This window comes from Microbulbifer mixtoriginis (SeqCode) (assembly GCF_052466695.1).
The window spans coordinates 2,880,000-2,937,670 of the sequence record NZ_CP174285.1; the positions used below are offsets into that span (position 1 = coordinate 2,880,000).

The following is a 57,671-nucleotide window of genomic DNA, read 5'->3' on the forward strand; positions in this document are numbered from 1 at the left end:
AATAGTGTTTATATTCTGACACCAACCTCTGTATTGGATCTCGCAAAATTGTTACTGTATTTTCCAACCCAAATATTGGAAGATAACGTACTGAATTTGAATGACCTGCAAGCATTTTAACATTTTTGTATTTCATCTTCTGAAAAAATACCCATAGATCAGGATTATCACCCATCCAAGCTTTCACAATATCGCTGGTATGCTTCGATCCTGGGCCGTAATCAAGACAAATACTACCATCGCCAAAATATGTTGATGCGCCAAACCGAAAGCTTGTTCCTGCAGTTTTTGGAACATGAATAAATAAAAGTGGGTTCACCACCATAAAAATCCCTTAAGAATGGTGTGTAATATGTTCCCGATGCTCCCAAAATGACAACAAAAATACAGAAGGGGAACACATCAAGAAAATGATAAAGGATTGTCTTTTGAATATCTTATCTCTTAGCCAATTCATTTCTTGTAAAACAATTACTTATCATTATGCATCACTTAATCATAGTTAGGTTTAGTGATGTGAACAACCATCTGACTATTGCCTAACAAACAAAGGGAGTAACTGTGACTACAGTCTTCTTTTGACCATTAGTTAATGATATTCAGACAACAAAACAATAAGTCATAGAATATTGCTCAGGTATATTTTGACTGTACTGGCACAATAAAGCCACAGAGAAAGCATGCTTCACCACAGTACAACACAGTAATCAGTAGCATCTCGTTATTGAGTAAAACGCATCGTTCATGGGGGAATCGAAACACGGAATAATCGAAACGAGTCGACGAGAAAACTTGTGCAGACACCCCAACTGACGTTCGGGGTGCCTGTTCATTCTGACTGGGCAGCTTAGATGGAGAAGAACTGCTGTATACCCAGCAGTACATTGGTGGTGGCTACCGAGGCGAGTATCAGCCCCATCACCCGGCTGACGATACTGGCGCCAGCATCCCCTATAAACCGATAGATCCAATTTGCGGTTAGTAACAGTGCAATCACAATCCCCAATACTGCCAGCATCGCCGTGGCAGTGTTGAGTTGATGCATCATATCAAAGCGATGATTATCGGTAAGTACCACTGCCGCCAGCATGGCGCCCGGCGAGGCTATTGAGGGCACCGCCAGCGGGAATATCGCGGTCTCGTGGCCCTCGCGGACAATCTCCATCTCCTGTTCAGGTTTACTATCGCCAAATATCATGGTGAGGGCAAACAGGAACAACACTACGCCACCCGCCACCTGAAAAGCTGACAGCGGTACACCGATTGCCTCCAACAGGAATTGACCGACCAATAAAAAGAACAGCAAGATGCCAGCGGCTACCAATACGGCCAGCCAGGCGATTTTGCGTTTTTGCCATTCGGCGTGACGGGAAGTGACCGCAATAAATACCGGCAGAGTGCCCACCGGATCGATCACCGCAAAGAAAAAGACAAAACTACTGATCCAATCGTTCAACTGGTACTCCGGCGTGCCGTGCTACTATCCGCTTATTCCCTGCCGCGGGGAGATCGGCAAGCGCCGGGTGGTGGAATCTGGTAAGGCCCGGGTTACCCCCGTGAGCCGCCCCAAATGCTCCCCAGGCAGATGCTTAATCTGAAACTCAAAAACCAAGTCTAGTGCATGACCAATCACTCACCGACCGCCCGCCGCATCGCGAAGACCATCCTGAATGGTTTTGATGCGTATTTCGCAGACTATCAGAACATCACTCTGGGCGCCAAGGCGCGCTTTGAGACCGCTTCTTGGCAGGCCGCACATGAGGCCAACAAGGAACGCATCGACCTGTACAAAACCAAGGTCAACCAGGTGCTCAAACTGGTGCACTCAGTTACCAGTAAAGACACCAGCCAACTAGAATTGTGGCGGGATGCCCGTGCCACCTACGCACAACTAATCGCCAATCACAGCAACTACGAGATTGCCGAAACCTTCTTCAATTCGGTCTTTTGCAGCCAATTCCGACACGCGGATATTCACGACAAAAATATTTTTGTCAAACCCTCTCGCGCACCAGATGACAAACCGCTGCGGGATTACAGCATTTATATCAGCTATAGCGGTCGTGATGGACTCGAATATATGATCGAGGACATCCTCAAAGACTTCAGCTTTTCCGCCCCCTGGGAAAATATGCAACGGGATATCGAAAATATCTGTGCACTTTTACGCGAGGCACCGCTGGCCAAGCTGGAGAATGAGAAACAGCTGCGTGTAGATATGCTGGAGTCTGTGTTCTACCGCAACAAGGCCGCCTACTTAGTGGGTCGCATGATTTTTAATGGCGAAGTGGTACCTATTATTCTGCCCTGCTTGAATAACGGTCGTGGTGGTATTTTTGTGGATACCCTGCTGCACAGCAATGATTCCGCTAGTATTATCTTCAGCTTCACCCGTTCCTATTTTATGGTGGATGCGCCCATCCCCTCGCGGTTCGTACGCTTTCTCTCCACTATTATGCCGCTCAAGGAAAAGTCGGAGCTGTACAACTCCATCGGCTTCCACAAGCACGGCAAGACCGAGTTCTACCGCCATATCCTTGCACATATGAAGGTGAGCAACGATCAGTTTGTGATAGCACCCGGCATCAAAGGCATGGTAATGAGCGTATTTACCCTGCCCTCCTATCCAGTGGTGTTCAAAGTCATTAAGGATCGCTTCGATCGCCCGAAAACCGTCACCGAAGAAATTGTGCGGGAGAAATATAAATTTGTATCCCGCTCAGACCGTGTTGGGCGTATGGCCGATACCCAGGAATACACCAATTTCATCTTCTATCGCAATCGCTTTAGTGAGGAACTACTGCGTGAGCTACAGGAGGTAGCGCCCTCCAAACTGGTCATTAATGAGAAGTGGGTAATTATCCGGCACCTCTATGTAGAACGGCGCATGGAGCCCCTCAACCTCTATTTACAAACCTCCAACGAAGAGGAAACTCGAGAAGCCATGGAGGAATATGGCAATGCCATCAAGCAACTGGCGGCAGCCAATATCTTCCCCGGCGATATGCTTCTTAAGAACTTTGGTGTGACCCGTCACGGCCGCGTGGTCTTCTACGATTACGACGAGCTGTGCCCGCTGACGGAGTGCAATTTCCGCAAGATTCCCGAAGCGCAAACACCCGAGCAGGAACTGGCAGACAAACCTTGGTACACCGTGGATGAAGCGGACGTCTTCCCCGAGGAGTTCCGCCTGTTCTTCTCCGGTAATCCCACCGCGCGCTCAGCTTTTGAGAGGTTGCACAGCGACCTCTACGATTATCGATACTGGAGGCGCCTGCAAGACCGTATCCGCGCCGGGCATGTGGAGAGCGCCTTCCCCTACCGGCGTAAGTGGCGCTTCCATCGCCGTGCTCCGGCCATCGCCCGCAACAAATAAGCACTCAATCTATGGCTATATTGGTAGGAGGCCCCCACAATTCGAATAGGTGATCAGTGCGCATACTTGCATGGGCCGCAACTCTAGCGGCCCTGGCTCTATTAACGGCCAGTGGCTGCGGTTATCTGCCCAGTGAAATGACCATTCCCGGCAAGGAAAAGGCGCCGCCTCCTCACGCCCGTATCACTGGAAAACCCCAAGTAGTCAGCTGCGCAACTCCAGCACAGGGATTTCGCCCAATTCCATTCGACAACCTCTACACCTTCACCGGCAGTGAACCCCAGCCTTTTCAGGAAAAGGCCAGTGTGCCAATGCAATACGATGTACTGGCCTATGTTTGGGGTAGCGAGCCCTGCGCACCCAGCGCCTTTTGCAAAAGAGGGGATTACTATTGGCTGATCGGGCGAGGACCTGGCAATGATTTCCAGACCTGGGTAGTTACCCCACAGTTTCCTCGTATGATTATCCAGTCGACTTGCTATGAATGGCTGCAAATCGGACAACGCTATCGCTTTTCATTCAGTCGAGGAAAGTTGGTGGGGTTCAGCCGGGACTAAGTGAGCCAAATTACTGTGAGTGCTTTTAAAGCTTGCAAACCAGTTCTTGTCGAAACCAACTAAGTTCAAGCGTCAGACTGCTTCTTCAAATAGCGGTATATAGCATCCTGGGAACGACAGTTTTTTTTGCCAGAGTTGGCAATTTTAGTATTACTCTGTCTCGCATCCACAATCCGAGCTTTTTGATTATCACTCCATTGCAGCTCCAAAATTTTTCGAATCGTCTCACGGTGATCAGTATTCATAATTGGAAAAGTCACTTCCACCCGGTGATCTAAATTACGAGTCATAAGATCTGCTGAAGAGAGCCACATCATCTCCTCTCCACCGTTATAAAATATATAAACACGCGCATGCTCCAGAAACTTATCTACCAAACTGACAACTTGAATATTGTCAGAAAGACCCGCTGTCTCACACACTAAGGTGCACATACTTCGCACAATGATTCTTACTTTTACTCCTGCGGCACTTGCACTATAAAGCCGCTCCACTACCTGGCTGTCCACCAGGTTATTACACTTAAAAAACAACTCAGCTCTATCGCCCCTTTCTGCCGCCTCAATTTCTCGATCTATTGCCCCCAAAAGCGCTGCACGGTTTGTCAGAGGTGAAACTGCGACATGCTGAAATACCGGGCGACGTCGAGTACGTCGAATAAATTCAAAAACATTGTAGACATCCTGGCCCAACTCCTGATTATTAGTTAACAAACTAAAATCACAGTAAATTCGCGCAGTACTCTCATTAAAATTTCCTGTTCCCAAATGACTGTAAAGCTTATCCTTACCCTCTTCTCGACGAAGAATAGAAATCAATTTACAGTGAACTTTCAATCCTGGAACACCATAAATAACCTCTACCCCCGCATCGGAAAGCTCCTTCGACCAGTGAATGTTTGCCAACTCATCGAATCGCGCGCGCAACTCAACAACGGCAATAACTTTTTTATTATTTCGCACGGCATTGATCAAAGCAGCCACCACCCGTGAATTCTTTGCAACCCGGTAGAGATTGATCCGAATTTCTCGCACCTGTGGATCAATTGCTGCAGATGCGAGCAAATTGGTGATTACGCGAAAATCATGATAAGGGTAATAATAAAGCCGATCGGCACTGCGAATATGTGCAAAGGCGCCCCCCTTACCAGGTAACGTTGGCAGCGGTAATAGTGGCTTATAGATATAACTCCCAGAATCTGCGGGGAACTTCATTAGATCTTTGGAGTTGTGGTAGCGCCCACCGGGTGTATAAGTATCATAGCGCCCCATTTTTAATTTTTTCTTCACCATATTTAGGAGCACTTCAGGCATTTCTGCATCGTAAGCAAGGCGCACTGGATCGGCGCGCTTACGCCTCTTGAGAGATTTCTCCATACGGTCCACGAGGTTTTGGGTTATCTGCTCACCCAATTCAAGCTCAGCATCACGGCTAATCTTGAACATATACGCTTTGGCCGAGCGAATCGGCAAAACCTGGCGAAACACCTCCACCAAGCAGGCCCGTATAATATTGTCGAGAACAATATATACTTTTTCACGCATTCCCTCACGGGGTGGAATCACAACAAAACGCGATAAAGTATTGGTGGGAATTTCCATTGCCGCATAACGCTGGATACCATCTTTTAAACGCAGAAAAATGGCAAAATAGATACTCGCCTCATTAAGCAGCGGCATAGTATCAAGGTCATCAATAAAAAAAGGCTCCAGCTCTGGCAACACTTCCCGATGGAAATATTCTTCGACAAAGGTGCGTTGGTGCTCAGTTAGCGTGGTTTCCCTAACTACATGGATATTGTGTTTATCGAGATCTGCCAGTGCTTTAGCGTAAGCTCGTGCATAACGTCGTTGCAGGCGCAGTACACGCTCATTAATTTGCCCGAGTAGTTTGGCAAAATGTCTTTTCTCCTGTTCAGCCCCTGCGAACGCGGCAAGACGACGCACATCTGCTACACGTACACGGAAAAATTCATCGAGATTGTTAGAGAAAATTCCCAGGAAACGCACCCGATCAATAATGGGTACAGTTTCGTCTTCAACTTCCTGTAGCACTCGCTCATTGAAGGACAACCAGCTCAACTCTTTTGGGTATAGAGGGATATCTTTAGGTATTGAAGGTTTGTAAAACATATTCAACCGGAGTGAATTTCCCTGCCCCAAGAATTCGATGCCAATTTAGGGGAAGTACATATCGAACAACTTATAGGGGCACAGGCATCAACCTATGACGAGCTATTCTCGCGAAAGGAAGATTTACGCGCATTTTCGTCACAACCAGGGGGAAGACCCCGCCAGATTGAAATAATCAACATGAGCACAAGGTTATACAGTTAATAGTAGAGTAGCTTGCCGTCTTAACTAACACGGGCCTAAGGATGTCGATGCAATCACCAAGTGAGCGCTACGTTGCGCTCGACCTCGGCTCCAACAGCTTCCACCTGTTGTTAGCGGAATTTCGCGATCAACGTATGGTACGCCTGCATACCGACCGCGCCATGGTGAGACTGGCAGAGGGGCTGGACGCCCACCACCACCTAAACCCCGTGGTATCGGAGCGCGCCCTGGCCGCTCTCACTCGATTTCAACCTGTACTACAAAAACTACCGGTGGATCATATTCGCGTCGTCGGTACCAATACCCTGCGCGCCGCCGCGGCTAATGCCGATGGTTTTCTCGAAGAGGCCGAATCCATTCTCGGCGTGCCCGTGGAAATTATTAGCGGTATTGAGGAGGCACGCCTGATTTACAGTGGCGTAATGGCCGCCGCCGACGGCCCACCACGGCTTCGCTGCATTATCGACATCGGCGGTGGCTCCACCGAACTGGTGCGCGGCAGCGAATCCCCCCAACAGTTACAAAGTCTGGAAATGGGTTGCGTTTCCTACAGTAGACGGTTTTTTGCCGATGGCCTGATCAGTGAAAATACCGTCAACCATTTTAAGCGCGCACAGCGCGCCGCCCGCGCCGAGTTGCAAGGGTTACAACACATTGCCGCCGAAGCGGAAGTTATCGGCTGCTCTGGCAGCGTGAAGGCGGTTTCACGGGTACTGAATGGAGGAGAGGTGGCGGATATCGTGCACGAGGATATCGACCGTCTCGCCAAAGAAGTTGCCAAGGTGGAGCATATCGCCGAACTGGAGCTGCCCGATCTCGACGAGGAGCGGCACCCGGTATTCGCCGCCGGCCTGGCAATCCTGCACGCCATCTTCTGTGAATTGGATATCCAGCGCATGGAGGTTTCGCCCTATGCCATCCGCGAGGGCATAGTGCATGACCTGGCGGGGCGGCTGCACGGTGGCGATCGCCGTGCCAGTACTGTAGACGCTGTGGTACAGCACTGGCAGATTGACCAGAACCAAGTGCGCCGAGTGAACGACACCGCCCTCAAACTATTGCAGCAATTGCGCCCCGAATACCCGCTGGAGGGAAGGCAACGACTGCGCTGGGCCATCCAGCTACACGAAGTGGGGCTGGCACTCACCCACAGCAGCTTTCGCAAGCTCGGTGCTTACATGATCAAGCACGCGGATATGGCCGGGTTCTCCAATGGCGAGCAGGAACACCTGGCCTACCTAGTGCGCAATCAACGCGGGCCTATTAAAGCGCCAAAAGAACACTACGGTTTTCACCCAAGTCCAGATTTACTGCTGTGCCTGCGCCTCGCCAGTATTATTCACCGCGACCGCACAGAGCGCACTTTGCGGGGAATCAACTTGGCAGACCAGGGAGATGCCTATCGCTTGCAAATTGAGCGTGAATGGCTGGATAGCAGCCCGGCGATAGAGGAATTGCTTTACCAGGAGGAGCAGCACTGGCAATCACAGACACGCCCTCTACGCCTACTTGCGGTATAAGCGTCCCTGCGAATAGCGATTAATGCCGGTAACATGCCTGGCAACATTTATTTTTAGCCCAAACCCAAAATCTATGAAACTCAGCGAAGTTACCCTCAGCCACCGCTACGCCGATATGGGCGATGCCTTTGGCCGCCGCATCAACCCCACTCCCTTCAAGCATCCACAGCTTATCGATATCAATCCCCCTGTGCTGCAGCTGCTGGGTATCAATGCCGCTGAGGCGAACAACCCCGACTGGGCCCAACTGGGGTGTGGTGCCAAGTTGTTTCACGGCAGTCGACCCTTTGCCATGAAGTACACAGGCCATCAATTCGGCGTCTACAACCCGGATCTGGGCGACGGCCGCGCCCTGCTGTTGGGGGAAGTTGAACACCAAGGTAAAAGCTGGGAATTACATCTGAAAGGCGCCGGCCAAACCCCCTATTCCCGCTTTGGCGACGGCCGCGCAGTGTTGCGCTCCACCATTCGCGAATATCTCGCCGGCGAGGCCCTAAGTGGCCTGGGCATCCGCTCCACCCGCGCGTTGAGTATCGTCGGTAGTGACGAGCCGGTAACCCGCGAGCAAATTGAAAAGGGCGCCATGCTGATTCGCGTGGCCGAAAGCCATGTACGCTTCGGTCACTTCGAATACCTGTTTTACACCAAGCAGCTGCAGGCCCAACAACAGCTTATCGGCGAGATCTGCCGGCGTTTTCTCCCCGACTCCCAAGAACTCAGTATCGGTGAACAGGCAGAGGCCATGCTGCGCTTTACCACCAGACGCAGTGCTGAACTGGTGGCGGGCTGGCAGGCGGTGGGTTTCGCCCACGGCGTACTGAATACCGACAATATGTCGATTATCGGCGACACCTTCGACTACGGCCCCTATGCCTTTCTCGATGACTACGACCCCACCTTTATCTGCAACCATTCGGACCATACCGGCCGCTACGCCTTCGAGCAGCAGCCCGGTGTGGTGCTTTGGAACCTGAATGCCCTGGCCCACGCTCTCTCCGGCTTTGTCAGTGTGGAGGCACTGCGAGACTGCCTGGAGCAGTTCCAACCCCAGGTGACCGATGCCTTTGCTGCGAGGATGCGCGCCAAGTTGGGGCTCACCACCGAGGAGGAGGGCGATCAGGCACTCTGCGCAGACCTACTGCAGTTGTTACAACAGGGGGAAGCGGACTATACCCTCTTCTTCCGCGCCCTATCCCGCTACCGCGGAGAGCGTCCCGCCCAAGGACTTCAGGAATGTCTCGCCGAGGCTCAGCACAGCGCCCTTGAGCAGTGGCTGGGGCACTACGATCGACGCCTGGCGCGTGAGCACAGTGATTCCTGCGCCCGCAACCGAGCGATGCTGGCGACAAACCCCAAATACCTATTGCGCAACTACTTGGCGCAGAAGGTTATCGAAGCCGCCGAAATCGGTGATTACCAACCCTTGCGTAACCTGCGCCAGCTACTGCAGAGCCCATTTGACGAGCACCCTCAACACGAAGTCTGGGCCAGCGCTCCCCCAGAATCCGGCAAGCGTATCCCGCTGAGCTGTAGCTCTTAATAGGGCCAAATTGGTACAACTTGCGAACAAATTGCTGGTATTTGCGGTCAAATGTCGTCTGTATGCGGTTATTTTTTTACCCGATGATGACTTATGCGGTGTCGCTGCAAGTGACTTGCTGTAAGATCTGGGTCACCCACTGAATAGAGGAAAACCTACAGATGATCAGAAACCTGCTCCTGGCCACATTCGGCCTGTTGTTCGCCCTGCAGGCCAATGCCGCAGATGTTGTAGGCAAGTGGCGCACTATTGATGACGAATCCGGCAAGCCCAGATCCATCGTGGAAATTTATGAAAAGGACGGTAAGTACTTCGGCAAGATCGTTCAGCTGTTGCTGAAGCCCAATGACACCATTTGCGAGAACTGCCCTGGTGACCTAAAGGGCAAGCCTCTGGTAGGAATGGACGTGATCACCAATATGGTGCAGAAAGGCAAGAAATACGAAGGCGGGGAAATTATGGACCCGGTGAAAGGCAAGGTGTACGACTGCAAGCTCTGGCTGGAAAACGACAACACCCTGAAAGTGCGTGGGTACCTCGGTTTTCTCTACCGCACCCAGACCTGGCACAGAGTCGAAGAGTAAATTACAGGGCCCGCATTGCGGGCCTTTTTTTTTGGCCGGCTGCCACTGGTTAGTCAGATTCTGACAGCCAAATCGACCGCTCCATCGCACAGCGCAAATCCCAGCCACTGAAGTGCTTCTAGAGAACCACCCTGCCACTCTCATCGGTAGAGGCGCGTGCGGATACTACCTTGGCATCCTCACTGGTATCGATACGCACTTTAGCGCTCATACCCGCACGGAGCGACGGCGCATCCTTGAGGGGGTAGAGGCGCAAGCGCACCGGTACCCGCTGTACCACCTTGTGCCATTCGCCGCTGGCATTCTGCGGCGGAGTAGGTGAAAACTCACTACCACTGGCCGGACTCATGCTGTCCACCTGGGCCTGCCATTCAAAGTCCGGGTAGGCATCGAGGGTCACCTCCGCCTGCTGGCCCGTGCGCACCCTCGCCAGCTCGGTTTCTTTAAGGTTGGCCTCTACCCACAGGCCGCTGGTGCCCACCATAAACAGAAGGCTCTCGCCGACGGTGGCCATCTCTCCGACTTGTGGCAGGGTATTGGCGATCACGCCATCCATAGGTGCAATAATACGGGTACGCGACAGTTGATAATTGGCCTTGTCCAACTGCGCCTGGGCCACCTTGAGGTCGGCCTGCTCTTCCAGGGCCACACTGGGGTCGCCGCCCAGCTCGGCACGCAGACTGGAGAGCTTTTCCGCATTGATGGTGATCTGCGCGCGGGCCCGCTCCAGCTGCTGGCGGGCGCTATCCAACTCCGCTTCAGAGAAGGCCACCTTGCCCAGTTTTTCATTGCGTTCCAGTTGGCGCCGGTAGAAATCTGCATCTTTGCGCGCCTGCTGCAGGGCGGCATCCGCCTCGGCATATTCGGCGCGGCGCGCCAGCAGATCATTGCGCACCTGAGCCAGGCGCGCCTCAGCTTCGGTCACCGCCAGCTCATAAGCCGTGCGGTCAATTTGAATCAACAACTGGCCCTTAAAAACCGGCTCATTGGCACTGACCAACACCTTGGTCACCACACCATGAACTTCTGGTGCCAGGGAAACTTTATCCGCCTTTACATAGGCGTTTTGCGTCTCGACGATATCGCCGCCGCCATACAGGCTCCAGCCGGCCGCCAGGGCGACAAACGCCAATCCCAGGGCGGCCCCCAGCTTGCGCATCGCACTCGGCTTTAGCTTCAGGTGCAGCTTGTCAGTCACATTCAATCTCTTCGCCTACCAGATTCTTGCGCAGCCGCCCGAGCAGCGTCTGCAGTTGTCCTATTTCCGCCGCAGTAAAGCCATCCAAGGCGTGACTGCGGGTCTCCTCCGCCAGGTCTCCCAGCAGCGCCATAGCCGGCTGTGCCCGGTCGGTCGGATAAATCCTAAAACAGCGCCTATCCTGTGGATCGGGCCGTCGCTCCACCAGCCCTTCGCCCTGCAACTTGTCGAGCAGGCGCGCCAGGCTGATCGGTGCCATCTCCAGGCGTCCCGCCAGTGCAGTTTGCTTCAGTCCCTGCTCTCGCGTGAGATGCCAGAGCACCTGCCAGCGGGCATCGCTGAGGCCGTGATCCCGTGCGCGGCGGTCAAAGTTACGCCGCAGCAGGCGTGCCGCGCTGTGCAGCGCAAAGCTCATCTCAGTTGCGCTGTCTTTTCCGGACCCGTCCATCCCTGACATAGTCTCACCCCTTTTTTTTGAGGGCGCTCATTATAAGCCTGCTTATTATTTCATCAATGCGCGGCTTATCAATACTAAAAACTGGCAATAAAAAAGCGGTCGCAATGACCGCTTTTACCGTGCCACATCAGTAAGGGCTTATTTTTCCAGCACCTCGATGCTATCGACCTTCTGAAAACCCCGTGGCAGCTTATTGCCCCGTCGGCCACGCTCACCGCGGTAGTGCTCCATTTCCGAGATCTTGATCTTGGTATGGCGCTTACCGGCATGCACGACCAGTTGGTTTTTACCCTCCAACACGGCGATTCCCACCACCACTTCCTCGCGGCTGGCAGCCCGCGCGGCAGTGATATTGATAATCTTATTGCCCTTGCCTTTCGATAATTCCGGCAGCTCTGTGACGGGAAATACCAGCATGCGACCCTCAGAGGTTACCGCCGCCAACAGTGCCTCTTCGGGACTATCTAACAACTGCGGCGGCAAGACCTGAGCACCTTTGGGCAGGGTCAGCATGGCTTTGCCCGACTTGTTGCGCGACTGCAGGTCGGCGAGTTTTGCGATAAAGCCATAGCCCGCATCGGAGGCCAACAGAACCCGCTGGTCGTCCGGCCCCATTAACAGCCCCTCAAAGGTGGCACCGGAGGGCGGGTTAATACGGCCACTCAACGGCTCGCCCTGGCCCCGCGCCGATGGCAGGGTATGGGACGCGATGGAATAACTGCGCCCAGTGCTGTCGAGCAACAGCGCCGGCTGGTTACTCTTGCCGCGTGCGGCAAAACCGAGATTGTCGCCAGCCTTATAGCTCAGTGCCGCCGCATCGATCTCATGGCCCTTGGCGGCACGAATCCAGCCTTTCTCAGAAACCACCACGGTGATGGGGTCGGAAGACAGCAGCTCCGATTCGCTAAATGCCTTGGCTTCCTCGCGGGCTACAATGGGCGAACGGCGCTCATCACCGAACTCCTTGGCCGCAGCCAGCAATTCTTTCTTGATCAGGGTCTTGAGGCGGCGCTCGCTGTCCAGGGTCTTAGTCAGGGTATCGCGCTCTTTCTCAAGCTCTGCCTGCTCACCGCGGATTTTCATCTCTTCCAGTCGCGCCAACTGGCGCAGCTTGGTATCGAGGATGTAATCCGCCTGGATATCCGTCAGCTCGAAGCGATCCATCAGCTCCTGCTTGGGCTCGTCGCTGGTACGGATAATCTCGATCACTTCATCGATATTGAGGAAGGCTACCAACAAGCCGGCCAACAGGTGCAGGCGCTTCTCTACTTTGTCCAGGCGGAACTGCAAGCGGCGGCGCGTGGTAGTGGCGCGGAAGGTTAACCACTCGCGCAGGATCTTATCGAGGGACTTCACCTGCGGGCGGCCATCGATACCGATCATATTCATATTGACCCGGTAGTTGCGCTCCAGGTCGGTGGTAGCGAACAGGTGATTCATCACCGACTCCATCTCCACCCGGTTGGACTTGGGCACAATCACCAGGCGGGTGGGATTTTCGTGATCCGACTCATCGCGCAGGTCGCTCACCATCGGCAGCTTCTTCGCCTGCATCTGCTGAGCGATCTGCTCCAGCACCTTCGCGCCACTCACCTGGTGGGGTAGCGCGGTAATCACAATATCGCCGTCTTCCTTACTCCACAGGGCGCGCATTTTGATAGAGCCGCGACCGCTGGTGTAAATCTTACGAATGTCTTCGCGCGGGGTAATAATCTCCGCCTCGGTGGGCATATCCGGACCGAGAATATGCTCACACAGCTCTTCCACTGTGGCCTTGGGATTCTCCAGCAGTGCCACCGTCGCGTTGACCACTTCGCGCAAATTGTGCGGCGGAATATCGGTGGCCATACCCACGGCAATACCGGTGGTGCCGTTTAACAGGATATTCGGCACCCGCGCCGGCAACACACAGGGCTCATCCATGGTGCCATCAAAGTTTGGCTGCCAATCCACCGTGCCCTGGCCCAGTTCCGACAGCAGCACTTCCGAATATTTGCCCATGCGCGACTCGGTGTAACGCATCGCGGCAAAGGACTTGGGATCATCCGGCGAGCCCCAGTTGCCCTGGCCATCAATCAACGGGTAACGGTAGCTGAACGGCTGTGCCATTAACACCATCGCTTCATACACGGCACTATCGCCATGGGGGTGGTACTTACCGATCACATCGCCAACCGTGCGCGCGGACTTCTTATACTTGGCAGTATTCTTCAGGCCCAGCTCGCTCATGGCGTAGACAATTCGCCGCTGCACCGGTTTCAGGCCGTCACCGATATTCGGCAGGGCGCGATCCAGGATCACATACATGGAGTAATCCAAGTACGCCTTCTCGGTGTACTCCTTTAACGGCAGGCGCTCTGTGGCCTCATAGACAGAGGTGTCGGTCATACAGCACTCGTTATTCGATTCGGAAGGAGCGGATTATGGCGGACTGGGGCGGGAGGTTCAAAGGGGGTTAAGTTACTATTGCTAGGCCAATATCTCTAGATTGGGAAGAACCTCGACATCGGTAAGCTTGAAAGCAAAAATTATTTCACCCGGCTACTCGACTATAGACTGCTGCAACTTGCATCTACTGGGGTTGCCAGACCCAAGCCTGAACCTGGTTACCTGTCCACAGCAAAACTTATAAGAAGTAGATCAAGCTTATTAGCTCTGCAACACTTTCATCTCTGGCAAAAGCTTCTACTTACAAGCTTAAAGCCTTTTAACTATCCATAAGTCGCTTATTATTAATTTTTTACAAAGTAAATTTTTTCTTGTTTTAAAGCAACAACTACTATCTTTTATATGCCGAGTAAACAACATCAAGATCTTCAAAAAACTTCATACTTGGCAAAGCAATCCTGATTACCTACTTTTCACTCAACTCTTGATTACATATATACCGTAGGGAGCTCTAAAAAATGAGGCTTTTGTTTAGAGTTCCCTAAAAGCAGAGTGAACGCTCGGCGAACTTGATTGAAAGGGTAAGGTGTGAAGAGCAACGAACCCCTTCATCATGCTGGACTATTTGAAGAGCCTGCTAGAACCGCCAAGCTTGCTTTTCTACGAGCCGCTCGTCTTCACTACCAAACTTTTTACCTTTACTAATCTCTACTTTTCTTGTTTTCCCCGCAAATGGGTACACATGTCGAAATAAGCGTCGATGGATCTCACATAGATGTACAAGATCAAAGGTGGGAGTCACGGGAGAGGCTATCAGATCTGCCAATGTGCGCTGAGTGATCACCCTTTCCGCTTCATTAAGAGATGACGTATCAGTAAATCCTAACAAGTTCTTTAGGCATTCTGAATTGTGCAACAAGTACGGATCGTACTCATAAATATCATATTGAGCGTAGGCATCCATGTCTCAAAACTCTAATGGTCTAAAAGCTAATAAATTTATTCTTTCGTTTTGGTATTTTGAACTTTGAAGGCATCCACTATTTTCTGAATATCTTCTTCTGCATCAACTTTTCCAGAAATGATATCTCTCATCCGCTCTTCCTCTTCAGGAGCCACCTTGAGGCCTTCTATTCGGCATGAACCCGCAGCCTGAGCAGCGAGGAATTCAGCGGTGATACGCTTATCCTGCGTTTTCATAAAATCCTCCCCTATTCTGGGGAAATACTGTTTTAGACATTCGATCTATTGTAAGGCTTACCTTAGGACCTCTGTCCCTTCCTGTCTATCAGGTGGTTTTAGGATAAATTTTGTGATGACTGACACTCATTACGCCACTATCAAATCCTAGACTAACTGGTTCTCAGGCAAGTCTTCATAAAGCATTGAGCCCCAAAGTCTCATCAGTAGTTTCCACTTAATCCATGACTGACCGCGGCCTAACTGCCTTATCAGTCAATCTCCCTTTACCCAACTAGCCATATACACTGGATATGCTATCCAGAAGTACATTACATGCTTCTTTTCTTCCACCTAAGAACCCGTCTTGTGTCAACCCATTTCACTGATTCTAAGATTAACCTCAAATTGGCATATCACACTTGACTTAACTGAAAAGACAGCCGAAAGATTGATATATCCAAGCATTTTTAAGAAACTTATTTCTTGACCTAGAAAAGCAGCCAACTAGGTGAAAAAACCAATTAAACTAACTCATATTTATAGTTACATTAAGTAAATAAAAAGCAAAAACCTACACAAGCATGCATCCACCCCCTCAACAACACTAATTCAATATACTCACCGGACTCGACAATATTCAATTTGACACTTCTTTTTTACCTTTAAAACAAAGCAACAATTAAATTTTTTAGCAACAAAAAGCTTCTTCTACCCAAAGCAAACAGGATCATAAAGTTTTTTTACAATATATCTTCAAAATTTTCTCAAGCACCCTCAACCAACCACTTACATAAATATTTTCAAAGCAGCACTAGATTCAGCCGCTTTTATAGGCAGACCCCCGCACAATTCCCTACGGAGAGATTTTCACCTAACACTTTTTCGAGCTTGCTATTCTTTATCAGAGTTCATGCATACCAAAAGAAGATAGGCCTCCAGTGAGGCTCATAAATCCGGCCCCTATCAACCCATTCTGAAATCACATTAACAACTGACACAGATAGCAGCCGCTAAAAATATTAGCATGAAAAATTTAACCAATTAATATGGCATTTAGCTTCCAAATTATTTCATCAGGAAAATTAATATTCTGGCTATAATATCGAAGCAGGTTTATTTATAGAGAACAGGGGCATCCCTCAGCCCTTAAGAAGCCTAGAAACCCAATAAATAGAAGTAAGCAGCAAGAGTCATGTCTAAACTACATATAGAAAATCTGAGTAACGATTTACTTCAGAAAGTAGATCTAGCTATAGCACCAGGCGAAGTTGTTTGCTTATCTGGCCCCTCAGGATCTGGTAAAAGCCGCTTACTACGTGCCATCGCCGATGTCGATCCTCACAACGGCCAGATCTCTCTTGGCAATAATTTACAAGAGTCTATGTCTGGTCACCAGTGGCGCCGCCAGGTTATGTTGGTACCGGCACAAAGTGCTTGGTGGTACGAGACGGTAGGCGAACACTTTAATCAGCCGATGGGGCAAGCGTTAAAAATATTGGGGTTTCCCGAGGAGGCAACAAAATGGCAGATAAGCCGGCTCTCTTCTGGGGAGAAACAGCGTTTAGCGCTTATTCGTGCGCTTTCCTACACTCCACAGGCACTTTTACTGGATGAACCTACTGCCAATCTGGATGCAGATACTACGCGTAAAGTAGAAACATGGCTTATGGGTGAAATCAGCAAGCAACAATACCCTGTCATCTGGGTGGCGCATAATAGAGAGCAAATCCAACGAGTAGCCAGCAGGCATATTGAAATTCAAGGCAGCTGTCTTGTGGAGCGGGAACTATCTAAATGAGTATGATCGATCTTTCCTGGTGGCAGTTATCACTGGCTGCGGGGTTGGTAGTCGCCCTGGCAATTTGCACCCATATTGCCCGATTACAGCTCGGTAAACCGCTGATTATTGCGGCGGTGCGCACAGCGATACAGCTGGCGCTTGTCGGAGTCATACTGGAAGCGCTATTCGCCGTAGGCACCCTGTTATGGGTCAGCCTGTTAGGGCTGGCGATGTTACTGTTTGCCGGGCAGCAAGTCGTCTCGCGGCAAAAATATCACCTGCGCGGAGGCTGGAGCTTTGCCATTGGCACTTTATCCATGCTGGTTTCCGCATTTAGCGTCACAATACTGAGTCTAGTGGTGCTAATCGGTCCTCAGCCCTGGTACCAACCCCAATACTCTATTCCCCTGCTGGGAATGCTTCTGGGCAATACCATGACCGGAGTTGCCCTGGGCCTGGATCGACTAACAGAAAGTATGCGGCGTTCAAGTGATATTATTGAAAACCGCCTAATGCTGGGTGAGACCTGGCGGCAAGCCAGTATTGAATTTCGCAGGGATGCCATGCGCGCGGGATTAATGCCAACGATCAATTCGATGGCTGCAGCCGGCATTGTATTTCTGCCAGGTATGATGACTGGGCAGATACTAGCTGGTACATCCCCCACAGTCGCAGTGAAATATCAAATTTTGATTATGTTTACTATTGCTGCTGGTACAGGGTTTGGTACTTTTGTGGCGGTTGCTCTGTGTACAAAGCGGTTGTTTGATCAGCGCGAGAGGCTATGCATTGCTCGCTTATCAAAATTAGAGGAGTTTTAGTCCATAGAAAAATTAACGAATACTAAAAATAAAGCCCGCAAAAGCGGGCTCCATTCACTAACCTTCAAAAAAGGTAAGACACAACCCATCCTCATCAAAAAGATCATCTTCCAGTATAAATTTAAATTTTCTGTCTGGATACTTCATAGCTAAGCGCATCCTCCAGTAATAAATTAACACCTTTCCAAACTCATCCATCAAATATTCGTCTTCGCACGCCTCATCTTCAGCCAATAAGAAAAAATCTGAAAGGCAAGTTAAATTATTAAATTTCTCGAGCTGCTCTTTAGTTGAGCCATATCGTGAAGATATTTGAGCTAAACCTCCTTTGACGTTCTCGGATAGAAAAACCATCCCGTCACACTCTACAAACTCAGGTGAGAACACTGCAGCACAAGCTAAGATACCCTCTAATCCAACACAATTAGCAACATAATTTAGGTATCCACTCTCTTGTGGAAAACCGGAAGGGAACTTATTTAAAAGGCTAGCATCCACCAGCCCTTTCAAAATTTTCACAATTTCTCCTATAAGCCAAATTGATCTATTACGCTTTGAGGTACCTGTCCATCAAATTTAGTATCGTTACCTTCTTTTGGGAACATTTTTCCACCACTACCTTTATGCCACTCTGTAAACTTAATTCTCTTAGATGAAATATCCATCACTCTTCGTCCATCTTGGCCATACACAACAATATGGCCTCCTGTTGTTCTAGAGTAAGTATTTGGCTCTCCCATTAGCGGTCTCTCTTTTCCATTACGAGATTTTATTCTGATTGTATTTCCAGAATCTTTGAGACCTTTCAAAAAGTCCATATCAAGTGTTCGACCAGCCTTATCTGTTAAGAATCTGACTCCGCCACTTGACTTTTTACTATACTTTTTAGGGTTCCCTAGCCCTCTTAGATCACTAAGCTTCCCATCACTAAATTCCGTACCGATTAAGACATCCGCTGCAGCACCAAGCTTATCGCCAAGGCTAGCACTACCATCGAGGAATATCGTGTTCAGGTCGTCCGCGACACCAACCAGCTCATCCAGGCCAACCTCTTTTAAGGATTTAGCATCTAGTTTTCCAGTTCTTTGAAATTGCTTATAAGCTTTATATGCCAGCTTTCCTCCAGTGACAGCCAGTTTAACAATCGACTCACCATTGGGATCCACATAATTAATTGGATTATTGCGCGCATAGCGATAGGGCGTCCAACGCTGCGGATCTGCAAAACGTCCCGAGTGGTTTAGCACTGGATCCGGGCTGATAAAGGTACCAAAGTTAGACTGCAGATAGCGCCTTTCGAAGTAGCCTAAACCCGTGGACTTATCCAGCTCTTTACCCGCATAGCGGTAAGGTGCTGCAGTACTATCACCGAAGACATTTTCCAGTTCGCCGTAAGACTTATAGGTAAAGGCATTAACGATCTTACCAGCCTTATCCAGAGTCAGGTCGGTAGAACCTACGTGCGTGTGCAGGTAATACTCAGTCGGCGTGAACACTTCCCCACTCTGGTCACTGCGGGCAATACGTTTCTGGCCAACACTGATGTACTTCAGTAATTTGCCATCACGTACTTCACTATCTCCGTCGATATACAGGGTGACGCTGCGGGCTCCGCCTGCACGTTCGGTGATTTTAAAGCGGCGCTGGTGTTTAAAGTCATAACCGTACTGGTCAGCGGCTTGCTGATTACCGGCGTAAGTCAGGCGCTGGTCGTGGTCCCAGTGGTAGGCCTGGTCGCCGGCTTGCGTACGATTACCGTTGTCATCGTATTCAATCAGGCCTTCAGCCCAGCTCAACGCTTGGGGTCCAGGCAGGCTGCCACGGCTGCTGCGGTTGGAGGCGCCAGTGTTGCCATTGTCATTGCTGCCGCCATAACGCAGATCTGTGATCTGGGTATTTCCAGCGGTGGCCATATCTGCCAGGTCGACACTCGCGCGACCCACTTGCAGCAGGTTGCCGATTTTGTCGTAGCTGTAATAAACCTGCTCGATATCGTCGGCAACGCCGGTCAGGCGATAGACATCGTCGTAGCTGTAGACAATATTTTTTGCCAGGGAGGCTGCCTGGGCACTGGTTGCGCCGAGTTCGGCAGCCATTGCGGCGAGAGCGTCACTGGGGCGTTGATCGTCGATACCGAGTACATTGGAGACGGCATCAAAACGGTAATCCCACTGTTGCAGTGGCAGGGCGTCCCCGCTTCGCTGGGTGCGCAAGCCAGCCAGTCGCTGGCGCTCGTCAAAGCCCCAATCAGTTTCAACACCATTGGCCAGCCCTTGGTGCTGCAAAACCCCATTGGCGGTATAGTCCAGGCGTTCCACCACTCCCGGGATGCGCTCGAGCAGGCCGCGGGTGTTGTATTCGAAGTTCACCCGGCTATTGTCGGGGTAGAACTGCTGTGTCATACGCCCGGCACTGTCATAGGCGAAGCGCGTGGTGTAGAGGGGGCTGTCAATTTGTGGGCCGGTAATCTTGCGCTGGCGCTGTACCACTCGGCCGCGTGCGTCATATCCCCATTGCTCGAAGCCAGCTTGGTCGGTCACTTTGGCCAGGCGTCCAAGCAGGAAGGCACCGCCCTCTTCGCCGCGCTGGTCGTACTGGTAGCTGACTACCGGTGAAGTAGAGCCCAGCTGCAAGCCCGGTTGCCAATTTGCGCCGCTGGGAGCTTCTCCTCGCGGCGATAATTGATACTCGGCAAAGAGACGGTTGGCGCCGTCGTAGCGATAGTGCCGCTCCTGCCCCAGGGCATCGCGGGTGGCCAGCAGGTTGCCGGCATCGTCAAAGTACTGCCAGCGCTGTCCGCGGTTGGGGTCGTCCAAGAAGCGCATGCGCCCCAGGTCGTCGTAGTGCATGGTGCGCACATTATTTTGTGCATCCTGCAGGCGGGTAAAATTACCATTGAGGTCGTAGTCATAATAGGTGGACCAGGTGGCACCACCGATGCCGCCCTGGGTATTGGCTCCAACAATTTCATCCACTTGCCTCAGGCGGTATTCACCCTGCGCCGTTTGCAGGCCATCAAACACCAGTTTTTTGGCGGCGCCATGGTGAACACTGTTCGCACGAGTTTGCTCTTCATCTTCCAGCATCTGTGCCATGGGCAAATAGGTGATGCGATTGAAGACACTTTCCCCACTTTGCGCGGTATAGGGCTGATAAACCTCCTGGGTACGCCCTTGGGCGTCGTAAAGATATTGTCGGTGGTGCTGGCCTTTATCATTAGCGCGATAGGCGAGCCCCTGGGCAAAGTAAGGCAGTGCGGTCTGCACTACCTGGCCGCGCGCATTAAAGTTACTGTGATCGCTGACCACAACCTGTCCCGGTTGCTCGGCTTCACTGCGCACCATCAGGGTGCGGCCCAGACCGTCGTAAAAACGGCGGCTGTCGATGGTACCGCTAGCACCACTCCGCTCGCGCTGGCGAGTCTCTACCCAGCTGATACGGTGACCATCCACCATCTGCGCCAGTTGGTAATCGTACTCAACCGTGGGGAGTTGCAGGCTGTCCCCTGGCTTGGCCATGGCGGTGAGGCGTCCATGGCTGTCGTAACCATATTGAGTCTGCTGCCCGTTAAAGTCGGTGTAGTCGGTAAGTACACCGAGGCCCTTGTCATAACCCGCACGAGCGGTGAGCCAGCGACTGCCGGTATGCAAACCCACTTCTGTTGGGAAGGTGTGATATTGCGAGTCGTAAGTGACTTTGGTTTGGTGGCCTGTGTTGGCGTCCCACAAGGGGTCATAACTTTGAATGCGGTTGCCGAAGGCATCGTAGCGGTGGCGCTCTGCAGCAACATAGGCATCTGCACTCTCAGCATCGTGCCAGAGTCGACGCAGGGTCAGGTTGCCCTTGGAGACCGCGCCTAAATTACCAGCGGAGAAACTTTCATCATCGTAGAACCACTGCTCTTTGGCCACAGCGCGGCCCGATAGGTCGGTAACCTTGCGCTCTAGCGGTAGGTGCAGGAACCAGTGGCCCTGTGCAGAGGCGGATTCCGCACTGAAGCGCAATTGGGTAATACGCTCGTCCTGCCAGTTGCCATCGGTACGGCCCAGCTCTTTGATATAAGTGGTATTACCGTAATTATCGTAGTCATACTCCCAGGCAAGGGTCACTGGGGTACCGCTGCCCCGCTCCAGCATATGCTGCTGGCGTTCGGTCATAGCCGCAAACTCGACTTTGCGGCTTTCCTCGGCATAACCAGACAGCAGTTGGCGCAACTCCCACTGATTTTCCTCGCGCCAGAAAATTCCGCCGAAGGCATCGCGGGTTTCTATTTGTTTGATCTTGCCCTGTAGGGCTTCCTGTTCGGTACCATCGGCTTTTTGGCCCAGGTGGAATTCGTAGCGGGTTGCCAGTGTCGGGGTACTGGCATCACCCACGCGGCGCTCTTCACTGTGTGCAAAGCCCTGGAATTCTTTATCGGCAGCATCGTAGAAGCCGTCCCAGTAATCCATCTCGGTGGTTTGCTGTTCACCACCGCGGCCATCATCCACAACAACGCGCTTAAGTACCTGCATTGCCACAGGGATACCCTGCGACCAGGGGCTGTTACCCTCGCGGTCTCTCACCATCTCCTCGACAACAGAGCCGTACTCCAGGGTCGTCAATGCACCCAGGCCATTGTCGATCGTTTTTAGCTGATTCGGTTGCTCATTGGGGAATAGCTCTGCGAAATAAAAAGTATTAGCACCGCGACCGGGGCTGTACCAAACAATATCCGTAGAGCCGTTACCATTAATATCGACCAGGCGCACCTCTTCGGGAGCAACATTGCCTTGGGCCTGGATCAGTTGTGGCTGGCTAAATTGGGCTAATTGATGTTGGTTGCTGCTCAGGCCCTGGTTAAGCCAGATGGATACATGGGTTCCATTCAGATACACCAGGTCAGCGCGGCCGTCGGCATTGATATCGCTAATACGAACATTGTTGAGATCGTGTAGTGTATCGGGGCTATTGGCAAATACGACGGCAGGTGCAAAACCCTGCAGACCGCGGCTGGCAAAATAGGCAACATAGCCATTGCCAACCCCGACCAGATCCGCCATGCCATCGCCATTCATATCCCGGAGAAAGACATTGGGATCGCCCAGACGCATAGCCGCGGTGCCCGCTGGCATAGGCAATTGAATGGGCTGCGACCAGCCATCGGCGTGATTTAACTGAACAACATGGGATAAAACTTTACCGCTGCTGTTCACTATCGTTGCAAAGACATCAACACGTTTGTCGTTATTGATATCCAGCATATCCACATGGGGGCTATCAAGGGGGATTTGCAGCCCATCGATAGCGCCGCTGTACTGCCAACTATGATTATTATCCAGGTGGAAATAATGTGTACTGCCCGAGCCATACTGCAGCATATTCACTACACCATTACCGTCGATATCGGCCCAGGTGACCGAGTCACTGGAAATACGGCTGGTGGAGAAAGTATTCATTTCGCGATAGCTCTGCCATTGCGGCAGGCCATCGTCCCCTGGACCTAAATTAAGCCAGTAGACGTCTTTATTCGGTGCGGTGTTAATAACATCCGGCAGTCCGTCACGGTTAATATCCAGGAAAGCCACATCAGGATTATTCAACGGCACCTGACTCGCAGCCGGCATCTGTGACATAAACACCCGGTCCTGCTGGTAGTGCGTGTAGTCATAGCGCACTGGCGGCAGTGTTATCACCGACTCGCCCTCACCTGCACTCGAGTTAACCTCTTCCAACAATGAGAGGCTTTGCCATTCCGTTAGCGGCTGATAGGAAAATTCATATTTACGTAAGTGGCGCCCGGCAAATTGTGTTTCCACACGCTGCAAGCGATAAGCGGTTTTAATCTCAAAACCCGCTTTATAATTTGTTAGGACGTCAGGGCGGTCTTCATAGTGAAACTGCACCGCCATATCGCCATTCGTATTATATTGAATCCTGTCCAGATAAATCTGAACACCATCATCCAACTTGCGATATTGATAGTCGATACGATTGCCATGGGTATCTTCTACCGCCTCTAGATACCAGGAGAATACCGATGTGCCGTTGTTGCCACTGACTCGGCTATTAGAGTCTTGCCCCAAATACCAACGCAGACCGTTGGATTGAGTCACCAGCCAACCCTTCGACAGGCGCTCGTAGCGAGCAAAATCACTGGCATTTTTGGTGCGATAAACACCGTCTTCCACCAGGACTAATTCTTCGCCCAGGTGATTGATAAACGTATCAAACTCATCAAACTCATCGGTGCGACCATCGCGGTCGTTATCCTGCCGATCAGTCTGGCCCCACTCTGAATAATTAGGCAGGCCCTTGTCGGTTTGACGCTGGATATAGGGAATAACCAGTTTATGCCCCAGTCCCAATAGCCCATTACCAAACCCGCTGTTGTATTCCAGTGATACATCCGGAGCCAGTCCATTACGCCCAGGGGGCACAGCCAAGTTCACTAGACGTGAACTGGTGCCGGTATTTAAATTAGGGGTGAAAGCCTCACCGAGCCCGGAGATACTGCCCGGACCTGTCGGCAGATTGAGAACGGGCGCTTGCAAAGCGGTGTGTTCATTGGCGGCAACAGCAGCCGTAGATGACACAACCATGCAGCAAGAAAGCAATAAATTGCGTAGCATAAGCATCCTTGTTTTTAAAATCAGTGTTTCCTCAAAAAACACTTTAAAGACTCGTAGTTTTTATCGATAGACTCCAGCGTGAGTCATGCTGTAAAAAATAATCTTCAATAAAGACGGCAACCCAGCAGTATGATTACTGTTGGGTTGCCGAATTAATACTCTAATTATTAGGCATTAAAAAATAGAGTTAGTGGACTACCGGCTCGCGCAGTAGTAACAGTGGACCAATATCATCATCACCACAGCTATCAACATTTCTCGGCTTGAAACGATGGTTAAAGATCAACTCAACATCCTTAACCGCATTGAGATCTACCAATGAGCCATAGCGATCTGCCAGCTTGAGTGACAAGCGCCAGCCAGTAGCAGCGACACTGCGTTCTTTAAACGCACTGGTAATCGTGGAATTTGAACCTGTGCCACTATTAAGCACATCCAAGTTCGCAGACATAGAAACACGGTAGCTATTTCTGAACGCCAGCCCAGTTCCCTCAACGGCATCCCAAAATCGAGTGCTATGAGTTATAAACTCGTCCTGAATACCAACTCCATCCGCATTTTCCACCAGAGTTCCCGGAGTTTTACTACGCAGGAAACTAGTGCCCCCATAAGTCAAAAATGCAGGCGTTTCGGTTTCACCACTAACGCTATAGGCAAGGGGGATATTAAGACCAACGGTTTCAATTTTATCCAGGTAATTACCACCAGTTGCCAAGCAAGACAAATCACCGTTGTCGGCAATAACTGGCCCCAGGAAGAAGTTACTGCGCGGTAATTCTTTCACAGTACTAAATTCCACAGTTACCCAGGTATCACTGCCGTATTTACGCGACAACAGGCGCAGCTTTTCCTGCAAGGCTTGCTGCGGGCTTAAGCGCGGACCGCCTTGTTGAGCCGGATCCGGATGGACGTAGGTCTGTGCAATACCGTTGATATTATCTACATAGCCAAACACATCATCCTTCAGAGAGAAGGTGTCCGTCGCCTGCTCTATACTTCCAAGCTTATGGAGTTGATCGAAAGCCAAAAGCTCACTATAGAAATCTCTAAGCTCCTGCGCATTACGCAAACGGAAAATACTTTCCTTTCTGAAGCCAGTGACTGAACCCACAAAAGATTCCTGCCACTTGTATTCCAGGGCACTGGCCGTGTAGAACAACCACTTCTGTGCTTCTTCAAAGTAACGCTCCGCACGCAGTACTTCAGTCGTCAGGCGGCTGGCATGGATCGGATCGGCAAAATAACGCTCAGCCAGATTGGCATTAGTAGTGAACATCTGGTTCATAACCCGCTGTGCCTGATTCAGCATGCCAGTCAAACGTTCCACTTCCTGCTCAACCGTAGCTTCCGCTTGGGCAATATCCAGCGCAATGGTATTTGCTTCCAGCCACATAGTGCGCACGCGAGCCTTACTCTCCACACCCAGTAGTCTATTTGAGCTGTCGTTTAAGGTCGCGCGCTCTTCCGCCGCTAGGCGGGCGCTCTCTGCCTCCAATTTACCAATATCTTTAATCGTTTTTATATTGCGGTTGTGCTCAGCAACGGTTTCTGCGGTTTCTTTTACCGTTTGCGCTAGTTGAGCCCAATTTTGACTCACGATAGCTGCTACCGACTTCACAATCCCTTTAAACAGGCTACCCCGCTTTCTAGACTGTTCCGCCTTTTTGCGAATTTTGGCAATCTGCTGCTTAATTGAAACCTGCTTGGAGCCGTAATCCAGGATGATCTTCGACATGCCGTCGACGATTCCCTCTTCCTCCGCGCGTCGTTCGATTTCGATTTCAATCGCACTCAGCAGGTCTTCCATACGCTGCAGGTTGTTGCTCAGTGCAATTTCCGCAATATCGATATTGTTCGCCTGCAGAGAAATTTCACTACCGTTCTGCGCATCCTCCGTAACAATCACACAGTCCTCGGCAAAGCAGTTACTTGGGAACTCCAAGCCCAACAGGCTGTACAGCCAGTTGCCCAACTGCTGGTGGCGGTCGGTATATTCCGTGGCCAGCTTGTCGGCACTGTGGCGGTAGTTCTCATAGCTGGTTTTTGCGGCGGCGAGACTATTCTGTGCGGTGGCGATAGGGCCACTGCTGTCATTACCGAGGAAGTCACTCAGTGCATTGAAGGAATCAAACACGGTGTTGCCATCGATACCGTAACCCTGTACCAGCAACACTGAGTCCTGTGGCAGGCCCAGAATATTGGTTTCGCCCGTGAGCCAGCTCACGGAGTTTTCCAAATCGCTGAGATGGGTTTGCCATGCATACACTGCTTCGGGCAGACCAGAGAAACCTTGCACCTGGGTAAAGTCGGTATTCGGGAAGATCGCACGCAATGATTGCTCTTTAGCAATCAACTCACTGCGCAGCGTATTCATCTCGTCAACCATTTGTGCCAGCAGGGTGGTATTGGTCTGTCCGGCAACGACGGCCAGACGCGCTTGCTGCACTTTAGTAGAAGCCAATTTGCTCATCAGCTGATAGAGCATGGTGACATCTTTGTAACCGGTGAACAGTAATTCTGCTGGGGTTACATCTTTTTGTGCCAGGTCGTTGGGGTCGTAGTAGCGGGGGCTAATTTGACCACGGGAGGGACCCCATTGTGCTAAAAACTCCGGCGCATAGGTCAGCAGGGAGTTGTACTGCTCCAGGGCATCCTTCAACAACTGGTGTGCAGTTTCTATATGACCAACTTCGACCTCTACCGCTTCGTTACGCAGGCGGCTAATACGGGCATTATCCAGGGCTTCATTAGCCAGGATCATTTCCGCTACCGCGCGATCGTAGTAAACATCCAGCGTGAAACGTTGCAGGTTTTCATTGTTGGGATGATGAGTGAGCTGCTCAAAAATAAACGCTTCCACATCTGTAGCGCGGTTACGCTCGGCAGTGTCATACAGGCTGGAAAACTCAACCGTGGCTTCACCACTGGCATAAGGATTAATAACAGTATTGGTGTTGGTATCAACGATATACATCAGGTCCAGGTAGCGGAAGGCCGCTCTATCCCGGGAGAAAATACCCTGGGCAGGATTTTCCTGGGCCGCAGGTACCTGATCGGCTTCGTTGTAGTACAGCTGCTTGCGAATCTGTACCGTGGGATCCAGCTCCATCGTTACCGTGAAGGTATTACTAAAGTCGGAAGAGCCCGCTTTGTTCGCGGCCTGTACACGATAATCGTGCGTACCGAATACTAATGGAGAGGCATTGTATTTATAGCTGTTGCCAGCACCGTTATACACGGTTTTCCAGCTGCCATTATTCATACGTTGCTGCAGCAGATAACTATCAGTTTCGGCAACTGATGGCCAGCTCACGGTATAAGCTTCGCCAGTAGAGGAAGGTACAGTGATATAACTAGGCGCTACAGGTGGCTTCAGCAACGCTACGGTGGCGCAAGCTTCCGGTGAATAGTTGGACTGATCTGTTGAGGTCAGTGCACGTACCCGGTAGCAGTGGCGCCCGTCTTGCAAGTTACTCAGCTGGTAGCTGCGTGCAGTGCCGCGATAAAGCTGCTTATTTGCACTGTCTACCACTTGATATTCAACGGTAAGACCGCCTTTATCAATTTCTGTCCAGCTTAGTTTTACTTTGCCATCCCAGCTGCTAGTGGGTGCTGCAGACAGCACCGGTATACCAACAACACGATCGACTTTAACTGTTACTAACGAGGAGTAGTTGGAGCAGGTGCCCTTGGCATTACAAGCACGAACCTTATAGCTATAAGAGCCATTGCTAACACCAGAGAAACTCTTACTTAAACCAGAACCATTGTATAGAGTGGAGCCACCGCCATCGACCAACTGATAACTGGTAGCAAACTGCTTGGTATTCCAGCTGACAGTATATTTACCATCGAGGCTGGTGGTGGTATTTAATTTAGGTGTTGGTACGCCAGGACGGAAATAGACTTCTAAATCTTTACTTTCTCGATAGCCAGAGCAAGTGCTATTACAGGCCCGCACTCTAAAGCGGTAAGTACTACCATGGCTCAGGGAAGAAACCGTTGTACTGGTGGATGAACCAGAATAAATATTGCCGGACCAATTGCCGTTATCCTTGCGCTGTTGTACCTCGTAGCGAGTAGCCCCGCTGCTGGCAGCCCAGCTGATGTTAACGCTGCTAGAGGAGGTATAACTGGGAACAGTGATAGAGGATGGGGTTGATGGCGTCAGCTCTACCTTCATGGTTCCACCGGTCTTATAAGCACCACATAAATTCTTTGCGGTGTTACAGGCTCGTACACGATATTGGTAGTTACCACTAGAGCGGCCAATTTCATTAAAGCTAGTTCCAGAACCGTTATAAACCCTGCTCCAGGAGCCACTATTTACCTTACGGTAGAGCTCATACCGGCCTGCACCAGTACTGGAAGACCAGCTAACCTTGTAAGCCCCATCACTATCGAAAGTGCCGTAATTGATACTGGAGGGCGCTGCTGGTTGAAATATAACGTTAACGGTATGAGTGCCTAACTTAACCCTATTGAATCGGGAAGCAGGGCAAGATGTAACTTTATCTTCCCAATCATCAGGGGAGATAACATCAGGAGTACAGTGTTCATGCCAATACTCATAAAAGTATTTACCGGCAGAAGAAACGGTTATAGATTTAGTAGGGTTTGAACTGGAAAACCCATAGTCTAAGGGAATATTCCGAGTAAAAGTTCCATTTTTATACTCCTTTAAATATACACCCATTATCCCAATTGGCGCTACAGAATTATATGACAAGGAATATTTCCCATCAGTATCTGTGCTCGGCCCGCTCAAGGCAGACCCATAAGCAATAGTACTGGCACTTAAAACCTGCAGCACAAAAAAGTTACGAACAAGAGTCAACATTTTAAAAACCAAATAACTATGATTCACATAGACACAAAGCCAATAAGCTTTGAAAGCACATAATAGCCAAACAACCACTACGAGCAGCAAAAAAGCTTAAGACCATCCTTTATACAACAGAACCGCAGATGACTTTCCTCCCTAAATTTACTTATATCCATACCTAAAAGCTACAACTTAAAAACCACCCCAAAATAATCCACATAAAAATTTATTGTCGAACAGAGCTCGCCATCAACAACCACACCCCCTACTATAAATACAAAACCGCACCCCCCAACTGCGATACACGAAAAACACAAAGAGCATCTAGCATGCATTAAAAAATAAAACAAAAATCCTCAAAACCACCATTCAAAATAAGAATCAATCTAAATTTGAACCAGAAAACAAATTATGAAATCAAAGGGCAGCAAGACCATAAAAGGCATCCACCAAACTCTCACATAAGCAATCTTAAAGGTTTAACAAACTTATTCGCCATCACTTACAACCCTCCAGCCACTTGAAATATTCAGGAGAAGCCTTCGCTTCCCCTGCCTCATCCTCGATTAATTTATTTGATGCACTCCCCCCTCACCAGGAGATAGCCACTGGTTGACCCCAGCACCTTGATCAGCTTTACATCTGAACATTTATTAGTATCAACAAGTTCCTTAATTAACATCTCCTGAATAGCTTCAGATTTGCTTTTTTTATGTTCTTCCATTATCGAATTAAGCAGAGCAGTATTAGCCTTATATTCAAATATACATTGCTCTTCAACCTCACAAGTTTCAAATCTCACGTAACCATTCTTTCTATCTTGCCCCATCAAATAAACCTTCAAAAAAAGATAAATGCCCAAAAATAGCAACAAGGCTAACATACAGGCCACCAACCATTTTCTCTCAAAAATCAATTTTGAAACACCTCTTTGATCTATTCAGTCTTATTGTCCGCCCAATCTTTAAGCTCCTGCACATCTGAATTATATGGATTAAAATCGTGTGCTTCTGGATCCACCACCTGCATTTTATTCAGCTTCCAATTATGTTCCCACGTGTAACTAACCCCAAAATGTTTCAAGGTATCTGGATCTTCAGACCAGTACCAAAATCTTCTTGTCCCTTCAACAACTTCAGTGTTTCCACGGCAATCTGTACATAGGTATCGACCTCTAATCGTTACATGTTTACGAAGCAACCAATCCCTCTCTAAACTAAGCGAACCATCATATTCCTTTATCTCTTTATATTTTCCCTTGGAGCCAAGAACAGCTTTACAGCTAACTTGTTCTACGGAGCAAGATTTCGGTGTCGCTTTCATTTGTGAAAAATTTTGTTCAACTTCTGTATTTTTATGAAGCTCACTTCCGGGATTTTTAGGCTTCGCCGTCCAATTTCCTTGAACACCTTGTTTACCGTCAGCACTTATATATGCACCCCTAGAACTATCACCGGCAACTCCATTACCACTGGAATAACTAACCGACATACCACTACTTACTTGTGCTGAGGAGTTATTGCTTTGGTTATACTGCCTAATAGCCGTTTCACCATTGGGATCCACATAATTAATCGGATTATTCCGCGCATAGCGATAAGGCGTCCAACGCTGTGGATCCGTAAAACGTCCCGAGTGGTTTAGCACCGGATCCGGGCTAATAAAAGTACCAAAGTCAGACTGCAGGTAGCGTCGTTCGAAGTAGCCTAAACCCGTAGACTTATCCAGCTCTTTACCCGCATAGCGGTAAGGTGCTGCGGTACTATCACCGAAGACATTTTCCAGCTCGCCGTAAGACTTATAGGTAAAGGCATTAATGATCTTGCCAGCCTTATCCAGAGTCAGGTCGGTAGAACCTACGTGCGTGTGCAGGTAATACTCAGTCGGCGTGAACACTTCCCCACTCTGGTCACTGCGGGCAATACGTTTCTGACCAACACTGATGTACTTCAGTAATTTGCCATCACGTACTTCACTATCTCCGTCGATATACAGGGTGACGCTGCGGGCTCCGCCTGCACGTTCGGTGATTTTAAAGCGGCGCTGGTGTTTAAAGTCATAACCGTACTGGTCAGCGGCTTGCTGATTACCGGCGTAAGTCAGGCGCTGGTCGTGGTCCCAGTGGTAGGCCTGGTCGCCGGCTTGCGTACGATTACCGTTGTCATCGTATTCAATCAGGCCTTCAGCCCAGCTCAACGCTTGGGGTCCAGGCAGGCTGCCACGGCTGCTGCGGTTGGAGGCGCCAGTGTTGCCATTGTCATTGCTGCCGCCATAACGCAGATCTGTGATCTGGGTATTTCCAGCGGTGGCCATATCTGCCAGGTCGACACTCGCGCGACCCACTTGCAGCAGGTTGCCGATTTTGTCGTAGCTGTAATAAACCTGCTCGATATCGTCGGCAACGCCGGTCAGGCGATAGACATCGTCGTAGCTGTAGACAATATTTTTTGCCAGGGAGGCTGCCTGGGCACTGGTTGCGCCGAGTTCGGCAGCCATTGCGGCGAGAGCGTCACTGGGGCGTTGATCGTCGATACCGAGTACATTGGAGACGGCATCAAAACGGTAATCCCACTGTTGCAGTGGCAGGGCGTCCCCGCTTCGCTGGGTGCGCAAGCCAGCCAGTCGCTGGCGCTCGTCAAAGCCCCAATCAGTTTCAACACCATTGGCCAGCCCTTGGTGCTGCAAAACCCCATTGGCGGTATAGTCCAGGCGTTCCACCACTCCCGGGATGCGCTCGAGCAGGCCGCGGGTGTTGTATTCGAAGTTCACCCGGCTATTGTCGGGGTAGAACTGCTGTGTCATACGCCCGGCACTGTCATAGGCGAAGCGCGTGGTGTAGAGGGGGCTGTCAATTTGTGGGCCGGTAATCTTGCGCTGGCGCTGTACCACTCGGCCGCGTGCGTCATATCCCCATTGCTCGAAGCCAGCTTGGTCGGTCACTTTGGCCAGGCGTCCAAGCAGGAAGGCACCGCCCTCTTCGCCGCGCTGGTCGTACTGGTAGCTGACTACCGGTGAAGTAGAGCCCAGCTGCAAGCCCGGTTGCCAATTTGCGCCGCTGGGAGCTTCTCCTCGCGGCGATAATTGATACTCGGCAAAGAGACGGTTGGCGCCGTCGTAGCGATAGTGCCGCTCCTGCCCCAGGGCATCGCGGGTGGCCAGCAGGTTGCCGGCATCGTCAAAGTACTGCCAGCGCTGTCCGCGGTTGGGGTCGTCCAAGAAGCGCATGCGCCCCAGGTCGTCGTAGTGCATGGTGCGCACATTATTTTGTGCATCCTGCAGGCGGGTAAAATTACCATTGAGGTCGTAGTCATAATAGGTGGACCAGGTGGCACCACCGATGCCGCCCTGGGTATTGGCTCCAACAATTTCATCCACTTGCCTCAGGCGGTATTCACCCTGCGCCGTTTGCAGGCCATCAAACACCAGTTTTTTGGCGGCGCCATGGTGAACACTGTTCGCACGAGTTTGCTCTTCATCTTCCAGCATCTGTGCCATGGGCAAATAGGTGATGCGATTGAAGACACTTTCCCCACTTTGCGCGGTATAGGGCTGATAAACCTCCTGGGTACGCCCTTGGGCGTCGTAAAGATATTGTCGGTGGTGCTGGCCTTTATCATTAGCGCGATAGGCGAGCCCCTGGGCAAAGTAAGGCAGTGCGGTCTGCACTACCTGGCCGCGCGCATTAAAGTTACTGTGATCGCTGACCACAACCTGTCCCGGTTGCTCGGCTTCACTGCGCACCATCAGGGTGCGGCCCAGACCGTCGTAAAAACGGCGGCTGTCGATGGTACCGCTAGCACCACTCCGCTCGCGCTGGCGAGTCTCTACCCAGCTGATACGGTGACCATCCACCATCTGCGCCAGTTGGTAATCGTACTCAACCGTGGGGAGTTGCAGGCTGTCCCCTGGCTTGGCCATGGCGGTGAGGCGTCCATGGCTGTCGTAACCATATTGAGTCTGCTGCCCGTTAAAGTCGGTGTAGTCGGTAAGTACACCGAGGCCCTTGTCATAACCCGCACGAGCGGTGAGCCAGCGACTGCCGGTATGCAAACCCACTTCTGTTGGGAAGGTGTGATATTGCGAGTCGTAAGTGACTTTGGTTTGGTGGCCTGTGTTGGCGTCCCACAAGGGGTCATAACTTTGAATGCGGTTGCCGAAGGCATCGTAGCGGTGGCGCTCTGCAGCAACATAGGCATCTGCACTCTCAGCATCGTGCCAGAGTCGACGCAGGGTCAGGTTGCCCTTGGAGACCGCGCCTAAATTACCAGCGGAGAAACTTTCATCATCGTAGAACCACTGCTCTTTGGCCACAGCGCGGCCCGATAGGTCGGTAACCTTGCGCTCTAGCGGTAGGTGCAGGAACCAGTGGCCCTGTGCAGAGGCGGATTCCGCACTGAAGCGCAATTGGGTAATACGCTCGTCCTGCCAGTTGCCATCGGTACGGCCCAGCTCTTTGATATAAGTGGTATTACCGTAATTATCGTAGTCATACTCCCAGGCAAGGGTCACTGGGGTACCGCTGCCCCGCTCCAGCATATGCTGCTGGCGTTCGGTCATAGCCGCAAACTCGACTTTGCGGCTTTCCTCGGCATAACCAGACAGCAGTTGGCGCAACTCCCACTGATTTTCCTCGCGCCAGAAAATTCCGCCGAAGGCATCGCGGGTTTCTATTTGTTTGATCTTGCCCTGTAGGGCTTCCTGTTCGGTACCATCGGCTTTTTGGCCCAGGTGGAATTCGTAGCGGGTTGCCAGTGTCGGGGTACTGGCATCACCCACGCGGCGCTCTTCACTGTGTGCAAAGCCCTGGAATTCTTTATCGGCAGCATCGTAGAAGCCGTCCCAGTAATCCATCTCGGTGGTTTGCTGTTCACCACCGCGGCCATCATCCACAACAACGCGCTTAAGTACCTGCATTGCCACAGGGATACCCTGCGACCAGGGGCTGTTACCCTCGCGGTCTCTCACCATCTCCTCGACAACAGAGCCGTACTCCAGGGTCGTCAATGCACCCAGGCCATTGTCGATCGTTTTTAGCTGATTCGGTTGCTCATTGGGGAATAGCTCTGCGAAATAAAAAGTATTAGCACCGCGACCGGGGCTGTACCAAACAATATCCGTAGAGCCGTTACCATTAATATCGACCAGGCGCACCTCTTCGGGAGCAACATTGCCTTGGGCCTGGATCAGTTGTGGCTGGCTAAATTGGGCTAATTGATGTTGGTTGCTGCTCAGGCCCTGGTTAAGCCAGATGGATACATGGGTTCCATTCAGATACACCAGGTCAGCGCGGCCGTCGGCATTGATATCGCTAATACGAACATTGTTGAGATCGTGTAGTGTATCGGGGCTATTGGCAAATACGACGGCAGGTGCAAAACCCTGCAGACCGCGGCTGGCAAAATAGGCAACATAGCCATTGCCAACCCCGACCAGATCCGCCATGCCATCGCCATTCATATCCCGGAGAAAGACATTGGGATCGCCCAGACGCATAGCCGCGGTGCCCGCTGGCATAGGCAATTGAATGGGCTGCGACCAGCCATCGGCGTGATTTAACTGAACAACATGGGATAAAACTTTACCGCTGCTGTTCACTATCGTTGCAAAGACATCAACACGTTTGTCGTTATTGATATCCAGCATATCCACATGGGGGCTATCAAGGGGGATTTGCAGCCCATCGATAGCGCCGCTGTACTGCCAACTATGATTATTATCCAGGTGGAAATAATGTGTACTGCCCGAGCCATACTGCAGCATATTCACTACACCATTACCGTCGATATCGGCCCAGGTGACCGAGTCACTGGAAATACGGCTGGTGGAGAAAGTATTCATTTCGCGATAGCTCTGCCATTGCGGCAGGCCATCGTCCCCTGGACCTAAATTAAGCCAGTAGACGTCTTTATTCGGTGCGGTGTTAATAACATCCGGCAGTCCGTCACGGTTAATATCCAGGAAAGCCACATCAGGATTATTCAACGGCACCTGACTCGCAGCCGGCATCTGTGACATAAACACCCGGTCCTGCTGGTAGTGCGTGTAGTCATAGCGCACTGGCGGCAGTGTTATCACCGACTCGCCCTCACCTGCACTCGAGTTAACCTCTTCCAACAATGAGAGGCTTTGCCATTCCGTTAGCGGCTGATAGGAAAATTCATATTTACGTAAGTGGCGCCCGGCAAATTGTGTTTCCACACGCTGCAAGCGATAAGCGGTTTTAATCTCAAAACCCGCTTTATAATTTGTTAGGACGTCAGGGCGGTCTTCATAGTGAAACTGCACCGCCATATCGCCATTCGTATTATATTGAATCCTGTCCAGATAAATCTGAACACCATCATCCAACTTGCGATATTGATAGTCGATACGATTGCCATGGGTATCTTCTACCGCCTCTAGATACCAGGAGAATACCGATGTGCCGTTGTTGCCACTGACTCGGCTATTAGAGTCTTGCCCCAAATACCAACGCAGACCGTTGGATTGAGTCACCAGCCAACCCTTCGACAGGCGCTCGTAGCGAGCAAAATCACTGGCATTTTTGGTGCGATAAACACCGTCTTCCACCAGGACTAATTCTTCGCCCAGGTGATTGATAAACGTATCAAACTCATCAAACTCATCGATGCGACCATCGCGGTCATTATCCTGCCGATCAGTCTGGCCCCACTCTGAATAATTAGGCAGGCCCTTGTCGGTTTGACGCTGGATATAGGGAATAACCAGTTTATGCCCCAGTCCCAATAGCCCATTACCAAACCCGCTGTTGTATTCCAGTGATACATCCGGAGCCAGTCCATTACGCCCAGGGGGCACAGCCAAGTTCACTAGACGTGAACTGGTGCCGGTATTTAAATTAGGGGTGAAAGCCTCACCGAGCCCGGAGATACTGCCCGGACCTGTCGGCAGATTGAGAACGGGCGCTTGCAAAGCGGTGTGTTCATTGGCGGCAACAGCAGCCGTAGATGACACAACCATGCAGCAAGACAGCAATAAATTGCGCAGCATAAGCATCCTTGTTTTTAAAATCAGTGTTTCCTCAAAAAAACACTTTAAAGACTCGTAGTTTTTATGGGTAGACCTCATCATCATGAGAGCTGCCATAAAAAACAATACCCAATATAAACGACAACCCAGCAGTATGATGACTGCTGGGTTGTCGAATTAATACTCTAATTATTAGGCATTAAAAAAGAGGGTTAGTGGACTACCGGCTCGCGCAGTAGTAACAGTGGACCAATATCATCATCACCACAGGTATCAATGTTTCTCGATTTGAAGCGATGATTAAAGATCAGCTCAACATCTTTAACCGCGTTGAGATCCACCAGCGAACCAAAGCGATCTGCCAATTTAATTGACAAGCGCCAGCCAGTAGCAGCGACACTACGCTCTTTAAAGACGCTAGTCATTGAAGAGCTGGAACCAGTGCCACTATTAAACGCATCCAAGTTCGCAGTCATGGATACACGGTAGCTACTACGGAAGGCCAGATTAGTTCTATCAGTAGTATCCCAGAATCGAGGTGTATGGGTGATAAATTCGTCCTGAATACCAACACCGTCCGCATTTTCTACCAGGGTTCCAGGAGTTTTATTGCGCAAGAAGCTGGTACCACCATAGGTTAGGTAGGCCGGAGTTTCTGTTTCACCACTGACGCTGTGTAGCAGAGGAATATTAAGTCCTACAGTTTCGATTTTATCCAGGTAATTACCGCCGGCTGCCAAGCAGGCGAGATCTCCATTACCCGCAATAACCGGTCCCAGGAAGAAGTTACTGCGCGGTAATTCTTTCACCGTACTAAATTCCACGGTTACCCAGGTATCACTGCCGTATTTACGAGACAACAGGCGCAGCTTTTCCTGCAAGGCTTGCTGCGGGCTTAAGCGCGGGCCACCTTGTTGGGCAGGGTCTGGATGTTGGTAGGTCTGTGCAATACCGTTGATATTATCTACATAACCAAACACATCATCTTTCAGCGAGAAGGTATCCGTCGCCTGCTGAGTCCCGTTAAGGCTACCTAACTGATCAAAAGCCAGCATTTCACTGTAGAAATCCCTCAGTTCCTGGGCATTGCGTAATCGGAAGATATCTTCCTTCCTGGAACCCGTGATCGAGCCAATAAAAGATTCCTGCCATTTATATTCCAGCGCACTGGCCGCGTAGAACAACCACTTCTGCGCTTCCTCAAAATGACGCTCCGCACGCAACATTTCTGTAGTCAGACGGCTGGCGTGAATCGGATCAGCAAAATAGCGCTCAGCTAGATTACTGTTAGTGGTGAACATCTGGTTGAGGACCCGCTGTGCCTGATTCAGCATGCCAACCAATCGCTCCATTTCTTGCTCTACAGTCGCTTCCGCCTGAGCAATATCCAGAGCGATGGTGTTTGCTTCCAGCCACATAGTGCGTACACGCGCTCGGCTTTCCACATCCAGCAGCCTATTGCTGCTGTCATTCAGTTTGGCTCGCTCTTCTGCGCCCAAACGAATGCTCATTGCTTCCAGCTTACCAATATCTTTGATACTTCTAATATTGCGATGAGCTTCCGCGACAAAGTTCACTCCTTCCTGAAGCAAAGAGGTATTGCCGGTATAGATGGCTAGTACCGTACCGGCCACTGTTTTTAAATAACCATGCCGCTGCCTGGACTTAGCTTCCTCTTTACGAATCTTGGCGATCTGCTTCGAAATGGATTCCTGCTTGGAGCCGTAATCCAGGATGATCTTCGACATGCCGTCGACGATACCTTCCTCCTCCGCACGTCGCTCGATTTCGATTTCAATCGCACTCAGCAGGTCATCCATGCGCTGCAAGTTATTGCTCAGTGCAATTTGCGCAAGCTCAATATTGTTTGCCTGCAAGGCAATTTCACTACCTTGCTGTGCAGACTCTTCAACAATAATGCAGTCTTTGCTGAAGCAGTTACTTGGGAACTCCAAGCCCAACAGGCTGTACAGCCAGTTGCCCAACTGCTGGTGGCGGTCAGTATATTCCGTTGCCAGCTTGTCGGCACTGTGGCGGTAGTTCTCGTAGCTGGTTTTTGCAGCGGCGAGACTATTCTGTGCGGTGGCAATAGGGCCACTGCTGTCATTACCGAGGAAGTCACTCAGTGCATTGAAGGAATCAAACACGGTGTTGCCATCGATACCGTAACCCTGTACCAGCAACACTGAGTCCTGTGGCAGGCCCAGAATATTGGTTTCGCCCGTGAGCCAGCTCACGGAGTTTTCCAAATCGCTGAGATGGGTTTGCCATGCATACACCGCTTCGGGCAGACCAGAGAAACCTTGCACCTGGGTGAAGTCGGTATTCGGGAAGATCGCACGCAATGATTGCTCTTTAGCAATCAACTCACTGCGCAGCGTATTCATCTCGTCAACCATTTGTGCCAGCAGGGTGGTATTGGTCTGTCCGGCAACGACGGCCAGACGCGCTTGCTGCACTTTAGTAGAAGCCAATTTGCTCATCAGCTGATAGAGCATGGTGACATCTTTGTAACCGGTGAACAGTAATTCTGCTGGGGTTACATCTTTTTGTGCCAGGTCGTTGGGGTCGTAGTAGCGGGGGCTAATTTGACCACGGGAGGGACCCCATTGTGCTAAAAACTCCGGTGCATAGGTCAGCAGGGAGTTGTACTGCTCCAGGGCATCCTTCAACAACTGGTGTGCAGTTTCTATATGACCAACTTCGACCTCTACCGCTTCGTTACGCAGGCGGCTAATACGGGCATTATCCAGGGCTTCATTAGCCAGGATCATTTCCGCTACCGCGCGATCGTAGTAAACATCCAGCGTGAAACGTTGCAGGTTTTCATTGTTGGGATGATGAGTGAGCTGCTCAAAAATAAACGCTTCTACCTCTGTAGCGCGGTTACGCTCGGCAGTGTCATATAGGCTGGAAAATTCAACCGTGGCTTCACCACTGGCATAAGGATTAATCACCGTATTGGTGTTGGTATCAACGATATACATCAGGTCCAGGTAGCGGAAGGCCGCTCTATCCCGGGAGAAAATACCCTGGGCAGGATTTTCCTGGGCCGCAGGTACCTGATCGGCTTCGTTGTAGTACAGCTGCTTGCGAATCTGTACCGTGGGATCCAGCTCCATCGTTACCGTGAAGGTATTACTAAAGTCGGAAGAGCCCGCTTTGTTCACGGCCTGTACACGATAATCGTGCGTACCGAATACTAATGGAGAGGCATTGTATTTATAGCTATTGCCAGCACCGTTATACACGGTTTTCCAGCTGCCATTATTCATACGTTGCTGCAGCAGATAACTATCAGTTTCGGCAACTGATGGCCAGCTCACGGTATAAGCTTCGCCAGTAGAGGAAGGTACAGTGATATAACTAGGCGCTACAGGTGGCTTCAGCAACGCTACGGTGGCGCAAGCTTCCGGTGAATAGTTGGACTGATCTGTTGAGGTCAGTGCACGCACCCGGTAGCAGTGGCGCCCGTCTTGCAAGTTACTCAGCTGGTAGCTGCGTGCAGTGCCGCGATAAAGCTGCTTATTTGCACTGTCTACCACTTGATATTCAACGGTGAGACCACCTTTATTAATTTCTGTCCAGCTTAATTTTACTTTGCCATCCCAGCTACTAGTGGGTGCTGCAGACAGCACCGGTATACCAACAACACGATCCACTATAACGCTGACCGGTGAAGAGTAGTTGGAGCAGGTGCCTTTAACATTACAAGCGCGCACCTTATAGCTGTAGGTACCATTGCTAATGCCTGTAAAGCCCTTACTCAGATCAGAACCATTGTAAACAGTAGAGTCATTACCATCTACAACCTGGTAGCGAGTGGCATGCGCTATAGCTTCCCAGCTAAGCGTATATTTACCGTCTAGGCTAGTGTTCGTATTTAATTTTGGATCTGGTGCGCCAGGACGGAAATAAACTTCTAGGTTTCCATCCTCACGATAACTGGAACAAGTGGTATTACAGGCGCGTACTCTGTATCGATAGGTGCTGCCATGAACCAAGAAGGAATCAGTTTTACTGGTTGCAGGGCCTGAGTAAACACCTGACCAACTGCCGTTATCCCTGCTCTGTTGCAGTTCATATCGTGTAGCTGTGCTGCTGGCAGACCAGCTGATGTTGGCACTACTAGAAGAGGTATAACCGGGAACAGTGATAGAGAGTGGGGTTGATGGAGTTTTCTCTACTTTGAGGGTTCCACCGGTTTTATAATCACTGCACATATTGGATGTACAGGCTCTTACGCGATATCGGTAGCTTCCATTGGATTTACCAATTTCATTAAACTTGGTGCCAGATGAATTATAAATTCTAATCCAAGAACCCCCATTTATACTGCGCTCAAGCTCATAACGAATGGCTGTAGAACTTGATGACCAACTAATGGAATATGAACCATCGCTATCAAAAGTCGGATAATTAATTGCTGCAGGAGTAGCAGCGAGAGCTACACTACGGCATATTTCTGCAGTTTCAACCCGACCTTCTGAAACAAAGCCCTTTTGTCCTTTCGCTTTATAGCAAAAAGAATAAACACCATTACCTGTCAAACTGACAGTCCTAGAACCTGTAAAAGGTGGGTTGCTATCTAGAACAGACTCCTTTCCCCCAAATCTTTGCACAAGAGAGTTTTCTTGTCTTAGCATTTTTGGAAGATTACCACTCCACGCTAAACTTGCCTTACGATCTGAATAGCTTAACGAAAAGCTTGACGGCAAACTTGGATTACAAGTGATTTCAAAGACTGTATTCTGCCCGACAAAATACTCCTCCAGTGAACATTCTGCTCGAACGCTTTGCGGAAAAAAAATAATCAACAAAAGTCCAATTGGAAAAATTGGACTCATAAACCTTAGAAACGGTATCACTTCCATTTATCACAACCCCAAACCTATAAACCTTAAGAAAAACTCTTTATCCACAACCCAAACAATCTGAAATCAATCACAGCCAATCTTGTACATGCCACCAACTCCAAAACCGCACATCACCGCTAAGCGCCCTGAAGTAAAATCAAAAAACCAACAAAAACAAATAATCTGTAAATTTCAAAAACCCACCTAGATCACCCCCCTCACACATAAAAAACCAATTAACATAGTGCCAGAAAGAAAAACCAGAAAGCGCATCTAAACAACTAGCAAATCAAATCAAATCAAATCAAATCAAATCAACAAAATAAAGCTTATCACCCTACAAAATAAGAAATTAATTTCCGCCTCACATAGACCACATTGACTCATATCAATGCACCTCACTCATGTGAGGTGCATTGATTTTTCAAAATTACTGGATCATGGGTTTGCGAAGTAGCAACAGTGGGCCAACATCATCATCGTCATCACAAGTATCTATATTTCTCGACTTGAAGCGATGATTGAAGATCAACTCAACATCTTTAACGGCATTGAGATCTACTAATGAGCCATAACGATCTGCCAACTTGAAAGATAAGCGCCAACCACTGGCGGCAACACTGCGCTCTTTAAAAGCACTGGTCACTGTAGAAACGGAAGCTGCACCGCTATTAAACACATCGAGATTTGCAGCCATTGGCACTCGAAAACTGTTGCGGAATGATAGATTTGCTCCATCAACGGTATCCCAGAAACGCGGGGTATGGGTAATAAATTCATTCTGGATACCTACACTATCCGCACTCTCCATCAAGGTTCCCGGCGTTTTACTGCGCAGGAAACTAGTGCCACCATAGGTTAGGTAGGCCGGAGTTTCTGTTTCAGCACTAACACTGTGCAGCAAGGGAATATTGAGCCCAATAGTCTCAATCTTATCCAGATAAGACCCACCTGCAGCTAAACAACTCAGATCGTTATTACCTGCAATAACCGGCCCCAGGAAGAAGTTACTGCGCGGTAATTCTTTTACCGTACTAAATTCCACGGTTACCCAAGTATCGCTTCCATAAGTACGCGACAACAGGCGCAGCTTTTCCTGCAAGGCTTGCTGCGGGCTTAAGCGCGGGCCACCTTGTTGAGCAGGATCCGGATGAACGTAGGTCTGTGCAATACCGTTGATATTATCCACATAGCCGAACACATCATCCTTTAGAGAGAAGGTGTCCGTCGCCTGTTGAGTGCCACTGAGATTACGTAACTGATCAAAAGACAACATTTCACTATAAAAATCCCTCAGTTCCTGGGCATTGCGCAAACGGAAAATACTTTCCTTTCTGAAGCCAGTGACTGATCCCACAAAAGATTCCTGCCACTTGTATTCCAGTGCACTGGCCGCGTAGAACAACCACTTCTGTGCTTCTTCAAAGTAACGCTCCGCACGCAGTACTTCAGTCGTCAGGCGGCTGGCATGGATCGGATCGGCAAAATAACGCTCAGCCAGATTGGCATTAGTAGTGAACATCTGGTTCATAACCCGCTGTGCCTGATTCAGCATGCCGGTCAAACGTTCCACTTCCTGCTCAACTGTAGCTTCCGCTTGGGCAATATCCAGCGCAATGGTATTTGCTTCCAGCCACATAGTGCGCACGCGAGCCTTACTCTCCACACCCAGTAGTCTATTTGAGCTGTCGTTTAAGGTCGCGCGTTCTTCCGCCGCTAGGCGGGCGCTCTCTGCCTCCAATTTACCAATATCTTTAATCGTTTTTATATTGCGGTTGTGCTCAGCAACGGTTTCTGCGGTTTCTTTTACCGTTTGCGCTAGTTGAGCCCAATTTTGACTCACGATAGCTGCTACCGACTTCACAATCCCTTTAAACAGGCTACCCCGCTTTCTAGACTGTTCCGCCTTTTTGCGAATTTTGGCAATCTGCTGCTTAATTGAAACCTGCTTGGAGCCGTAATCCAGGATGATCTTCGACATGCCGTCGACGATTCCCTCTTCCTCCGCGCGTCGTTCGATTTCGATTTCAATCGCACTCAGCAGGTCTTCCATACGCTGCAGGTTATTGCTCAGTGCAATTTCCGCAATATCGATATTGTTCGCCTGCAGAGAAATTTCACTACCGTTCTGCGCATCCTCCGTGACAATCACACAGTCCTCGGCAAAGCAGTTACTTGGGAACTCCAAGCCCAACAGGCTGTACAGCCAGTTGCCCAACTGCTGGTGGCGGTCGGTATATTCCGTGGCCAGCTTGTCGGCACTGTGGCGGTAGTTCTCGTAGCTGGTTTTTGCAGCGGCGAGACTATTCTGTGCGGTGGCAATAGGGCCACTGCTGTCATTACCGAGGAAGTCACTCAGTGCATTGAAGGAATCAAACACGGTGTTGCCATCGATACCGTAACCCTGTACCAGCAACACTGAGTCCTGTGGCAGGCCCAGAATATTGGTTTCGCCCGTGAGCCAGCTCACGGAGTTTTCCAAATCGCTGAGATGGGTTTGCCATGCATACACCGCTTCGGGCAGACCAGAGAAACCTTGCACCTGGGTGAAGTCGGTATTCGGGAAGATCGCACGCAATGATTGCTCTTTAGCAATCAACTCACTGCGCAGCGTATTCATCTCGTCAACCATTTGTGCCAGCAGGGTGGTATTGGTCTGTCCGGCAACGACGGCCAGACGCGCTTGCTGCACTTTAGTAGAAGCCAATTTGCTCATCAGCTGATAGAGCATGGTGACATCTTTGTAACCGGTGAACAGTAATTCTGCTGGGGTTACATCTTTTTGTGCCAGGTCGTTGGGGTCGTAGTAGCGGGGGCTAATTTGACCACGGGAGGGACCCCATTGTGCTAAAAACTCCGGTGCATAGGTCAGCAGGGAGTTGTACTGCTCCAGGGCATCCTTCAACAACTGGTGTGCAGTTTCTATATGACCAACTTCGACCTCTACCGCTTCGTTACGCAGGCGGCTAATACGGGCATTATCCAGGGCTTCATTAGCCAGGATCATTTCCGCTACCGCGCGATCGTAGTAAACATCCAGCGTGAAACGTTGCAGGTTTTCATTGTTGGGATGATGAGTGAGCTGCTCAAAAATAAACGCTTCTACCTCTGTAGCGCGGTTACGCTCGGCAGTGTCATATAGGCTGGAAAATTCAACCGTGGCTTCACCACTGGCATAAGGATTAATCACCGTATTGGTGTTGGTATCAACGATATACATCAGGTCCAGGTAGCGGAAGGCCGCTCTATCCCGGGAGAAAATACCCTGGGCAGGATTTTCCTGGGCCGCAGGTACCTGATCGGCTTCGTTGTAGTACAGCTGCTTGCGAATCTGTACCGTGGGATCCAGCTCCATCGTTACCGTGAAGGTATTACTAAAGTCGGAAGAGCCCGCTTTGTTCACGGCCTGTACACGATAATCGTGCGTACCGAATACTAATGGAGAGGCATTGTATTTATAGCTATTGCCAGCACCGTTATACACGGTTTTCCAGCTGCCATTATTCATACGTTGCTGCAGCAGATAACTATCAGTTTCGGCAACTGATGGCCAGCTCACGGTATAAGCTTCGCCAGTAGAGGAAGGTACAGTGATATAACTAGGCGCTACAGGTGGCTTCAGCAACGCTACGGTGGCGCAAGCTTCCGGTGAATAGTTGGACTGATCTGTTGAGGTCAGTGCACGCACCCGGTAGCAGTGGCGCCCGTCTTGCAAGTTACTCAGCTGGTAGCTGCGTGCAGTGCCGCGATAAAGCTGCTTATTTGCACTGTCTACCACTTGATATTCAACGGTAAGACCGCCTTTTTTAACTTCGCTCCAGCTAAGCTTGACCTTGCCATCCCAGCTGTTGGTTGGCGAAGCTGAGGCTACGGGCACACCAACAGCGCGATCGACTTTAACCGTTACTAACGAGGAGTAGTTGGAGCAAGTGCCCTTGGCATTACAAGCGCGAACCTTATAGCTATAAGAGCCATTGCTAACACCAGAGAAACTCTTACTTAAACCAGAATCATTGTACAGAGTGGAGCCACTGCCATCAACCAACTGATAACTGGTGGCAAACTGCTTGGTATTCCAGCTGACAGTATATTTACCATCGAGGCTGGTGGTGGTATTTAATTTAGGTGTTGGTACGCCAGGACGGAAATAGACTTCTAAATCTTTACTTTCTCGATAGCCAGAACAAGTGCTATTACAGGCCCGCACTCTAAAGCGGTAAGTACTACCATGGCTCAGGGAGGAAACCGTTGTACTGGTAGATGAACCAGAATAAATATTGCCGGACCAACTGCCGTTATCCTTGCGTTGTTGTACCTCGTAGCGAGTAGCCCCGCTGCTGGCAGCCCAGCTGATATTAACGCTGCTAGAGGAGGTATAACTGGGAACAGTGATAGAGGATGGAGTTGATGGCGTTTTCTCTACTTTGAGGGTCCCACCGGTTTTATAATCACTGCACATATTGGATGTACAGGCTCTTACGCGATATCGGTAGCTTCCATTGGATTTACCAGTTTCATTAAACTTGGTGCCAGATGAATTATAAATTCTACTCCAAGAACCCCCATTTATACTGCGATATAGCTCATAGCGGTTAGCTGCAGAACTTGATGACCAACTAATGGAATATGAGCCATCACTATCAAAAGTTGGATAATTTATAGTAGAAGGCGTAGAGGTAACAGTTACCTCACGACAGGTCTCCCTAGTAAATGGACGTCCTACAAATCCATTCCCATCTAACCCCATAACTCCTTCTGCCTTAAAACAAAAGGAATAAGTACCATTGGCTGTTAAATTAACAACACGAGAACCAGTTAAAGGCGGATAGTGATCTAAAACGGTCTCCTTTCCGCTAACTCTTTGAACAATGGAATTATCTTCATTTCTTATTTCTCCGCTCGATAGAGAATACTCCTTCCAGGCTAAAGTAGCCTTGCGGTTCGAATAGCTGAGTGTGAAGCTAGCTGGCAAGTCTACCCTGCAGTCGTAAACAGTATTTCTCACCCCTAGAGAATGCTCACCATCCTTTATACATCCAGCCTGTGCGTTTTGTGGCAAAAAACCAAAAGACACAAACCAAACAGCAAATAGTGAGCCTGTCAACTTGAATATCTTTATCATGCTAAATATTAAATACTCTATTCATAAAATAACCTAACAAGCACAACGAAATATGCACAAAAACTTAAGCACAAGAAGGTTAAGATAATTAACGATGCATCTCACACAATGTGAGATGCACCTATTTATGAGATTAATGAACTACAGGCTTACGTAGTAGCAACAATGGACCAGGGCCATCATCGCCACCACAGTTATCTATATTTCTTGATTTGAAGCGGTGATTAAAGATCAATTCAACATCTTTAACCGCATTGAGGTCTACCAGTGAGCCATAGCGATCTGCCAGCTTGAGCGACAAGCGCCAGCCAGTGGCGGCGACACTACGTTCTTTAAATACATTAGTCACCGTAGAACTAGAACCTGCACCACTATTAAGTACATCTAAATTAGCGGCCATAGGAACCCGATAACTATTACGGAAAGCCAAGTTGGCTCCATCAACAGTATCCCAGAATCGAGTGCTATGGGTAATAAACTCATCCTGAATACCGACGCCATCCTCACTCTCCACCAGAGTTCCTGGTGTTTTACTACGTAAAAAGCTGGTACCGCCATAAGTTAGGTAGGCTGGAGTTTCGGTTTCACCACTAACACTAAATGCAAGGGGGATATTGAGCCCAATAGTCTCAATTTTATCCAGGTAAGATCCACCTGCAGCTAAACAACTCAGATCGTTATTGTCTGCAATAACTGGCCCCAGGAAGAAGTTACTGCGCGGTAATTCTTTCACAGTACTAAATTCCACGGTTACCCAGGTATCACTGCCGTATTTACGCGATAACAGGCGCAGCTTTTCCTGCAGTGCTTGCTGCGGACTTAAACGAGGACCACCTTGTTGGGCAGGGTCTGGATGTTGGTAGGTCTGTGCAATACCGTTGATATCATCTACATAGCCAAACACATCATCTTTCAGCGAGAAGGTATCCGTCGCCTGCTGAGTGCCACTGAGATTGCGCAACTGATCGAAGGACAACATTTCACTATAGAAATCCCTCAGTTCCTGGGCATTGCGCACGTGGAAAATATCTTCCTTTCTGGAGCCAGTCACTGAACCCACAAATGATTCTTGCCACTTGTATTCCAGCGCACTGGCCGCGTAGAACAACCACTTCTGCGCTTCTTCAAAGTGACGCTCTGCACGCAACATTTCCGTAGTCAGGCGGCTGGCATGGATCGGGTCAGCAAAATAACGTTCGGCCAGATTGGCATTAGTAGTGAACATCTGGTTCATAACCCGCTGTGCCTGATTCAGCATGCCGACTAAACGTTCTACTTCCTGCTCAACCGTAGCTTCCGCTTGGGCAATATCCAGCGCGATGGTATTTGCCTCCAGCCACATGGTGCGCACGCGCGCTCGGCTTTCGACATCCAACAATTTATTGCTGCTGTCATTCAGCTTCGCTCGCTCTTCTGCACCCAAGCGAATACTCATTGCTTCTAGCTTGCCAATATCTTTAATGCTCTTGAGATTGATATGACTAGAAACCACCTGATCGATACCTTGCTCTAGCGTGCTTGTATCTCCGGTGTAGTAGGCTTTAATTGCACCACCCACTACTTTCAGGAAGCCATCGCGTTTTCTGGATTTCTCCGCTTCTTTACGAATCTTGGTGATTTGCTTAGAAATGGATTCCTGCTTGGAGCCGTAATCCAGGATGATCTTCGACATGCCGTCGACGATTCCCTCTTCCTCCGCACGTCGCTCGATTTCGATTTCAATCGCACTCAGCAGGTCTTCCATACGCTGCAGGTTGTTGCTCAATGCGATTTGCGCGATATCGATATTGTTTGCCTGCAACGCAATTTCACTACCTTGCTGTGCAGACTCTTCAACAATAATGCAGTCTTTGCTGAAGCAGTTACTTGGGAACTCCAAGCCCAACAGGCTGTACAGCCAGTTGCCCAACTGCTGGTGGCGGTCGGTATATTCCGTGGCCAGCTTGTCGGCACTGTGGCGGTAGTTCTCGTAGCTGGTTTTTGCAGCGGCGAGACTATTCTGTGCGGTGGCAATAGGGCCACTGCTGTCATTACCGAGGAAGTCACTCAGTGCATTGAAGGAATCAAACACGGTGTTGCCATCGATACCGTAACCCTGTACCAGCAACACTGAGTCCTGTGGCAGGCCCAGAATATTGGTTTCGCCCGTGAGCCAGCTCACGGAGTTTTCCAAATCGCTGAGATGGGTTTGCCATGCATACACTGCTTCGGGCAGACCAGAGAAACCTTGCACCTGGGTAAAGTCGGTATCCGGGAAGATCGCACGCAAGGATTGCTCTTTAGCAATCAACTCACTGCGCAGCGTATTCATCTCGTCAACCATTTGTGCCAGCAGGGTGGTATTGGTCTGTCCGGCAACGACGGCCAGACGCGCTTGCTGCACTTTAGTAGAAGCCAATTTGCTCATCAGCTGATAGAGCATGGTGACATCTTTGTAACCGGTGAACAGTAATTCTGCTGGGGTTACATCTTTTTGTGCCAAGTCGTTGGGGTCGTAGTAGCGGGGGCTAATTTGACCACGGGAGGGACCCCATTGTGCTAAAAACTCCGGCGCATAGGTCAGCAGGGAGTTGTACTGCTCCAGGGCATCCTTCAACAACTGGTGTGCAGTTTCTATATGACCAACTTCGACCTCTACCGCTTCGTTACGCAGGCGGCTAATACGGGCATTATCCAGGGCTTCATTAGCCAGGATCATTTCCGCTACCGCGCGATCGTAGTAAACATCCAGCGTGAAACGTTGCAGGTTTTCATTGTTGGGATGATGAGTGAGCTGCTCAAAAATAAACGCTTCCACATCTGTGGCACGGTTACGCTCGGCAGTGTCATATAGGCTGGAAAATTCAACCGTGGCTTCACCACTGGCATAAGGATTAATCACCGTATTGGTGTTGGTATCAACGATATACATCAGGTCCAGGTAGCGGAAGGCCGCTCTATCCCGGGAGAAAATACCCTGGGCAGGATTTTCCTGGGCCGCAGGTACCTGATCGGCTTCGTTGTAGTACAGCTGCTTGCGAATCTGTACCGTGGGATCCAGCTCCATCGTTACCGTGAAGGTATTACTAAAGTTGGAAGAGCCCGCTTTGTTCACGGCCTGTACACGATAATCGTGCGTACCGAATACTAATGGAGAGGCATTGTATTTATAGCTATTGCCAGCACCGTTATACACGGTTTTCCAGCTGCCATTATTCATACGTTGCTGCAGCAGATAACTATCAGTTTCGGCAACTGATGGCCAGCTCACGGTATAAGCTTCGCCAGTAGAGGAAGGTACAGTGATATAACTAGGCGCTACAGGTGGCTTCAGCAACGCTACGGTGGCGCAGGCTTCCGGTGAATAGTTGGACTGATCTGTTGAGGTCAGTGCACGCACCCGGTAGCAGTGGCGCCCGTCTTGCAAGTTACTCAGCTGGTAGCTGCGTGCAGTGCCGCGATAAAGCTGCTTATTTGCACTGTCTACCACTTGATATTCAACGGTAAGACCGCCTTTTTTAACTTCGCTCCAGCTAAGCTTGACCTTGCCATCCCAGCTGTTGGTTGGCGAAGCTGAGGCTACGGGCACACCAACAGCGCGATCGACTTTAACTGTTACTAACGAGGAGTAGTTGGAGCAAGTGCCCTTGGCATTACAAGCGCGAACCTTATAGCTATAAGAGCCATTGCTAACACCAGAGAAACTCTTACTTAAACCAGAACCATTGTACAGAGTGGAGCCACTGCCATCGACCAACTGATAACTGGTGGCAAACTGCTTGGTATTCCAGCTGACAGTATATTTACCATCGAGGCTGGTGGTGGTATTTAATTTAGGTGTTGGTACGCCAGGACGGAAATAGACTTCTAAATCTTTACTTTCTCGATAGCCAGAACAAGTGGTATTACAGGCCCGCACTCTAAAGCGGTAAGTACTACCATGGCTCAGGGAAGAAACCGTTGTATTGGTAGATGAACCAGAATAAATATTGCCGGACCAACTGCCGTTATCCTTGCGTTGTTGTACCTCGTAGCGAGTAGCCCCGCTGCTGGCAGCCCAGCTGATATTAACGCTGCTAGAGGAGGTATAACTGGGAGCAGTGATAGAGGAAGGGGTTGATGGGGTTTTTTCTACTTTGAGGGTTCCACCGGTTTTATAATCACTGCACATATTGGATGTACAGGCTCTTACTCGATATCGGTAGCTTCCATTGGATTTACCACTTTCATTAATCTTGGTGCCAGATGAATTATAAATTCTACTCCAAGAACCCCCATTTATACTGCGCTCAAGCTCATAACGACTGGCTGCAGAACTTGATGACCAACTAATGGAATATGAGCCATCACTATCAAAAGTCGGATAATTTATAGTAGAAGGCGTAGAGGTAACAGTTACCTCACGGCAGGTTTCTCTGGTCATTGGGCGCCCAATAAACCCAGGCCCAACCAAGCCCGCCTCCCCTTCCGCTTTATAACAAAAAGAATAAGTACCATTGGCTGTTAAATTAACAACACGAGAACCAGTTGAAGGCGGATAGTGATCTAAAACTGTCTCTTTGCCATTAAATGTTTGAATAAGAGAGTAATCTTCATGTCTGGTTTCTCCGCTGGTGAGCGTATACTCTTTCCAGGCTAATGTCGCCTTACGATTTGAATAGCTGAGTGTGAAGCTAGATGGCAATTGAACAAAACAGTCGTAAACAACCTGTCCCCTAGATCCACCTATAGAATGCTCACCATCAATCCTACACCCGGCCTGGGCATGTTGTGGCAAGAAACTAAAAGACACAAACCCAACGGCAAATAGTGGGCCTGTCAATTTGAATATCTTTATCATGCTAAATATTAAATACTCTATTCATAAAATAACCTAACAAGCACAGAGAGATATGCACAAAAACTTAAGCACAAGAAGGTTAAGATAATTACCGATGCACCTCACATAATGTGAGATGCATCTATTTATAAGATTAATGAACTACAGGTTTACGCAGTAGCAACAATGGACCAGTGCCATCATCGCCACCACAGCTATCAACATTTCTCGGTTTAAAACGATGGTTAAAGATCAACTCAACATCTTTAACCGCATTGAGGTCTACCAGTGAACCATAACGGTCTGCCAACTTGAGCGACAAGCGCCAGCCAGTGGCGGCGACACTGCGTTCTTTAAACGCACTGGTAATCGTGGAATTTGAACCAGTGCCACTATTAAGCACATCCAAGTTCGCAGACATAGAAACACGGTAGCTATTTCTGAACGCCAGCCCAGTTCCCTCAACGGCATCCCAGAATCGAGTGCTATGAGTTATAAACTCGTCCTGAATACCAACTCCATCCGCATTTTCCACCAGAGTTCCCGGAGTTTTACTACGCAGGAAACTAGTGCCCCCATAAGTCAAAAATGCAGGCGTTTCGGTTTCACCACTAACGCTATATGCAAGGGGGATATTAAGACCAACGGTTTCAATTTTATCCAGGTAATTACCACCAGTTGCCAAGCAAGACAAATCACCGTTGTCGGCAATAACCGGCCCCAGGAAGAAGTTACTGCGCGGTAATTCTTTCACAGTACTAAATTCCACGGTTATCCAGGTATCACTGCCGTATTTACGCGATAACAGGCGCAGCTTTTCCTGCAAGGCTTGCTGCGGGCTCAGCCGCGGACCGTCTTGTTGAGCGGGGTCCGGATGTGCATAGGTTTGTGAAATACCATTGATTTTATCCACATAGCCGAACACATCATCTTTCAGAGAGAAGGTGTCCGTCGCCTGCTCTATACTTCCAAGCTTATGAAGTTGATCGAAGGTCAAAAGCTCACTATAGAAATCCCTCAGTTCCTGGGCATTGCGCACTTGGAAAATGTCTTCCTTTCTGGAGCCAGTCACTGATCCCACAAACGATTCCTGCCACTTGTATTCCAGCGCACTGGCCGCGTAGAACAACCACTTCTGCGCTTCCTCAAAGTGACGCTCTGCACGCAACATTTCCGTAGTCAGGCGGCTGGCATGGATCGGGTCAGCAAAATAACGTTCGGCCAGATTGGCATTAGTAGTGAACATCTGGTTCATAACCCGCTGTGCCTGATTCAGCATGCCGACTAAACGTTCTACTTCCTGCTCAACCGTAGCTTCCGCTTGGGCAATATCCAGCGCGATGGTATTTGCCTCCAGCCACATGGTGCGCACGCGCGCTCGGCTTTCGACATCCAACAATTTATTGCTGCTGTCATTCAGCTTCGCTCGCTCTTCTGCACCCAAGCGAATACTCATTGCTTCTAGCTTGCCAATATCTTTAATGCTCTTGAGATTGATATGACTAGAAACCACCTGATCGATACCTTGCTCTAGCGTGCTTGTATCTCCGGTGTAGTAGGCTTTAATTGCACCACCCACTACTTTCAGGAAGCCATCGCGTTTTCTGGATTTCTCCGCTTCTTTACGAATCTTGGTGATTTGCTTAGAAATGGATTCCTGCTTGGAGCCGTAATCCAGGATGATCTTCGACATGCCGTCGACGATTCCCTCTTCCTCCGCACGTCGCTCGATTTCGATTTCAATCGCACTCAGCAGGTCTTCCATACGCTGCAGGTTGTTGCTCAATGCGATTTGCGCGATATCGATATTGTTTGCCTGCAACGCAATTTCACTACCTTGCTGTGCAGACTCTTCAACAATAATGCAGTCTTTGCTGAAGCAGTTAATTGGGAACTCCAAGCCCAACAGGCTGTACAGCCAGTTGCCCAACTGCTGGTGGCGGTCGGTATATTCCGTGGCCAGCTTGTCGGCACTGTGGCGGTAGTTCTCGTAGCTGGTTTTTGCAGCGGCGAGACTATTCTGTGCGGTGGCAATAGGACCACTGCTGTCATTACCGAGGAAGTCACTCAGTGCATTGAAGGAATCAAACACGGTGTTGCCATCGATACCGTAACCCTGTACCAGCAACACTGAGTCCTGTGGCAGGCCCAGAATATTGGTTTCGCCCGTGAGCCAGCTCACGGAGTTTTCCAAATCGCTGAGATGGGTTTGCCATGCATACACTGCTTCGGGCAGACCAGAGAAACCTTGCACCTGGGTAAAGTCGGTATCCGGGAAGATCGCACGCAAGGATTGCTCTTTAGCAATCAACTCACTGCGCAGCGTATTCATCTCGTCAACCATTTGTGCCAGCAGGGTGGTATTGGTCTGTCCGGCAACGACGGCCAGACGCGCTTGCTGCACTTTAGTAGAAGCCAATTTGCTCATCAGCTGATAGAGCATGGTGACATCTTTGTAACCGGTGAACAGTAATTCTGCTGGGGTTACATCTTTTTGTGCCAAGTCGTTGGGGTCGTAGTAGCGGGGGCTAATTTGACCACGGGAGGGACCCCATTGTGCTAAAAACTCCGGCGCATAGGTCAGCAGGGAGTTGTACTGCTCCAGGGCATCCTTCAACAACTGGTGTGCAGTTTCTATATGACCAACTTCGACCTCTACCGCTTCGTTACGCAGGCGGTTAATACGGGCATTATCCAGGGCTTCATTAGCCAGGATCATTTCCGCTACCGCGCGATCGTAGTAAACATCCAGCGTGAAACGTTGCAGGTTTTCATTGTTGGGATGATGAGTGAGCTGCTCAAAAATAAACGCTTCCACATCTGTGGCACGGTTACGCTCGGCAGTGTCATACAGGCTGGAAAACTCAACCGTGGCTTCACCACTGGCATAAGGATTAATCACCGTATTGGTGTTGGTATCAACGATATACATCAGGTCCAGGTAGCGGAAGGCCGCTCTATCCCGGGAGAAAATACCCTGGGCAGGATTTTCCTGGGCCGCAGGTACCTGATCGGCTTCGTTGTAGTACAGCTGCTTGCGAATCTGTACCGTGGGATCCAGCTCCATCGTTACCGTGAAGGTATTACTAAAGTCGGAAGAGCCCGCTTTGTTCACGGCCTGTACACGATAATCGTGCGTACCGAATACTAATGGAGAGGCATTGTATTTATAGCTATTGCCAGCACCGTTATACACGGTTTTCCAGCTGCCATTATTCATACGTTGCTGCAGCAGATAACTATCAGTTTCGGCAACTGATGGCCAGCTCACGGTATAAGCTTCGCCAGTAGAGGAAGGTACAGTGATATAACTAGGCGCTACAGGTGGCTTCAGCAACGCTACGGTGGCGCAAGCTTCCGGTGAATAGTTGGACTGATCTGTTGAGGTCAGTGCACGCACCCGGTAGCAGTGGCGCCCGTCTTGCAAGTTACTCAGCTGGTAGCTGCGTGCAGTGCCGCGATAAAGCTGCTTATTTGCACTGTCTACCACTTGATATTCAACGGTAAGACCGCCTTTTTTAACTTCGCTCCAGCTAAGCTTGACCTTGCCATCCCAGCTGTTGGTTGGCGAAGCTGAGGCTACGGGCACACCAACAGCGCGATCGACTTTAACCGTTACTAACGAGGAGTAGTTGGAGCAAGTGCCCTTGGCATTACAAGCGCGAACCTTATAGCTATAAGAGCCATTGCTAACACCAGAGAAACTCTTACTTAAACCAGAACCATTGTACAGAGTGGAGCCACTGCCATCGACCAACTGATAACTGGTGGCAAACTGCTTGGTATTCCAGCTGACAGTATATTTACCATCGAGGCTGGTGGTGGTATTTAATTTAGGTGTTGGTACGCCAGGACGGAAATAGACTTCTAAATCTTTACTTTCTCGATAGCCAGAACAAGTGGTATTACAGGCCCGCACTCTAAAGCGGTAAGTACTACCATGGCTCAGGGAAGAAACCGTTGTATTGGTAGATGAACCAGAATAAATATTGCCGGACCAACTGCCGTTATCCTTGCGTTGTTGTACCTCGTAGCGAGTAGCCCCGCTGCTGGCAGCCCAGCTGATGCTAACGCTGCTAGAGGAGGTATAACTGGGAACAGTGATAGAGGTTGGGGTTGATGGAGTCAGCTCTACCTTTATGGTTCCGCCGTTTTTATAAGCACCACATAAATTCTTTGCGGTGTTACAGGCTCGTACACGATATTGGTAGTTACCACTAGAGCGGCCACTTTCATCAAAGCTAGTTTTAGAACCGTTATAAACCCTGCTCCAGGAGCCACTATTTACCCTACGGTAGAGCTCATACCGGCCTGCACCAGTACTGGAAGACCAGCTAACCTTGTAAGCCCCATCACTATCGAAAGTGCCGTAATTGATACTGGAGGGCGCTGCTGGTTGAAATATAACGTTAACGGTATGAGTGCCTAACTTAACCCTATTGAATCGGGAAGCAGGGCAAGATGTAACTTTATCTTCCCAATCATCAGGGGAGATAATATCTGGAGTACAGTGTTCATGCCAATACTCATAAAAGTATTTACCGGCAGAAGAAACGGTTACAGATTTAGTAGAGTTTGAACTGGAAAACCCATAGTCTAATGAAATATTCCGAGTAAAAGTTCCATTTTTATACTCTTTTAGATATACACCCATTATCCCAAGTGGCGCTACAGACTTATATGACAAGGAATATTTCCCATCAGTATCTGTGCTCGGCCCGCTCAAGGCAGACCCATAAGCAATAGCACTGGCACTTAAAACCTGCAGCACAAAAAAGTTACGAACAAGAGTCAACATGTTAAAAACCAAACGACAGAGATCTAAATAGATCGAAAAATAAAAACCTCAACCTCAAAAACAACAGCAAATAGAAAGCTCTTCACCTTTAAAGAACCCAAAAGCAGCTACTAAGAATAACAACACATGTGACTTTCCTCCCTTAAGCACCCATCATCCCTTTAAAGACAGTTTATTGCGGAATTCCCAACAATAAAATACACGCCGAATTCTATCGACGAGCATGGATCTCTTTCAAGAAAAATACGCCAATTATTTTATTTATTTTTATTTCCACACACAGAAAAAGGACATTAATAACCTCAAAATGGTACAAATATCCTATTTAAAAACTGAAAAATTGATTTTTCTCCACTAACCTAAAAGACAGGCAAGCTTAGCAAAAGCTTTTACACAAAAAAAAACGAACAAAATTAAAAGCTCAGAAAACATTGAACAAATTCAATAAGAACAATTAAACACCCCACTCAAACCACCATCAAAACTTAAGAGGTTCCTGCAATTTAAAAAAACCACAATACAAAAATAATTAACCCGAACAAAAATAGCTTATATTTTCAACACCCTAAAAACATAGCAACATCAAAAAATCATATATAGAACCTTTAAGCACGGAGCAGGCATCAGCACTAAAGTTAATCACACTCAACCTTAAAGATTAAAAAATGTAATCTCATAAATCCTGCAATTAAAACAGCCTGCAGCAGCAAAGAAATGTAGTAGAGAAATGTAGTAGAGAAATGTAGTAGAGAAATGTAGTAGAGAAATGTAGTAGGGAAATACTTCTGGAGAGATACGCGCTACTTAAAAGTAACGCGCAATAAATCTAGCGGCCTAAAAATAAAACCAAAATAGCAATAACCAAACCAACCAACAACACCCATACTCCTCGAAGCATCAAAGAGCGAGCATACTCCGCTTCTTTATACCGCAACGCATAGGGAATTCCGGTAATCGGGCCAAGAAATATAGTGACAATTCCCCAAACCCAGTGCTTATTACCCAAGGCAGTCAATGCAGCCATTAGGCCCCCAAACCAACACAGGGTCACACCTATGACACATACTACCAAGGCGATTATGGACCACCACTGATTGGCCAGGAAAATTTCTACTATCTGTGTTTCTGTCATGGCACTCTGCCACTCCCTATTACTACTTGATCATTGCAAATTTTCAGGCCCTTTTCACAGCTTGATAATGCTGCTTCCAGATAGCCCAAATTACCCACGATTTGCTATGGGCACAGCCGCTTTCAAACCGATAGCGCTGTTAGCGAACAATAGTAACCTTAAAGGGGGACAAATGGTCCCCCCAAAAGTAATCAGGAGTGTGTGATCACTTACTCTCCGGAAAATTCAGTGACCAGCTCTAGGCCGGTTATGTTTCTGGTCTCATTGGCAAAGCTATAGTATGTGGGCTTTTCATCAATAAATATCTGATGGGTCATTGTCACTTCTGGGGGAAGTTCGAAGATACCCGCAGGAACTGAATACTGCTGAGTTTCCTTTAAACGGTAGAAGAGATGGGAGCCACAATTGGAACAGAAACCGCGTTCAGCCCAGTCCGAAGAGTCAAATACAGATACATGCTCCTCACCAGAGATTTCCACACTGGTCTGGCAGTCCACCGCCAACAGTGGACCACCGCTCCACTTTTTACACATGCTACAGTGACAGACTCCAAGGTCAGAAGAAGGCAGCTCGGCCTTGATGGTCACAGAACCACACAGGCAGCTTCCCTGTACTGGATTAGTATCACTCATATTTTCCTCTCTCTTCTGTAAAGCTATAGAAGCGTACACTTACTAACTGTTGCCACAGGGCAATCTAAGACTCATAAAACTTACAACGGCGCTTGAACCAGTTAATTCTTTTAGTGTGATTCTCTGGGCAGTTTTCCATACACTGGCTACCAAGCGCTTTCAGGGTGA

The 57,671-nt window shown here is 49.5% G+C and carries 26 protein-coding genes (2 of these 26 cut by a window edge); 7 read left to right on the forward strand and 19 right to left on the reverse strand.

What is annotated here, in order from left to right; translation table 11 throughout:
• Both ACJJI0_RS12635 and ACJJI0_RS12640 read right to left on the reverse strand, forming a co-directional pair.
• On the reverse strand, nt 1–325 hold the 5' end (the start) of the coding sequence (locus ACJJI0_RS12635; protein WP_252083410.1) for a sulfotransferase family 2 domain-containing protein. 641 nt of this gene lie to the left of the window's left edge; the window shows 325 of its 966 coding nt (coding positions 1–325); the start codon lies at nt 323–325; the stop codon falls past the left edge of the window.
• A 522-nt stretch (nt 326–847) separates the two neighbouring features.
• Nucleotides 848–1,456, reverse strand: a complete 609-nt coding sequence (locus ACJJI0_RS12640; protein ID WP_252083411.1) for a MarC family protein — start codon at nt 1,454–1,456, stop codon at nt 848–850.
• Between the two features lie 165 nt (nt 1,457–1,621).
• Between ACJJI0_RS12640 and aceK the strand changes: the two genes are divergently transcribed.
• Complete coding sequence (gene aceK, locus ACJJI0_RS12645; protein WP_252083412.1) at nt 1,622–3,376, forward strand: bifunctional isocitrate dehydrogenase kinase/phosphatase; 1,755 nt, start codon at nt 1,622–1,624, stop codon at nt 3,374–3,376.
• A 56-nt stretch (nt 3,377–3,432) separates the two neighbouring features.
• Nucleotides 3,433–3,933: a hypothetical protein gene (locus tag ACJJI0_RS12650; RefSeq protein WP_252083413.1), complete on the forward strand. Its 501-nt coding sequence runs from the start codon at nt 3,433–3,435 to the stop codon at nt 3,931–3,933.
• A 65-nt stretch (nt 3,934–3,998) separates the two neighbouring features.
• Here ACJJI0_RS12650 and ppk1 read toward each other — a convergent pair whose 3' ends face one another.
• Nucleotides 3,999–6,065, reverse strand: a complete 2,067-nt coding sequence (gene ppk1 / locus ACJJI0_RS12655; protein ID WP_444882856.1) for a polyphosphate kinase 1 — start codon at nt 6,063–6,065, stop codon at nt 3,999–4,001.
• A gap of 251 nt (nt 6,066–6,316) precedes the next feature.
• On the opposite strand from ppk1, the gene ACJJI0_RS12660 reads away from it, so the two are divergent.
• The 3 genes from ACJJI0_RS12660 (at nt 6,317) to ACJJI0_RS12670 (ending at nt 9,913) form a co-directional block, all read left to right on the forward strand.
• Entirely contained in the window at nt 6,317–7,789 is a 1,473-nt protein-coding gene (locus tag ACJJI0_RS12660) for a Ppx/GppA phosphatase family protein (protein WP_444882857.1), read from the forward strand.
• A gap of 73 nt (nt 7,790–7,862) precedes the next feature.
• The gene (locus ACJJI0_RS12665) at nt 7,863–9,329 is read left to right on the forward strand and encodes a protein adenylyltransferase SelO (protein WP_444882858.1); all 1,467 of its coding nucleotides are present in this window, start codon (nt 7,863–7,865) and stop codon (nt 9,327–9,329) included.
• Between the two features lie 161 nt (nt 9,330–9,490).
• Entirely contained in the window at nt 9,491–9,913 is a 423-nt protein-coding gene (locus ACJJI0_RS12670; RefSeq protein WP_444882859.1) for a DUF2147 domain-containing protein, read from the forward strand.
• A 118-nt stretch (nt 9,914–10,031) separates the two neighbouring features.
• On the opposite strand, the gene ACJJI0_RS12675 is transcribed toward ACJJI0_RS12670, so the two are convergent.
• The 4 genes from ACJJI0_RS12675 to ACJJI0_RS12690 all read right to left on the reverse strand — a co-directional run bounded on the left by ACJJI0_RS12675 (nt 10,032) and on the right by ACJJI0_RS12690 (nt 15,156).
• Nucleotides 10,032–11,111: an HlyD family secretion protein gene (locus tag ACJJI0_RS12675; protein WP_444882860.1), complete on the reverse strand. Its 1,080-nt coding sequence runs from the start codon at nt 11,109–11,111 to the stop codon at nt 10,032–10,034.
• Nucleotides 11,104–11,568, reverse strand: coding sequence for a MarR family winged helix-turn-helix transcriptional regulator (locus ACJJI0_RS12680; RefSeq protein WP_444882861.1), 465 nt, complete (start codon nt 11,566–11,568; stop codon nt 11,104–11,106). The genes ACJJI0_RS12675 and ACJJI0_RS12680 overlap by 8 nt, the downstream gene beginning before the upstream one ends.
• Before the next feature lie 138 nt (nt 11,569–11,706).
• Nucleotides 11,707–13,956, reverse strand: a complete 2,250-nt coding sequence (parC, locus tag ACJJI0_RS12685) for a DNA topoisomerase IV subunit A (RefSeq protein WP_444882862.1) — start codon at nt 13,954–13,956, stop codon at nt 11,707–11,709.
• A gap of 999 nt (nt 13,957–14,955) precedes the next feature.
• Entirely contained in the window at nt 14,956–15,156 is a 201-nt protein-coding gene (locus ACJJI0_RS12690) for an antitoxin VbhA family protein (RefSeq protein WP_444882863.1), read from the reverse strand.
• A gap of 1,174 nt (nt 15,157–16,330) precedes the next feature.
• Here ACJJI0_RS12690 and ACJJI0_RS12695 point away from each other — a divergent pair.
• Nucleotides 16,331–16,936: an ABC transporter ATP-binding protein gene (locus ACJJI0_RS12695; protein WP_444882864.1), complete on the forward strand. Its 606-nt coding sequence runs from the start codon at nt 16,331–16,333 to the stop codon at nt 16,934–16,936.
• On the forward strand, nt 16,933–17,739 hold the full coding sequence (locus ACJJI0_RS12700; protein ID WP_444882865.1) for an ABC transporter permease: 807 nt from the start codon (nt 16,933–16,935) through the stop codon (nt 17,737–17,739). The genes ACJJI0_RS12695 and ACJJI0_RS12700 overlap by 4 nt, the downstream gene beginning before the upstream one ends.
• A gap of 57 nt (nt 17,740–17,796) precedes the next feature.
• Here the strand turns inward: ACJJI0_RS12700 and ACJJI0_RS12705 are convergent, their stop codons facing one another.
• From ACJJI0_RS12705 to ACJJI0_RS12760, 12 genes are all read right to left on the reverse strand, one after another.
• Nucleotides 17,797–18,258 carry a hypothetical protein gene (locus ACJJI0_RS12705; RefSeq protein WP_444882866.1) on the reverse strand — a complete coding sequence of 154 codons (462 nt, stop codon included), beginning with the start codon at nt 18,256–18,258 and terminating at the stop codon, nt 17,797–17,799.
• An 8-nt stretch (nt 18,259–18,266) separates the two neighbouring features.
• Nucleotides 18,267–24,350, reverse strand: a complete 6,084-nt coding sequence (locus ACJJI0_RS12710; RefSeq protein ID WP_444882867.1) for a toxin TcdB middle/N-terminal domain-containing protein — start codon at nt 24,348–24,350, stop codon at nt 18,267–18,269.
• 187 nt (nt 24,351–24,537) lie between these two features.
• Nucleotides 24,538–29,190 (reverse strand): fibronectin type III domain-containing protein, encoded by a 4,653-nt coding sequence (locus ACJJI0_RS12715; protein ID WP_444882868.1) that lies wholly within the window; start codon nt 29,188–29,190, stop codon nt 24,538–24,540.
• 556 nt (nt 29,191–29,746) lie between these two features.
• Entirely contained in the window at nt 29,747–30,058 is a 312-nt protein-coding gene (locus ACJJI0_RS12720; protein ID WP_444882869.1) for a hypothetical protein, read from the reverse strand.
• Between the two features lie 53 nt (nt 30,059–30,111).
• On the reverse strand, nt 30,112–36,186 hold the full coding sequence (locus ACJJI0_RS12725; protein ID WP_444882870.1) for a toxin TcdB middle/N-terminal domain-containing protein: 6,075 nt from the start codon (nt 36,184–36,186) through the stop codon (nt 30,112–30,114).
• 191 nt (nt 36,187–36,377) lie between these two features.
• Complete coding sequence (locus ACJJI0_RS12730; RefSeq protein WP_444882871.1) at nt 36,378–40,715, reverse strand: fibronectin type III domain-containing protein; 4,338 nt, start codon at nt 40,713–40,715, stop codon at nt 36,378–36,380.
• 736 nt (nt 40,716–41,451) lie between these two features.
• Nucleotides 41,452–45,768 carry a fibronectin type III domain-containing protein gene (locus ACJJI0_RS12735; protein ID WP_444882872.1) on the reverse strand — a complete coding sequence of 1,439 codons (4,317 nt, stop codon included), beginning with the start codon at nt 45,766–45,768 and terminating at the stop codon, nt 41,452–41,454.
• Between the two features lie 508 nt (nt 45,769–46,276).
• Entirely contained in the window at nt 46,277–50,944 is a 4,668-nt protein-coding gene (locus ACJJI0_RS12740) for a fibronectin type III domain-containing protein (RefSeq protein WP_444882873.1), read from the reverse strand.
• A 151-nt stretch (nt 50,945–51,095) separates the two neighbouring features.
• Complete coding sequence (locus ACJJI0_RS12745; RefSeq protein WP_444882874.1) at nt 51,096–55,739, reverse strand: fibronectin type III domain-containing protein; 4,644 nt, start codon at nt 55,737–55,739, stop codon at nt 51,096–51,098.
• Nucleotides 55,740–56,565: 826 nt separating this feature from the next.
• Nucleotides 56,566–56,871, reverse strand: coding sequence for a hypothetical protein (locus tag ACJJI0_RS12750; protein WP_444882875.1), 306 nt, complete (start codon nt 56,869–56,871; stop codon nt 56,566–56,568).
• A gap of 209 nt (nt 56,872–57,080) precedes the next feature.
• Nucleotides 57,081–57,503 carry a GFA family protein gene (locus ACJJI0_RS12755; RefSeq protein WP_252083436.1) on the reverse strand — a complete coding sequence of 141 codons (423 nt, stop codon included), beginning with the start codon at nt 57,501–57,503 and terminating at the stop codon, nt 57,081–57,083.
• Nucleotides 57,504–57,567: 64 nt separating this feature from the next.
• Nucleotides 57,568–57,671 carry the 3' end of a hypothetical protein gene (locus ACJJI0_RS12760; protein WP_444882876.1) on the reverse strand. It continues 262 nt past the right edge of the window, so 104 of the gene's 366 nt are visible here — the last part of the coding sequence; its start codon lies off the right edge, out of view; the stop codon is at nt 57,568–57,570.

Bases quoted from the DNA above. Each gene is read 5' to 3' on its own strand.
- aceK (WP_252083412.1), top strand. From the start codon at position 1,622: ATGACCAATCACTCACCGACCGCCCGCCGCATCGCGAAGACCATCCTG.
- ppk1 (WP_444882856.1), bottom strand. From the start codon at position 6,065: ATGTTTTACAAACCTTCAATACCTAAAGATATCCCTCTATACCCAAAA.
- ACJJI0_RS12660 (WP_444882857.1), top strand. From the start codon at position 6,317: ATGCAATCACCAAGTGAGCGCTACGTTGCGCTCGACCTCGGCTCCAAC.
- ACJJI0_RS12665 (WP_444882858.1), top strand. From the start codon at position 7,863: ATGAAACTCAGCGAAGTTACCCTCAGCCACCGCTACGCCGATATGGGC.
- ACJJI0_RS12670 (WP_444882859.1), top strand. From the start codon at position 9,491: ATGATCAGAAACCTGCTCCTGGCCACATTCGGCCTGTTGTTCGCCCTG.
- ACJJI0_RS12680 (WP_444882861.1), bottom strand. From the start codon at position 11,568: ATGTCAGGGATGGACGGGTCCGGAAAAGACAGCGCAACTGAGATGAGC.
- parC (WP_444882862.1), bottom strand. From the start codon at position 13,956: ATGACCGACACCTCTGTCTATGAGGCCACAGAGCGCCTGCCGTTAAAG.
- ACJJI0_RS12690 (WP_444882863.1), bottom strand. From the start codon at position 15,156: ATGAAAACGCAGGATAAGCGTATCACCGCTGAATTCCTCGCTGCTCAG.
- ACJJI0_RS12695 (WP_444882864.1), top strand. From the start codon at position 16,331: ATGTCTAAACTACATATAGAAAATCTGAGTAACGATTTACTTCAGAAA.
- ACJJI0_RS12700 (WP_444882865.1), top strand. From the start codon at position 16,933: ATGAGTATGATCGATCTTTCCTGGTGGCAGTTATCACTGGCTGCGGGG.
- ACJJI0_RS12710 (WP_444882867.1), bottom strand. From the start codon at position 24,350: ATGCTACGCAATTTATTGCTTTCTTGCTGCATGGTTGTGTCATCTACG.
- ACJJI0_RS12715 (WP_444882868.1), bottom strand. From the start codon at position 29,190: ATGTTGACTCTTGTTCGTAACTTTTTTGTGCTGCAGGTTTTAAGTGCC.
- ACJJI0_RS12720 (WP_444882869.1), bottom strand. From the start codon at position 30,058: ATGTTAGCCTTGTTGCTATTTTTGGGCATTTATCTTTTTTTGAAGGTT.
- ACJJI0_RS12725 (WP_444882870.1), bottom strand. From the start codon at position 36,186: ATGCTGCGCAATTTATTGCTGTCTTGCTGCATGGTTGTGTCATCTACG.
- ACJJI0_RS12735 (WP_444882872.1), bottom strand. From the start codon at position 45,768: ATGGGGTTAGATGGGAATGGATTTGTAGGACGTCCATTTACTAGGGAG.
- ACJJI0_RS12745 (WP_444882874.1), bottom strand. From the start codon at position 55,739: ATGTTGACTCTTGTTCGTAACTTTTTTGTGCTGCAGGTTTTAAGTGCC.
- ACJJI0_RS12750 (WP_444882875.1), bottom strand. From the start codon at position 56,871: ATGACAGAAACACAGATAGTAGAAATTTTCCTGGCCAATCAGTGGTGG.
- ACJJI0_RS12755 (WP_252083436.1), bottom strand. From the start codon at position 57,503: ATGAGTGATACTAATCCAGTACAGGGAAGCTGCCTGTGTGGTTCTGTG.